Genomic DNA, 56,700 nt, shown 5'->3' with positions numbered 1-56,700 from the left:
TGTTTGGTCGGCGTGAGCAATATCATCAGCAAGCCGAACCGCTAGGCGATGGCCCAATCCAGCAAGCTGTAGCCGATTTGGCTAAACAGTATGGGGTATGGCTGCTGATCGGCAGTATGCCGATTCGCCGTGCCAACGGGGTTACCACCAGTTGTCTGCTGTGGAATGCACAAGGTGAATGCGTGGCGGTTTACGACAAACTGCATATGTTTGATGTGGATGTCGCCGATGATCACCAGTGTTATCGTGAATCTGAAACCTTTACCCCAGGGCAACAAGTGATGGTCGCGCCAACGCCGTTTGGTCAACTGGGCTTATCAATTTGTTATGATGTGCGGTTTCCGCACTTGTACAACGAGTTACGTCGTCAAGGGGCGCAGGTTTTATTGGTTCCTGCGGCTTTCACCGCGGTGACGGGTCAAGCGCATTGGCAAGTGTTGCTGCGCGCCCGAGCGATTGAAAATCAATGCTGGGTGATCGCAGTGGGGCAGACCGGCCGCCACCCTTGTGGGCGAGAAACCTGGGGGCATTCGATGGTGATTAGTCCGTGGGGGGAAGTGATTGCGGATTTAGGTGCTGCGGCACACAGTAAAGTGGTAGAGTTCGATCTCGCGACACTCGATTCTGTAAGATGCGCGATGCCGATCACACAGCACACGCGTTTTACCCATCAATTAATAGAGAACACTGATGACGATCAACCAAATTGAAACGGCACTGCTCACCCCTGCTGGGCTGAGTGAACAAGATATTGCCGCTACGCTGTCCAGTATTGCGACTCGCCAGATTGATTATGCGGATATCTATTTTCAATCCAGCTGGCATGAATCGTTGGTGCTGGAAGACAGCATTATTAAAGATGGCTCATTCAATATTGATTGTGGCGTTGGGGTGCGTGCCGTCAGTGGTGAGAAAACCGGTTTTGCCTATGCGGATCAAATTCAGTTAGAAGGACTGAAGCAGAGCGCGATTGCGGCGCGCGGTATTGCTCAGCAAGGGCAGAATTTAACGGTCCAAGCGTTCAAGCGTGGGCCTAATCCGCAGTTCTATCAGGCGGAAAATCCGCTGGAAAGCTGGCATAAGCAGCAAAAAACCGAATTACTACAACAGCTTGATGCTTATATTCGCAGCAAAGAGCCGTTGATCACTGAAGTGTCGATCAGCTTAAGTGGTGTACATGAGCAGATGTTGGTTGCTGCGACCGATGGTACTTACGCTGGCGATATTCGCCCCTTGGTGCGTTTATCGATTAGTGTGTTGGCGCAAAAAGGCGAGCGCCGTGAGCGTGGTAGCGCTGGTGGTGGTGGCCGTTTTGGTTACGACTATTTCTTATCACAGCAAGCGGGGCAATCCATTGCTTTTGCCTTTGCCGATGAAGCGATCCGCCAAGCGTTAGTGAACCTTGAGGCGGTAGCCGCTCCGGCTGGCACTATGCCAGTAGTCTTAGGTTCCGGTTGGCCGGGAGTGCTGCTGCATGAAGCAGTCGGTCACGGATTAGAAGGGGATTTCAACCGTAAAGGTTCGTCGGTTTTTGCGGGCAAAGTCGGGCAAAAAGTCACCTCTGATCTGTGTACCATTGTCGATGATGGCACGCTCAAAGATCTGCGCGGCTCACTCAATGTCGATGATGAAGGGGTGAGTGGGCAATATAATGTGTTGATCAAAAACGGTATTTTGCAAGGATACCTCCAAGATAAGCTCAATGCGCGCTTGATGGGCGTTGCTCCTACGGGGAATGGTCGTCGTGAGTCTTACGCGCATTTGCCGATGCCACGTATGACCAATACTTACATGCTGCCCGGTCAGCACGCGCCAGAAGAGATCATCGCCTCGGTCAAAAAAGGCATTTATGCACCGAACTTTGGTGGTGGGCAGGTGGATATCACCTCTGGTAAGTTTGTGTTTTCGGCATCGGAAGCTTACTTGATTGAAAATGGCAAAATTACCCGTCCAATCAAAGGGGCAACGTTAATTGGTTCCGGCATTGAAGCGATGCAGCAGGTGTCGATGGTGGGTAATGATCTTGCCCTTGATCGCGGGGTTGGTGTGTGCGGCAAAGCTGGGCAAAGTGTGCCGGTCGGGGTTGGTCAACCGACGCTTAAATTGGATTCATTGACGGTGGGGGGTACCGAATAGCTTTTTCGATAACCGTTTGCCTTGAAGTGGCATTGGTGCAGGCTAGATTGGTTGGTCTTAATCCCATAGTTTATCTATAGTTATTTACTTGTTGTTCATCTGCAACTTCATGGGGTTTGTGGATAAATGCGGCTAGAAATTCGCATCAATCCATGCGATAGTGCGCCGCACAAATTTTTGATCCTTTTTACTATCTGGAGCACATTATGTCTCACCAAGATGATTATTTATCGGTAGAAGAGTTAATCGAGATTCAAAAGGAAGAGACGCGCGATATTATTCAAGCGCTGCTTGAAGATGGCAGTGATCCAGATGCCTTATATGAGATCGAGCACCATCTGTTTGCCGAAGAGTTCGATAAGCTAGAACAAGCAGCGGTAGAAGCGTTCAAAATGGGTTTCGAAGTAGTTGAAGCGGAAGAAACCGAAGATGAAGATGGCAATAAACTGCTGTGTTTTGATGCCATGATGCAAACGACGTTGGATGCGAATCTTATCGATGAACAAGTGGCCAAACTGGTTAATCTCGCCGAGAAGTTCGATATTATTTACGACGGTTGGGGCACCTACTACGAGGGTGAAGACGCTCTGTTTGGTGATGAAGACCAAGATGAAGATGATGAGAATTAAGTTTCAAATCACTGATACCAGCCGCATGGCTGGTATTTTTTTGACTGAGATAGCTTGCTGTGGGTGGTAATAGCTGTGCTACATCGGCGCGGCAATCGATTAAACTTCGGGTATAATACAAGCAAATAAACCGCAATTGGAACGCTATGCAATTCTCTCTCGCTGGCCCTTGGCAACTTTCCCCACTGACGGATCTCTCTATCCCCCAAGATGATATTACGTTTCCTGCTCCGTTAAGTCTTGTGTTACCCGCGACCTGCAGCGAGAGCGAGATCGTTCAGCAAGAGTGGCATTTGATGCATGATATTGAGGTTGATGAGGCGCTACTAAGCTTTGTGGCGATTGATTTGGTATTAGCAGGGATTGAACACTATGCCGAGGTTCGCCTGAACGGCGTTGCACTGTTTGACTGTGACGGCTCACAAGCGGTATATCGTAAAGAGATTCGTCAATGGTTACAGTTGGGGCGTAACCGATTTGAAATTTTGTTTTTACACGCCGATGATGAGTCGTTGTTGGACGAGCCGATTGCGGCGCAATGTCGTTTGGATCAGCTAGCCAGCTTTGTTGAGCATCACCCCTTAGCTCATGATCCGCGTGTTGGGATCTGGCAAGCGCCTTACTTACAAGGTTTGCGTCATTTGCGCCTAACCCATGTTTCTACTGAACAAGTTTGGCACCATGGCGGCTGTGAATTGTTGGTCAATCTGTTTTTTACCACTTATGCCTCAGGGCTGGTGGCGGCGGCGGTTAAATTTGATGGGCGCACTTATCAAGTGCCGATTGATATGCGTAGCAATCATGCCAGCGTATTATTTCAAGTCGATGCGCCGAAAATCTACGATCAAGATCAGCCTAATGCGCAAGATCTGTATTCGATCTCCGTGCAGCTCGATGGGCAAACTCAGCATTTTCAACTGGCGCTAAGTGAAGCGCATTGCGTGAGCCATTTTCCGTTATAACAACGCACGCTTGTTTGTCCATTCAGGCTATCTGCCCGATAGCCTGATATCCCCTTCCTACCTGCAACTTCAAGTTATTTGGGTATAAAACCGGTTTGTGTGATTTAATGCGAGCAGCCTAGATGCTCGGTATGTTTACTTTGCCAAACTTTTTCGTGCAAGTAATAGGCACAAGTATTGATGCTAGGCTCAATCATCGCCATCACTCCACCGACTAACCAACTGCCGGTCAATAAATAAGCCACCCCAAAAGCAACCGTAAAGTGAATGGCGGCAAAGCTGATGGTTTTGATGCGGGTATCCGCTGCAAAACGCTGTAAAGTGACCGACTTTAACCAAGCTTTTTCGTGGAAATAGAAGGCAACGGTATTGATCATCGGCTCTAACATCGCAATTAAGCTACCCAGTAGCACATCACCGGTAAGTAGATAGGCGACCGTAAATGCGATGGTAAAATGTATGGCGGCAAAACTTAAGGTCTTTTTCATAATCTCATCCACCTGATGCTAAGTGATGCAATGATTATTGATAATTATTCTCATTAATTCAAGGTGGAAAAACCAATCAATCTGATAGGTTTTGATCAATAAAAAAGGCGCATATTGCGCCTTGATTAAGCCGTGACATTTGGTGTGATTTAACCTTGTGGCTTGACGACCAACACATTGACGGGTGAGTGCTCAACCACTTTGCTCGCTACGGATCCGAGCATGACTTTATCAATTCGTGAGCGCTTGTGGCTTGGCATGACAATCAGATCTACTCCTAAACGCTCAGCGTAATCGAGAATAGTGGTGTAAGGTTTTCCTTCTGCGATATGTAGCTGGTAGATCTGTGGCGGCTCAATATGCTGTTCAGCAAACGCTTTGAGTTGGGTATACACATCATGTTTCATCTGTGCTGCGGCATCTTTGGGAAAATAGGTTGCCACCATCGACATATGAATGCCAGGTAATACGTTGAGTAAGTGCAGTTCGGCGTTAGCATGTTTGGCGTGCCAAAGAGCAAGTTGCAGCGCTTTATCGGCAAAGCCTTGTTCATTCAAATCCACTGGTACAAGAATATGTTTATACATGGCACTCTCTATGGTTTATGGCCGATCTTGGTCTCTTTGGCTGCCAAGATCGGGCTGCGCTAATGAATTAGCTGGTTAGGTGATCAGATTCAGGCATATTGCTGCTGATCCTGCCGCTTTAGCCGCCGTTTTTGATTCCATGCGAGCAGCAGTGTCAGCAATAGTGCTGGAATAAAGACCCACTCTTTCATCGGGCGATCACTGGCGACCACCACCGAGCGAATTTCCCAATCAAAGTCGATGCCCGCCGCTTCCGCGGGGCTACCAAATTCGACCATTTCCACCAGCATACGATTTCTCTGGTTAATCAGAGTTAGCCCCATTGAGGCGATCCGCTGCGGTGCACCAATGGCTCGATCATCAAATGGGAGTTGCACGGTTTTAGAACTGTATTCGCCTTTAATATTTTCACCCGCCACCACCAGACGTATCGGTTGACCCACCGGTGCTTGCTCGACAATTTGCTCTAATTTAGTACCGGCATATATCACTTGAGCTGGGTAGATCATGTCCCACCAGAAGCCGGGGCGGAAGAAACTAAAGGTTAACACCAGCAAGGCGATCACTTCCCACCATTTGGTTTTGGTTAGCCACCAGCCTTGTGTCGCGGCGGAAAACAGCAACATCGCAGTGATTGAGGAGAGAATTGTCAGTAACAAATGCCACCAACTATGGATTCCCATCAGCAGTAGTTGAGTGTTAAACACAAACATAAATGGCAGGATTGCGGTGCGAATATCGTAAGTAAAGCCTTGAATACCAGTGCGGATCGGATCAGATTTGGCTATCGCTGCTGCGGCAAAAGCCGCTAAGCCGACCGGCGGCGTATCATCGGCCAAAATCCCGAAATAGAACACAAATAGATGTACGGCGATCAGTGGAATGATCAAACCATGCTCAGCGCCTAAGGTCACAATCACTGGGGCCATCAAAGTTGAAACCACGATGTAGTTGGCGGTGGTCGGCAGGCCCATACCTAAAATCAAACTGATCACGGCGGTAAAAAGTAGCATCAATAGCAGATTGCCACCAGAGATAAATTCAACAAAATCGGTCATTACCAGTCCAATTCCGGTGAGCGTGACCACGCCAACCACGGTACCCGCCGCCGCGGTTGCCACTCCGATCCCAATCATATTACGCGCACCTGAAACCAAGCTTTCTAATAAATCGCTGATGCCTTGCTTGGCCGCGGCAGTTAGCTTACCGGTGCGGTTAAACAGTGCCATTAGTGGACGCTGGGTGAGTAGAATGAACACCATAAACATGCTAGCCCAGAATGCCGATAAGCCTGGAGAGAAGCGTTCTACCATTAAGCACCACACTAAAACCACAATCGGTAACAAGTAGTGCAGACCTGATTTGAGCGTGGGAGCGACATCGGGGACGAACTGTAAATCCTCATCAAGAGCTAAGCCTTGCTGGGCATAAGGCGCAGAGATTTTGACTAACCCGACATAGGTGACCAGCAATACGATGGCTAGCAGCGGTGTTGCCGCCGCGCCAAAGGCTTGTTTGGTCCAGCCGATACCGTAGTAAACTAAGCCGCTGATGAGGCATAAGCCGAGGATCGTGGCGCTCAATGCGAGCAGTTTTTCGGTGAGTGTGGATTGATGAAGGCGTGGTAGACCTTGCATCTGCGCTTTACATGCTTCGAGGTGCACGATGTAAATCAGCGCGATGTAGGAGATCAGCGCCGGTAGAATGGCGGCTTTGATCACTTCGACATAAGAAATACCGACATATTCCACCATTAAGAAAGCGGCAGCTCCCATGATGGGTGGGGTGAGTTGGCCATTGGTTGAGGCCGCCACTTCGACCGCTCCCGCCTTGGTGCCAGGGAATCCCACACGTTTCATCAATGGAATGGTAAAGGTGCCCGTGGTCACCACGTTGGCAATTGAAGAGCCTGATACCAAACCAGACAGGCCGGAGGCAACCACTGCTGCTTTAGCGGGGCCACCACGCATATGACCGAGCATTGAAAATGCGACTTTAATAAAATAAGCCCCAGCGCCAGCTCGTTCGAGCATGGCACCAAACAGCACAAACAGAAAAACAAACGAAGTTGAGACCCCGAGAGCGACTCCAAATACCCCTTCGGTGGTTAGCCATAAATGTGACATCGCTTTATTCAAGCTGGCTCCTTTATGCGCGACCACATCCGGCATATAAGGGCCAAAAAAGGTGTAGCATAAAAACAGGGCCGCCACCATCATCAGCGGTGGGCCTAACGCGCGGCGAGTGGCTTCCAGCAGCAGTAACATTCCGACCACCGCCGCCAGTACATCCCATGAGGTTGGTGCGCCAGAACGGCCGGCTAATTGGCTGTAAAACAAATAGATGTAAGCGGCGGAGAAACTGCCGGCTAGCGCTAACAGCCAATCGATCCACGGGATATGATCGCGCGGTGAGTGCTTCATCGCTGGGTAGGCAGTGAAAGCGAGAAACACCGCAAAAGTTAAGTGAATCGATCGCGCTTGGGTATCGTTGAGGATGCCAATATTGAAGATAAACGGCAGCGGTGACGCGTACCAAAGTTGGAACAGCGACCAACTCAGTAGTACCAACCACAGCACTTTTCCGGCGAAGCCTCGCGGAGCTCTGGCTCCGGTTTCGGCTTGTACCACCATTTGTTGCACCTCTGGTGACGGTGTTGTCGTTTGCATCATGCACCTTATCCTTATTCTTGATCTTCCATAAGCTTATGATCGGCACGGTGATATATACCCTTCCTACTTGAAGCTGCAGCGGTGTTGGCTACGTTTGTTCACCCTAATCACATAGTTTGCCTATGCTCATGGGGACTCACTCACTTGCCGCCTACCTGTAACTCCAAGTTGTTTGGGTATAGTACCGAAAAGCTGCAGCACCAAAACAAAACGTGATGCTAATGAGGAGGCGATAGCCTCCTCTTTTTTATTGAAATTATGTCGGTAAAAGGTGGTGTTCGATTACCATCGGCCACCACCGTAAAGGATTACTTAAGCAACCCAACTTCTTTGTAATACCAATCAAAGAAAAAATATGATCTAATTGAGGGCATTCAACGATAGAACTTATTCACTATGGACAGCCTCAATAATATCGACTTTAAAAAGCTCGCAAGCCAGCAGAAATCTATTCAGATGAAAATGAGACTGCTGGCCCTCGACCATTTCAAAGATGGGCACTCTCGCACCCAAATCGCCAAGTTTCTTAAGGTCAGCCGAACCAGTGTTAATCGGTGGGTTCACACTTTTCTTGAGGAAGGATTAGAAGGCCTCAAGGAAAAACCAAGAACGGGACGACCACCATTCTTAACATCCAAGCAAAGAGAGCAATTGAGCCAATACATCAAAGATAAAGCCAATGATACACTAGGCGGACGACTCACTGGGGCCGACATCCACGCTTATATCGTGAAAGAATTTGGCCAGCACTACCACCCTGATTCTATCTATTACCTGCTCGAGCACATGGGGTTCTCTTGGGTAATACCAATCAAAGAAAAAATATGATCTAATTGAGGGCATTCAACGATAGAACTTATTCACTATGGACAGCCTCGATAATATCGACTTTAAAAAGCTCGCAAGCCAGCAGAAATCTATTCAGATGAAAATGAGACTGCTGGCCCTCGACCATTTCAAAGATGGGCACTCTCGCACCCAAATCGCCAAGTTTCTTAAGGTCAGCCGAACCAGTGTTAATCGGTGGGTTCACACTTTTCTTGAGGAAGGATTAGAAGGCCTCAAGGAAAAACCAAGAACGGGACGACCACCATTCTTAACATCCAAGCAAAGAGAGCAATTGAGCCAATACATCAAAGATAAAGCCAATGATACACTAGGCGGACGACTCACTGGGGCCGACATCCACGCTTATATCGTGAAAGAATTTGGCCAGCACTACCACCCTGATTCTATCTATTACCTGCTCGAGCACATGGGGTTCTCTTGGGTAACTTCTCGCTCCAAACATCCTCGTCAATCCCAGCAAATCCAAGACGATTTTAAAAAAATTTAAAATTGAAACGATCCTGAAGATCCCAGGACATATCGCTTTAGAACGGGTTGATGTCTGGTTTCAGGATGAAGCCAGATTTGGGCAACAAAACACCACCACACGGTTATGGGCAGAAAAAGGAACACGTCCCAGAGCCGTGAAGCAACAACAATTTGAATATGCGTATCTGTTTGGTTCTGTCTGTCCCGCTAGAGGCATTGGCGAGGCGATGGTCGTTCCTTGGGTTAACAAGGACCTTATGGTTGAGCATCTTAGGCAGATCTCCGCGGTGACCGAAAAAGGTCGTCACGCAGTGGTCATTATGGATGGTGCAAGCTGGCACACAGAAGATATTGCCAATGAATTTCAGAACCTCAGTGTCATCAAACTCCCGCCCTATTCCCCTGAGTTGAATCCAATAGAACAAGTATGGAGTTGGTTAAGACAACACTATCTAGCCAACCAGTCTTTTACGGATTACGAAGACATTGTCTCCAAAGTATGTCGGGCTTGGAATAGTTTTTTGGAATGCTCGGCCAGAGTCAGACAGATGTGTTCGAGAAGGTGGACAGAGCTGACCAGTTAATTTTCCAGATTGGTATTAGGCAGATCTCCGCGGTGACCGAAAAAGGTCGTCACGCAGTGGTCATTATGGATGGTGCAAGCTGGCACACAGAAGATATTGCCAATGAATTTCAGAACCTCAGTGTCATCAAACTCCCGCCCTATTCCCCTGAGTTGAATCCAATAGAACAAGTATGGAGTTGGTTAAGACAACACTATCTAGCCAACCAGTCTTTTACGGATTACGAAGACATTGTCTCCAAAGTATGTCGGGCTTGGAATAGTTTTTTGAAATGCTCGGCCAGAGTCAGACAGATGTGTTCGAGAAGGTGGATAGAGCTGACCAGTTAATTTTCCAGATTGGTATAATATTTAATCGCACCAGGGTGGAGAGGGATCGAGTTACCCGCCGTGACCATGTCCTCTTTTTTCAGGTTGGCAAACGCTGGGTGCAGACGAATAAAGGTATCGAAGTTGTCAAATACTGCTTTGGTCACGTTGTACACTACCGCTTCAGAGACATCTTCGCTGGTGACTAAGGTAGCGGTAACCCCAAAACTTTTCACGGCTTGATCGGTACCGTTGTACATACCCGCAGGCACTTCGGTGTAAGCATAGTAAGGGTTATTCGCGACGATTTTTTCGATTTCAGGACCGGTGGCGGGCACTAATTTTGCGCCACAAGAGGTTGCGGCTTCTTTGATCGATCCATTCGGGTGACCAACCATGTAAATAAAGGCATCAATCTTATTATCACACAGTGCTTGTGAGCGCTCAGAACCTTTCAATTCCGCTGCGAGTTTAAAGCTGTTATTGGTCCATCCAAAGGCATCCATCACCACTTGCATGGTGGCGCGATCGCCAGAGCCTGGGTTACCAATATTTACTCGTTTACCGGCCAGATCTTTGACATTTTCAATGCCAGAATCCGCACGAGCAATGATATTGAACGGTTCGGTGTGCAGTGAGAATACCGCGCGTAATTTTTTGTATGGGCCTTGCTCGGAGAGTTCACTGGTACCGTTATAGCCATGATACTGCCAGTCGGATTGAACAATCCCGAAATCTAACTCACCAGAGCGAATAGTATTGACGTTGTAGATTGAACCGCCAGTCGACTCTACCGAACAACGAATGTTGTGATCTTTACGATCCTTGTTGACCAATCGACAGATCGCGCCACCCGTTGGGTAATAGACCCCAGTGACTGAACCTGTACCTATGGTAATAAAATCTTGTGCGCAGGCGATCCCTGAGCCGATAACTGTGGCAGCGATTGCGCCAAGTTTGATGATATGAGTGAGTGACATGAATTTCCCTTCCTTGATTGGTGATATATCCCCAAGTGCCGCATGGCGATAGCTTTCCTGCCTGAGAAACCTTGCGTTATGCGACCAAAATAGTGCTAATGCTCTGGCAGCATACCAAAAAAACTACCGAGAATTACATTGTTGTTAAGAATTAGCGGGCGATTAACATATTTATTGGTGAGCCAAATAGGCCATGAATTACAGTTATAATTGTTTTATTTCATGTGCTTATGGAATCTTGTCGCTAAGCGAGAATGTTCCTAAGATGTGATTTTGGTCACATGGTAAAAGGTGACCAAAATCATCGGTTCAGTAAGCAGTGCGCTAGCCTGCGTATTCGAACAGTTCACACACTGAACGGAATAACTCTTGCACCGGAACCTCAATCGTTGGGGTGATGAAAATGGTGTCATCACCAGCAACCACGCCAAGAATACCTTCTGATTTGCCTAATGAATCGAGTAAACGTGCGATCAATTGTGCAGCGCCAGGGCCAGTTCGGATCACCACTAATGCATTGTTGTAATCGACATCCAGCACCAGCTCACGCAGTGAGCTGCTCGCCGTCGGTACACCCAGTTCAGCGGGTAAGCAGTAGACCATCTCCATCTTGGCGTTGCGAGTACGTACCGCACCAAATTTGGTCAACATACGTGATACTTTGGATTGATTGATATTTTCAAAGCCTTCATTTTTCAGCGCTTCGACAATATCGCCTTGTGAGCCAAAACGTTCTTCTTTTAATAGGGCTTTGAAGGCTCGAACTAGGTTATCTTGTTTATCTACGTTACGCATGATTCTTCTTACTAGAGTTAAATGACCGATTTGTGCATATTCTCGCATATCTATGCATGATATACCAAATGATGCGCTAAATTTGCCCTCTCTGTCACTGTAAATATTTTTTATATTGGGTTAAATCAGGCGATAACTCTTTGTGTAAGTTGAACATTGACTGATAATCGCCTTCTATACTGACGCATCTTTTGGCCGTGTTGCGTGAACTCGCAAAGCTGACGTTAAGTGATTGTAATCAGATAGTGGTTACTATAGCGTTTGATGGTCAGATACCGAATTACCCTACAAACTTATAAGAGATTACTCTCAAGGAGATTTACGATGAAAGTTGCTGTTATTGGTGCCGCTGGCGGTATTGGTCAGGCTCTTGCACTGTTACTCAAAAATCGTCTTCCAGCGGGCTCTGATTTGGCGCTGTACGATATTGCGCCTGTTACGCCGGGGGTTGCAGCGGATCTGAGTCATATCCCGACGCCTGTTACGGTGCAAGGTTATGCGGGCGAAGATCCTACTCCAGCGCTCGACGGGGCTGATGTGGTTTTGGTTTCGGCTGGTGTGGCGCGTAAACCCGGGATGGATCGTGCAGATCTGTTTAATGTCAATGCCGGTATTGTCAGAGCATTAGCCGAAAAGATCGCAGTAGTGTGTCCAACCGCGTGTATTGGCATTATCACCAATCCAGTTAACACCACCGTGCCGATTGCTGCCGAAGTGCTGAAAAAAGCTGGTGTGTATGACAAGCGTAAACTGTTTGGTATTACGACCTTGGATGTGATCCGCTCAGAAACGTTTGTCGCAGTTTTGCAGAACAAAGATCCTGGCCAAGTGCGTGTCCCTGTGATTGGTGGCCACTCTGGTGTGACTATTCTGCCGCTACTGTCACAAGTCGAAGGGATGAATTTGCCTGAGCAAGAAGTGGCCGCGCTGACCAAGCGGATCCAAAATGCTGGTACCGAAGTGGTGGAAGCCAAAGCGGGTGGCGGTTCTGCAACTCTTTCGATGGGGCAGGCAGCATGCCGTTTTGGTTTGGCTTTAGTGAAAGCGTTACAAGGCGAAGCCGATGTGGTTGAGTATGCGTATGTGGAAGGCAAAGGCGAGTATGCCCCGTTCTTTGCTCAACCGATCAAGCTCGGTAAACATGGTGTAGAACAGCTGTTAGACATTGGTCCATTGAGTGCGTATGAGCAAGCCGCGCTAGATGGTATGCTGGAGACGCTCAACAGTGATATTCAAATTGGGGTTGAGTTCGTTAAGTAAATAACACTCAGTGTCGATTGAACTTACTGATTGAAAATACCGCTCGTGATGAGCGGTATTTTTTTGTGCAAGCTTAATGTAGATGGTGCTTGAGTTTGCAGTTCAGCAGCATTGAATCGCGCGTCGTCATTTCAATGTCACCGTGAGCTTATCTCCAAGAGGATGTGATAAACCACGCTTTATTTGCTGCGATTGACCGCCATATGCGCGAGGGCAATCAGCGCTTGCTTATACTCGCTGTCGGGTAACACCGCCAATTGTGCAATCGCTTTGTCCGCTTCATGCTGAGCTTTGCTGATGGTGTATTGCAAAGCGCCGGTTTGCTCCATTACCGCTAAAATTTGTTCGAGACGTGCTAGGCCATTGGCTTGTTCGATCGCTGCACGGATCATGGCCGCTTGCTCTGGCTCAGCGTGTTGCATTGCATACAGCAGTGGCAGTGTCGGTTTGCCTTCGGCCAGATCATCACCGACATTTTTACCCATCTCTTCACCGTCGGCGGTGTAATCCATCACATCATCAATTAATTGGAATGCAGTGCCGAGATACTTACCGTAATTTTGCATTGCCAGCTCTACTTGCGGTGAAGCATCACACAAAATCGCGCCAATTTGCGTTGCCGCTTCAAACAGACGGGCGGTTTTGGAGTAGATCACCTGCATATAGTTGGCTTCAGTGGTGTCTGGGTTGTTACAGTTCATCAGTTGCTGAACTTCCCCTTCCGCGATCACATTCACCGCATCACTCATCAGCTTGAGGATCTTTAACGATCCTAATTCGGTCATCATCTGAAAAGAGCGGGTATAGATAAAATCGCCGACTAACACGCTCGCGGCATTGCCAAACGCCGCATTCGCGGTCGCTTTGCCACGGCGCAGATCGGATTCGTCAACCACGTCATCATGCAACAGGGTCGCAGTATGAATAAATTCTACAAAAGCGGCGGCGGTCGTATGATGAGAGCCTTGGTAACCGAGAGCTCTGGCGGATAAGACCGCTAACAATGGACGTAATCTTTTGCCACCACCACTGATGATATAGAAACCAAGTTGGTTGATGAGGGAGACGTCAGAATTGAGTTGAGCGTGAATCGTTTCGTTCACTTTTGCCATGTCATTGGCAGTAAGCGCTTGGATAGCTTTAAAATCCATCGTAAATCCGGCTGATATAAGAGCGTATAAGGCATTTAGTCTTCTGGAATCGCTGCATAATACACTAAAAATTATTGATTAATACATGGCTTAAAGGCATGATTGCGGCACTTTTGTTTGGCGATTAGCTTTTCGCCACTTTTTTCAAAATATGGCTTGTCATAGGCACATCATTCACGTAGAATCTGCGCCCTATTGATGATTAGTTTAGCGCACACCCTTATCGCAAATATAGCATAGGCTGTGCGGAAAGAGCGGAGTAAAATATGTACGCTGTTTTCCAATCTGGTGGTAAACAACACCGTGTAAGCGAAGGTCAAACCCTTCGTTTAGAGAAATTAGACGTTGAAACTGGCGCAACTGTAGAATTTGATAAAGTTCTGCTGGTTGCTAACGGCGAAGACATTAAAGTAGGTGCTCCTCTTCTTGAGGGCGGTAAAGTAGTTGCTGAAGTGGTACAACACGGTCGTGGCGATAAAGTAAAAATCGTTAAGTTCCGTCGTCGTAAGCACTCTCGTAAGCAACAAGGTCACCGTCAGTGGTTCACAGAAGTGAAAATCACTGGTATCAACGCTTAAGTTATTAGGAGAGTTCAACAATGGCACACAAAAAAGCTGGTGGTTCTACTCGTAACGGCCGCGATTCAGAAAGCAAACGTCTAGGTGTTAAGCGTTTCGGTGGTGAATCTGTACTTGCAGGTAACATCATCGTTCGTCAACGTGGTACTAAGTTCCACGCTGGTACTAACGTAGGCATCGGTAAAGACCACACTCTATTCGCTCTATCTGATGGTAAAGTGAAGTTCGAGGTTAAAGGTTCTAAAAACCGTAAATTCGTTAGCATCGAAACAGCTGAATAAGCAACGTTTCTTGATGAATTCAAAAGCCCTGCCGTTTGGTGGGGTTTTTTATTTATCAAAAGTGTGGTCGACCCTAGACCCTAGACCCTAGACCTGAATGCAACCTGATCCAAGCAGGTGATTATTTTCTGGGATCTACGTTCTCAGGTTTACTAGACTGATTAAGATTTCCCACGACATTGAGTGGAGGAAAAATGAAATTTGTTGATGAAGCGGTAATTAAAGTCCAAGCGGGCGACGGCGGTAACGGTGTTGTTAGCTTTTGGCGTGAAAAATTTGTCACCAATGGCGGCCCTGATGGTGGCGATGGTGGTGACGGCGGCGATGTTTACATGCTGGCCGATGAAAACCTTAATACATTGATCGACTACCGTTTTCAGCGCTTCTATGAAGCAGAGCGTGGTAAAAATGGTGGTGGCGGTAACTGTACCGGCAAATGTGGTAAAGACAAAGTGCTACGCGTGCCAGTCGGTACTCGTGCGGTGGACATTCACACCAATGAAATCATTGGTGAAGTGGCTGAGCATGGCAAAAAAGTCATGATCGCGAAAGGTGGTTGGCACGGTTTGGGTAATGCCCGTTTTAAATCGTCAGTCAATCGCTCTCCACGCCAAAAAACCATGGGTACCAAAGGTGAAGTCCGCGATATTCGCTTAGAGCTGTTGCTGCTGGCGGATGTGGGTATGCTCGGTATGCCAAATGCGGGTAAATCGACCTTTATTCGTGCGGTTTCTGCTGCGAAACCTAAAGTGGCGGACTATCCGTTTACCACTTTGGTGCCAAGCTTAGGCGTCGTTAGCGTATTGCCAGAAAAGAGCTTTGTGGTGGCCGATATTCCGGGCTTGATTGAAGGCGCGGCAGAAGGGGCCGGTTTAGGTATCCGCTTCTTGAAGCACCTTGAACGCTGCCGAGTATTGCTGCATGTGATCGATATTATGCCGATTGATCAAAGTGATCCTGCGCATAATGCCTTGACCATTATTGATGAGCTCGAGCAGTACAGTGAAAAACTGGCCAGCAAACCGTGTTGGTTGGTGTTCAATAAAGTCGATCTGATACCGGAAGATCAAGCCGATCAAATCATCCAAGACATCATTGATGCTTTGGCATGGGAAGGCGAATACTTCAAGATTTCAGCGGCTAACCGTCAAGGGACCAAAGAGCTGTGCATGAAGCTGGCTGAATTTATGGATACCTTGCCAAAAGAGACATCACAGCCAAGCGAAGCCGAAAAAGTCGATTTCACGTGGGATTACCATCAAAAAGATGGTTTGGCTGGTCGTGAAGTGATCACCGAAGATGATGACGATTGGGATGATTGGGACGACGAAGAAGATGACGGCCACGTTATCTATGTACGTGACTAAATCACCGAACGTTAATGCCGCAACTTTGTTGCGGCTTTTTTGTGTCTAAATCATATTTCTCGCTCGCCGTTTCAGGCACACTAAGTGCCACTTTTGGACGTTGTTAGGTGTTTAGGAAAGGGATCATGGAAGCCAAACAGAGAGCCGTTTCTCGTTTGATAGCCCAGGCAGGGCAGATGTTATTAGCGCATGGCGCAGAAAGTACCCTAGTCGGCGATATTATGCGCCGAATTGGTCTCGCCAGTGGTATGAGTGAAGTCGAAGTGTCTCTTTCGGCCAGCTCTTTGGTGGTCACCACCGTTTATCATGAACATTGCATTACGACCACCAGACGTAGCCCAGATCGCGGCATCAACATGCGCGTGGTGACTCAGATCCAACGGATCTGCATCATGATGGAAAAGGGCGTGCTTGATTACCGTTTCGCTCAGAAAAAAATCAATCAAATTAGTCCGGCACGCTATAACCGCTGGTTAGTGGTGATGATGATCGGTTTGTCATGCGCAGCATTTAGCCGTTTAGCGGGCGGTGATTGGATGGTGTTTATGATCACTTTGATCGCATCCAGTGTTGGGATGATCGTGCGTCAAGAGATCGGACATCGTCAATTCAACCCACTGCTCAATTTTACCGCGACCGCTTTTGTCACCTCGGTGATTTCGGCGCAAGCGGTGGTTTATCAATTGGGTAATAAACCGACCATAGTGATGGCTTCGTCAGTATTGATGCTGGTGCCCGGTTTTCCTCTGATTAATGCGGTGGCTGATATGCTCAAAGGCTATATCAATATGGGCATTGCGCGCTTTGCGATGGCCAGTTTACTGACGTTAGCGACCTCACTTGGGATTGTGGCAGCAATGAGCGTGACAGGGATCTGGGGGTGGTAATGTTAAGTTGGGATCTAGGGTTGGGATTGCTCAACGATATGTTTTTTGCTGCCATTCCAGCGGTTGGCTTTGCGTTGGTGTTTAATGTGCCGCAACCGGCGTTGAAGTACTGTGCTCTTGGCGGTGCACTGGGTCATGGCTCGCGTTACTTGATGATGCAGTGTGGGATGCCGATTGAATGGGCAAGCTTTTTTGCCGCGACCCTGGTTGGTATGGTCGGGGTTTATTGGTCACGGCGCTTTCTCGCTCACCCCAAAGTCTTCACAGTAGCGGCACTGATTCCTATGGTGCCAGGGGTGTTTGCTTTTAAGGCGATGATTGCATTAGTTGAAATGAATCAGCTTGGCTTTTCGGTCCAACTGATGGAAGCATTATCGGAAAATTTTCTCAAAGCGATGTTTATCATCGTCGGTTTAGCGATTGGCCTTGCCGTGCCTGGGCTACTTTTTTATCGCCGTAAACCGATTATTTAATGGCTAGTAGATTGCTAGCGTAAAAGGTAACCCAAAAATGATGATCAGTATGATTGCCGCCATGGCAGAGCAGCGCGTGATTGGTAAAGACAATCAGATGCCGTGGCATTTACCCGCCGATTTTGCTTGGTTTAAACGTTGCACACTGGGTAAACCGGTGATCATGGGCCGCAAAACTTACCAATCGATTGGCCGACCTCTTCCGGGGCGGCACAATATTGTGATTTCGCGCGATGCGAACTTACAGATTGAGGGGGTGGATGTGGTCTCTTCAATCGACGGCGCATTAGCCAAAGCCGGAGCGGTTGACGAAATCATGATCATTGGCGGTGGCAGCTTATATGCAGCGTGCTTACCGTTAGCCGATAAATTGTATCTCACGCAAATTCATGCCGAGCTGGAGGGTGATACGCAATTTCCAGAGTGGGGCAGTGAGTGGCTAGAGTGTTATCGTGAGCACTATGCGGCCGATTTAAATAATGCTTATGCGATGGATTTTGTGATTTATCAACGCAGATCTTGAGCCAGATCAATCGCTAACAACCTGTTTATTAAGCGTTAATATTGATCGATTCAACTCCCCCCGCTGATGTTATCTATAAGATGAGGCGGGGGAAGCATTTGGCGTTAGCGCGCGGTTTGGGTAAAGTAGCGTTTATCTTCCCAGCGCAGCATGGTTAAACAGCCTCCCCATACGCAGCCAGTGTCGAGTCCGATCACCTCTTGGCTGGCATAGCCTTCCAAAGCCGCCCAATGGCCAAAAATCACTGTTTTTTCCAGCTTGATCCGTTGAGGTAATTGAAACCAAGGTAATAAGTGACCATCAGTCACTTGTGAGGGTGGGAGCTTACAGTGCATATCTAACCGACCATCAGGGTAGCAAAATCGCATCCGTGTAAATGCATTGATGATATAACGCAGGCGATCGAAGCCTTGTAAGGCTACGTGCCATGCGTCCGGCTGATCGTGATACATCTGCGTAATCAGGTTAGGCCATTGTGGGCCGCGTAACACTTGTGCGACCTCTTGTGCGGCTTGGCGTGCCGTGGCCAAATCCCATTGTGGAGAAATGCCGGCATGGCACACCACAAATTCTGCATGTTCCGCGAGTAATGGTTGTTGGCGTAGCCAATCGAGTAATAGTGGCGCATCTGGTGCAGCAAAAATCGCTTGAGTTTGATCGCGGCGTTTAGCGGGGTGATTGCCGAGTGCCACCGAAAGCAAATGCAAATCATGATTGCCGAGCACCACTTGCGCGGCCTCACCTAATTGATGGGCGAAGCGTAATGTCTCGAGTGATTTCGGCCCTCTAGCCACTAAGTCACCCGCAAACCATAGTCGATCTTGGCTTGGATCAAACTGGACTTGATCGAGTAGCAGTTGTAGCTCGTCAAAACAGCCTTGAATATCTCCGACGATGTAATTGGCCACACAAACTCCGTTAATTCAATACATGAGGAACCGCGAGGCGAAACGGTTCAATCTCGACCGTGAACGATTCACCTTGTGCATCGACCATTAAATAGTGTCCCTGCATCACTCCGATAGGCGTCTCTAATACAGTGCCACTGCTATAGGTGTATTCATCATTGGTGGCAATATAGGGCTGTTCGCCAACCACCCCTTCACCTTCCACTGCAATCTGTTTGCCATTGGCATCGGTGATCAGCCAACGACGACCTAATAGCTGCACCGTTTGCGGGCTGAGATTTTTAATTGTGATCAGATAAACAAACACAAAGCGTTGATATTCATGGTTAGACTGCTGCTCAACGTAGCGAGTCTGAACCTGAATTTTGATGCAGGGAAGCGAAACATCCATGAGCGATTCCTCGGTTGAGTAGGATCTCTACGCTGATAAAGCAAGGACGACTAATGTCGTCCTTGCTTTAATTATGCGTGAGTTGACGGCTGTGCATCAAGCCAGTTGGCGAGTGCTACAAACTGGGCCAAGGTCAAATTCTCAGGTCGCATACTCGGCTCGATACCGAGTTGTTGCAGGGTTTCTGGTTCGACTAAGCCTTTGTAGCAGTTACGCACGGTTTTACGACGTTGGTTAAAGCCTTCACGCACTACGCGATCTAGCCAAGTTAGGCTGGTCGCTGGGTGTGGTAAATCTTCATACGGCACTAAGCGCACCACCGCAGAATCAACTTTTGGTGGCGGAACAAACGCGGTGGGTGGCACTTCAAGTACTGGCACCACTTTGCAGTAGTATTGCGCCATCACTGTGAGGCGGCCATACGCTTTACTGTTTGGGCCTGCCGCTAAACGGTTGACCACCTCTTTTTGCAGCATAAAGTGCATATCTTGAATATCACGATGGAATTCAAAAAGGTGGAACATCAGTGGCGTTGAGATGTTGTATGGCAAGTTACCAAAGATACGCAGTTTATGGTTAGGTTTAACCAATTGCTTGAAGTCGAAACGCATCGCATCGCCTTCATGGATGGTCAGTTTGCTCGCCAACTCAGGGTGATTGCGTAAACGCTCTGCCAGATCGCGGTCAAGTTCGATCACAGTGAACTTATCCACTTCACGCCCTACTGGCTCTGTGATCGCTCCCAATCCTGGGCCGATCTCTACCAAGTTTTGTCCAGGCTGTGGATTAATTGCCGACACAATTCCATCAATGATGTAAGGATCATTAAGGAAGTTTTGACCAAAGCGTTTGCGCGCTTTGTGCCCTAAGTGGACATCATTTCTCATAGTGTTCTCGAAGTTATTGCGCTTTTTTATCAACTAATTCAATTGCGTAAGCTAATGCCGTCCATAAGCTTCCTGTATCAGCTTGTCCGGTGGCGGCCAGATCGAGCGCCGTACCATGGTCAACTGATGTGCGGATAAAGGGCAGGCCTAAGGTAATATTTACCGAACGACCAAACCCTTTATATTTAAGCACTGGCAGGACTTGATCGTGGTACATACCAAGGATCGCATCTGCTTGCTGTAAGTATTTTTCACTAAAAATGGTATCGGCTGGCATTGGGCCAACCAATTGCATGCCATATTGCTCACGCAAACGCTGTAGGGTTGGAGTGATAGTTTCAATCTCCTCCATGCCTAATACACCGTCTTCACCTGCGTGGGGGTTTAAACCACACACGTAAATTTTCGGCTCAGCAATGGCAAATTTCTCGACTAAATCCTTGTGGAGAATGTGAATGATCTGCTCTAGACGTTCACAGGTTATTGCTTGTGGCACTGCAGCTAACGGGAGATGAGTCGTGACTAACGCGGTACGTAAGCCTTCTGTAGCCAGCATCATCACCACTAGAGGGGTATTGGACTGTTCAGCAAAAAATTCAGTGTGACCGCTAAACGCGACCCCCGCTCGGTTGATCACCCCCTTGTGCACAGGGCCGGTGACAATAGCATCAAATTCGCCATTCATACAGCCTTTTGCCGCTCTTTGCAGCGTTTTTAATACATAGTGGCCGTTAGCGGGGTTGAGTTGGCCGGCAATGACGGGCTCAGCGAGTGGGATATGCTCAACCCATAGCGTGCCTGCTTGATGTGGTAAAGCTGGATGATCAGCTTGATAATCAACCAGTTTTACTTCAATTCCCAGCAGGGCAGCACGTTGACTGAGCAAAGCTTTGTCGGCACACACCACCAGTTGATGTGGCCAATCGTGAGTAGACAGTGCGAGCGCTAAATCTGGGCCAATTCCCGCCGGCTCACCGGCGGTCACGATAATCCGCTTACAGCTCATCCTTATCGTCCTTCAATACTTCAACAAAGGCGCTGGCACGTAGCTCTTGCAGCCATGCGCTCGCTTCTTCATTGAACTTACGATTGAACAAAATGCGGTATGCACGGTTTTTCAGCGCAGCATCGGTGCGGTCCACTTCTCGGCGATCCAGCACTTCGACAATATGCCAGCCATGTACGGTTTGAAAAGGCGCACTGATTTGACCCACAGGTAAGGTTTCGACTTGGTGTTTAAATTCAGGTACATACAGATCTGGCGTTTGATAGCCCAATTCACCTTTTTGTGCGGCTGAACCTGGGTCTTGGCTATATTGTTGCGCCAGTTCGGCAAAGGTGGCTTCGCCACTGTTAATCCGCTGGATCAATTCATTGAGCTGTTTTTGCGCCCCTTCATCACTGAGAATAATGGTCGGTTTGATTAGGATATGGCGCGCGTTCACTTCGGTGACGGCGACGGTTTCTAAGCCTTTCACATCATCAATTTTTAGAATGTGGAAGCCACCACCGCTGCGAAATGGGCCAATAATGCTGCCTTTATTTTGCAGTTTGATTTGATCGGCAAAAATGGTCGGCATCTCTTCTTTGCGCATCCAACCCCAATCACCACCTTGTAATGCCTTAGGCCCTTTCGAATAGGTGTAAGCCAACTGGGCAAAATCAGCCCCATTTTGCAGTTCGTCGACAAGTTGCTTGGCTAACGTTTCTACTTGAGCTTTTCCTTGCCCATCTTCAACGCGCAGTTGGATATGGCTGATTTTGTACTGCACCGTCGCGTCGGTTTCTTGCGCCAGCAGCTCGGCTAGGGTATCCACTTCAGCGGGCAAGATATTGATCCGACGACGAACCAGAGCGTTACGTGCTTCACTAGCTGCCATCTCGTTACGGACTTGCTCACGAAATTCCGGGTAAGCAAGGCCTTCTTGGGCGACGGCAGCAATCAGTTGTTCTTGAGTCTGCTGATTATTGCTGGCGATCTCTTTGATCGCTTCATTTAAGCGGCTGTCATCAATTTTCACCCCAATTCGGTCAGCTTCTTGCTGCTGCAAAGTATCAATGATCAGTTTTTCGAGCACCTGTTCGCGCAGCACGTTTTCTGCAGGTAATGCTTGATGGCTTTGTTTGGCATTGGCTTTTACCGTTTTTAGTGCGCCATCAACATCACTTTGTAAGATCACGCCACTATTGACGATGACCGCAACGCTATCGAGTGCTTGCGGCTCCGCGTGAGCATTGAATAAAGTCAGTGCACTGATAACGCTAATTAGTGTGGTTTTCCACAATTTCATGGGCAGTCCTATCTGAAAGTTTTTAGCCTGAGTCCGCTCAGGCGAGTAAATTAGTTGTTGAGGAAGAATGGGCGGCCATAACCAAGTGAATTGCCCGCGCTATCAACCCCAGTCATGCTTGAACCAGCACCGATACTGGTCCCAAAACCAATAATGCCGATATTGAAGCTAAAGTTGTTTTCATAGATCGGGCTCGCGTAAGGGTCGGTCACAAAGTTACCATTCCAGCTTTTCAGTTGGTTGCTGTAGGTAAAGCCCATGTACCAACAATCTGATGTATAGGTGAGGTTAGCTAGCCACTCTAACGCTTGCTGGGTGGTTAGGTCATAATAATATTGACCGCTGGCTTTCCAGCGTCGATTAATCTGATAACCCGCCAGTAGACCTGCCTGGGAAATTCCATCTTTGGTTATATCATCAATATTGGCAATGCTATCTCCAACCGTATTACGGATGTAATCTTTGGCAACATAGCGGTAGTTGCCTTGCAGGTAGCCGTCAGTAAAGCGGTACTCTAAGGTACTGTTGCCCAGTTGAATATCTTGGGTATCAATATCGTATTGGATGCCGCCATGGTAGAACAGATAATCGGCAAAGTTAAAGTCCATCTCGACCGCCCATGCCGAATAGCTCGATTCTTTATCGCCATTACTATTGGAGGGGTTGAGCTTACTGTCGAGGTAGAAAATTTGACCAAATGCGATATTGAGCCGCTCTTTATACGCGTCATCAAAAAAGCGGCTTGAGGCTCCGTAGCTAATTTGGTTGGCCGATTTAATGTGGTCGACCCCACTGTATTTACGGCTACGAAACAGTCCGTAATAGTCCGTTTGCAGCATGGTCGAATCGTAGAGACCGATATTGCTCTGATCTTGCTCGGGCACGAATAGATACTGAATTCTTGGTTCAAGCGTCTGGGTGTAGCTATCTAACAGGATAGTATCGCGCTCAAGTACAATACCCGCACCACTTCGAAATTCTGGGATTACCCGAGTAACACTCTCTTCGAGTTTGCTATCGGTGGTGTTATCCAGATCTTGTTGATAATAAGTGCCGAGCAAACGTGCTTCGGTGGTCCAGTTACCCCAAGTATTGCTGAACGGAATTTTTAAACCCGGTTCGACATGAACCCGAGTCGCTGACGGTTTACCTTTAGCATCGGTTTCAAAGCGCGAAATATGGCTGATCAAATCAAGATCCAAGTATTTCATCAGCTCTGGGGCGTAATAGTTATAGCTCAGTTGCGGCATTAACCGATAGGGTAAGTTGGTGCTGGTGGTATCATTGGTCAGCAATTGAAAATCACGCACTAGCAGTGACGAATCCCAGTTTTGGGTACGATAGGTCGCGCGCCCTTCTTGGATTAATTGACCATCTTCACGTTTACCGATCCCCGAATCTAAATCAGAGAAATAGTTGATATCGCTGACTTTCGAGTAATCAATCTCAAACTTCCATGCCTGTTGGAAAATCCCAGTGTGCTCATATTGCACCGCCCAACGATTGCCTTGCTCAGCATAGAGTTTATCGTCGGGTAAAAATTCAGCCTTAATTTGGCCACGCCCAAAATCACTCAAATAGCGGAACTGGCTATTTAATTGCGTACCGCGTTTTTGCATGTAGATGAAGGTGGTTTCTAAATCGTAATTGGGCGCTAAGTTCCAATAAATCGGCACTTCAAGCTCATAACCATTGCGAGAGCCATAAGAGGCGGTCGGGTAGAGAAAGCCGGTTTTACGGGTATCGCCAATCGGCACCGTCAAATAAGGCAGATAGAAAATCGGTACATTTTGCACTTCAAGGCGTGGATTGTAGAAAGTGGCAATCTCTTCATCTTGGTCAACATCAATGCTGGAAGCGCGCATACGCCAAGCATTATCCCCATCTGGACATGAGGTTATCGAACCATCTTCAATTTCGTACACGGTTTTACCGGTTTTAGACACAAACACCGCTTCACCTCGTCCCGGTTCGCATAAGAACTGGTAACGGGTATTTTCGAGCGTCATTTGATCGGTATTGAGATGGTTGGTGGCTCGGGTCGAGTGGGTTTTGATTTGGCCATCGCTAAACTGTACATTACCTTCAGCGACCACTAAGTTCTCTTGCTGATGCAAAGTGACATTGTCGGCGGCAATTCGCTTGTTACCTTGCACCACCACCACATTGCCCGAATAGGTTGCTTGCTGACCATTGATTGCCTCTAGCTTATCCGCTTCGACATTGATAGGCTGTTGGCCTGGATTAGTAGGCTCTGGCGGATTAATTAAGCACTGCTCACCACTGAGCTGTGGAGTGTGATGGTCATCGACACCTGCTTCTGCTTGTATCTGAGGTGCAAATAGCGCAGCGCTAATTGAGGCGGCTAAAAATGTGCGGGAGAAGCATGACATTAGGTTGTACTATCCTGTTGAGCTTAATGGCCTGTTGAACTGGATGGATTCCGAACTTAGGAGCCTGAAACATAGACGTTCCTTATCATAAAGGAAATTGACGCATCCGCCACTATCAGACCGCTTCACTCCAGAAAAATTCATAGATTGAGAGCACATAATGCATATTTTTGGAAAAATATTGGGCGCTTTTTTTGGCTTCCTATTTGGGGGACCTTTCGGTGCAATTTTTGGGATCTTCCTTGGTCATCAATTTGATAAAGCTCGCCGTTTAAATCAGGCTGGTTTTCAACCAGGTGCTGGCGCTTTTGGCGCAGGCCCCAGCCAAGCGGAGCGGCAAGAGCAATTTTTTAAAGCCGCTTTCTCGGTAATGGGGCACGTCGCCAAAGCGAAAGGGCAGGTAACCCAACAAGAAATTCAGCTCGCGACCATTATGATGGATCGCATGAACTTAACCAGCGAACAAAAACGGGCAGCACAAGAGGCTTTTCGTGAGGGGAAAGAGGCTGATTTTCCTCTCGAACAGGTGCTAGAACGGGTGAAGATTGCTAGCGCTGGGCGCTTTGACTTATTACAGTTTTTCCTTGAATTGCAAATCTCTGCTGCGTTTGCCGATGGGGATATTGATCCTAATGAGCGCAATGTATTGCACCGTATTGCGCGTGGGTTAGGTTTTTCGGCGGATCAGCTTGAGCGGCGTTTACGTATGCAAGAAGCGGCGTTTCGCTTTCAGCAAGGTGGCGGTTTTGGCGGTGCGGGTTCACAGCAGCAAAACCAGCGAGACCAGCACTGGCAAGCTTCTTCAGCGCGAGATCATCTGGCCGATGCTTATGAATTGCTTGGCGTTACCGACAGCAGTAGCGCGCAAGAGATCAAGCGGGCTTATCGTAAGCTGATGAATGAACACCATCCGGATAAATTGATGGCCAAAGGTTTACCACCGGAAATGATGAATATGGCGAAAGAAAAATCGCAGCAGATCCAATCCGCCTATGAGTTAATCCGCAAACAGCGTGACATTAAGTAATTTGCAGTTTCAACAACGGCAAAAAAGGCAAATCATTCGGTTTGCCTTTTTTTATCGGCGCAAATGATGGGTAGGAGACGAGGGCAAGTATCCGTGATCGACACACTCTTCTTACTGGAAGCTGCAGTGGTGTTGGCTAGGTTATTCACCCCAATCACATCGTTGGCCTATGCTCACTCACTGGCTCACCGTCTTCCTGCAACTGCAAGTTGTTTGGCTATAAGTTGCAGATAAAATAAAACCCAGTCAAAGACTGGGTTTTGAAAGGTGGCTCCTCCTGCTGGGCTCGAACCAGCGACCTGCGGATTAACAGTCCGTCGCTCTACCGACTGAGCTAAGGAGGAATTGTTCTTTTTATTTAATGGTGCCGACTACCGGAATCGAACTGGTGACCTACTGATTACAAGTCAGTTGCTCTACCTACTGAGCTAAGTCGGCAACTCAACTTGCAAAGCAAGCTGAAAATTGGCTCCTCCTGCTGGGCTCGAACCAGCGACCTGCGGATTAACAGTCCGTCGCTCTACCGACTGAGCTAAGGAGGAATTGTTCTTTTTATTTAATGGTGCCGACTACCGGAATCGAACTGGTGACCTACTGATTACAAGTCAGTTGCTCTACCTACTGAGCTAAGTCGGCACATTGATTATTGCTGGTAGCACCAACAAATAAAATTGTGGTGCCCGGAGGCGGAATCGAACCACCGACACGAGGATTTTCAATCCTCTGCTCTACCGACTGAGCTATCCGGGCGACGGGGTGTATTAAAAGGGTTTTCGTGGTGGCCGTCAACATGAAAATATAAAAAAAGTGTTGTTTGATGTTTTTCTATACTTAATGGCCTGTTTTTGTCCATTTAGATCGCCAGTTTGTGGTTAAATCGGCAATTAAAGTGCTCTAGGCATCGGTATTTTCTGCGTTAAAAAGCGAAGAAAATAAAAAAGCACGTAACGAGACGTGCTTATTCCACATGGTTTATTGCTAATTTTGGTGGTTAACGAGGCACGGAAAAGTGGCCTGCCCACTGTTCTAACTCATTCGCGAGCTGAGTTAAAGTTTGCGCGCTATTGTGGCTTTGGGTGACCACGCGGCTTAACTCGCAGCCACTTTCTTCAATCATATTAATCCGCTGGGCGATATCATCGCCGATTTGTTGATTTGCCTTATCAGTATGCAATGCCTGTATTACGCCGAATGGGTGGCTTGATTGGTTGATGAAATCATTTTAGGTATTGCAGTGCTACGAGCTAGCAGGAGAAATGCAGATAAAGAAAAACCCAGTCAAAGACTGGGTTTTGAAAGGTGGCTCCTCCTGCTGGGCTCGAACCAGCGACCTGCGGATTAACAGTCCGTCGCTCTACCGACTGAGCTAAGGAGGAACAATTTTTATTGTGTCTTTGGCACAACTTTTAATAGTGGTGCCTCGAGGCGGAATCGAACCACCGACACGAGGATTTTCAATCCTCTGCTCTACCGACTGAGCTATCGAGGCAAATTTTAAGTGGTGCCGGCTGCCGGAGTCGAACTGGCGACCTACTGATTACAAGTCAGTTGCTCTACCTACTGAGCTAAGCCGGCACGCGTAACCTTTGCTGTTTGTGTCTTACACCAACAATCTAAAATTCGTGGTGCCCGGAGGCGGAATCGAACCACCGACACGAGGATTTTCAATCCTCTGCTCTACCGACTGAGCTATCCGGGCAACGGAGCGCTATTAAACGTATTTTCCTTTACTTCGTCAACCTGTTTTTTGAAAAAATTCGCCAAATCAGTTTGTTTGCGGATAATTTAAACAAAACTAGGCCGGTTATTAGCCAGCATTAAATTCTTTCTTAAATTGAGTCACTTTTTCTAAGTAACGGCGCGCTTCGGCGTTGGGATGTTTTTTGGTCAGCGCCCAATAGACTTGATTTGGTTGTAAGCCATTAAGATCACGCATCGCACGCTGGCGATCTTTGCTAAACGTATTTAATACCCCGCCAGTGCCACCGTTATAAGCCGAAATCATGCTGTATTCGAGCGAGGTTGGATGGCGAACATCTTTCAAATAGCGATTTTTTAAAATGTAAAAATAGGCGGTTCCGGTATCAATATTGTTTTCTGGGTTAAACAGGTACTCAGGCGTCGGTTCTCCGGAACGATTTTTAACCAGTTTAAACACATCGCGGCCGGCGGTTTTCGGCACTACTTGCATTAAGCCATAAGCATTGGCCCAACTGACCGCATAGGGGTTGAAGCTACTTTCGGTTTTAATAATCGCATAGATTAGATCTTCCGGAATATCGTACTTTTGTGCCGCGCGGCGTACGATATTGGCGTATTTATAACCACGGATCTCCACTTGATCTTTAACCATCGGGATCTCGACGTAATAGGCTTTTTTGAAATCCACTTGTTTCACTTTCAGATGTTTGGCAATCAGATAATCGGCATAGCGCTGAGCGCGCCATGACCACTGGATCGCTTGCCCATCTTGATCGAGTACTTGTTGGTACAAAAAGGGCTGGCCTTTCAGTTGAATATCTTTCGAGGAGAATAGGTCGACATTAGCCGGATCATCTGGAGTGAGTAAGGTGGTGATGATCGCATTGCGTAAATGTGCTTTCGGATCGGTAGGGGAAACGGTTTCGACGATGATCCGCCCTTCGCTGAAATTCACTTCTGTGCGGCTGAGGTAATTATCTATGTATTTGACGTAATTGTTTTTGCCGGCGATTTTGAGCTCGCGGCGTCCCCAGCGTTTTTCAATATTGCCAGAGAAACTGTTGATCAATGCATCTAACGCGGCGGTATCTTTCTCAAACTGGCCGGGAAGTTGAGCTAAGTTCTTAGCGAAGCGGTTAGTGGGTTGGTAATCCACGTCGTAAATTTTCTCAATAAATTCACGACTACAGCCACTCAATAATAGCGTGGTGATACATAGCACTAACGTTCTCATGCGCCTCCTAAAGCGAACTTTCGCTACTCCTGATGCGAAAATGACATCATAACCAATTGGTATGATGTCATTTTTTATCGGCAGATGAAATGCGAAATTTGTTACTTGCTCGGTGGAGTATAACCTTCAATGTGGACTTCTTTACCTTCAAACAAGAAGTTGACCATCTCTTGTTCAAGCAGTTTACGGTGCTCGGCATCCATCATGTTGAGCTTTTTCTCATTGATTAACATGGTTTGTTTGCTTTGCCATTGTGCCCAAGCTTCTTGGCAAATGTTATCGAAAATTCGTTTGCCCAATTCACCGGGGTAGAGCTGGAAATCTAAGCCAGCCGCTTGTTTATTGAGTCGGGTACAAAATACGGTGCGAGCCATTCACGCTTCCTCTTTAATGTGGCGATCAATGTCGAATGGTAAGCTGTGCAGCAGTTGTTTGACTGGCGCAGCCAAACCAATCGCATCGGGTTGACTTAAGTTATACCAAAGACCTTTGCTGCCTTCCATGATGATGTCTGGTTTGCGCTTTAATTGCAGCAAGATCGGCGTAATATCCAGATGATAATGGCTAAAAGTGTGGCGAAAGGCGATCAGCGTTTGTTGGGCGCTGATGGTGTGATCATCAATCGCCCGCTGATCGAGACGGGTTTGAATATTGGCGCTGTCCGATTGTGGGAAGCAGTAGAGGCCGCCCCAAATGCCGTTTTGCGGGCGTTGTTCAAGCCACACAGCATTATCGTGATAGAGCATAACAAACCAAGTGGCTTTGACTGGCTTGTCGGCTTTCGGTTTTTTGCCCGGATAATCTTGCGGATTGCCTTGCTGTTTAGCCACACAAAACGAGGCCACTGGGCATAGGCTGCATTTAGGTTTGCTGCGGGTGCAGATCAGCGCGCCCATATCCATCATAGCTTGGTTGTATTTATCGACATCCACTTGAGGGGTATGCCTTTGTGCGTAATGCCACAACTGATTTTCAACGCTTTTCTGTCCCGGCCAACCTTCCACGGCAAAGCAGCGTGCCAAAGTGCGTTTTACATTGCCATCTAAAATGGCATGCGGTTTTTGATATACCGAAGAGAGTACCGCAGCTGCGGTGGAGCGGCCAACGCCGGGTAGCGCATTCATCTGCTCTAAATCGGTCGGAAACTCACCGCCATATTCACTCACAACCATTTGCGCCGCTTTGTGCAGGTTGCGCGCTCTGGCGTAGTAGCCAAGTCCGGTCCAAAAATGCAGCACTTCATCTTGCTCTGCCTTGGCCAACGCTTGCACGGTTGGGAAGCGCTCTAAAAATCGCGCAAAATAGGGGATCACGGTCGCAACTTGGGTCTGCTGTAACATGATTTCAGATAACCAAACGCGATACGCATTTTTGTGTTGCTGCCACGGCAGATTTTTGCGGCCGTAGGCGTCATACCAAGTAAGGATCGCTTGTGCGAAAGGGGTCACGACTTGCTCATTATGGTTGTTTAATGTTGAGGGGTAAAATTGCACCACAGATTGAGGATGAAGTACAACCGACAAATCATAAGGATATTGAGATGGGATGTTTGATGAGCGCGAATAACACTTGCACCGCTGGCGATTCTTTGGATAATTCCCGCTCTGATTTAGCAATGGGCAGGCAATACAAATGAGCGAAGTGATCACCCAGGAATTCACCGAAGATGGCAAAGTGCTGCGTCGGATCCGTAGCTTTGTGCGTCGTGAAGGTCGTTTGACCAAAGGCCAGGAAGCCGCAATGAAAGAGTGCTGGCCAGCCATGGGCATTGATTACCAGCCAGAGTTATTGGATTGGCAACAGGTGTTTGGCAACACCAATCCAGTTGTGCTGGAAATTGGTTTTGGCATGGGCGCGTCACTGGTGGAAATGGCGAAAAACGCACCGCACAAGAATTTCATCGGTATTGAAGTACACAGCCCAGGTGTGGGCGCTTGTTTGGCCTCAGCGCGTGAAGCGGGCGTGACCAATCTACGTGTTATGTGCCACGATGCGGTCGAAGTCTTTGCTCATATGATCCCAGATAATAGCCTGCATACTTTGCAACTGTTCTTCCCAGATCCTTGGCACAAAAAGCGTCACCATAAACGCCGCATTGTGCAGCTTGAATTTGCTGAAATGGTGCGTCAAAAATTGATCATCGGCAGTGGTGTCTTCCACATGGCGACCGACTGGGAAAACTACGCCGAACATATGATTGAAGTGATGGATCAAGCGCCTGGTTTTGCTAACTTGGCCAGCGAAGGCAGTTACATCCCGCGTCCTGATGAGCGTCCGCTGACCAAATTTGAGCAGCGTGGCCATCGCCTCGGCCATGGGGTGTGGGATATCAAGTACCAACGCACCGCTTAAATATCTCCTTGCTACTTGAAGCTGCAGCGCTGTTGGCGATGTTCATTCACCCCAATCACATAGTCTGTCTATGCTGATGGGGATGAACTCACTTGCCACCGACTTGTAACTTCAAGTCGTTTAGGTATGGAAATTTTGCTTAAGCCAACCTCTGATGTTGGCTTTTTTGACCCTCATCCTCCGGCTACTGATCTGCTAAGGTAGTGAGAGCTAAACCCATCTTAAAGAGCCAATCATGAAGCCAAGCGCAGAGATTTTAGCCAGCATTGTTGAAGAGGTTCGCCCCCTCACTCGCCAAGGCAAAGTGGCCGATTACATTCCCGCGCTCGGTAAAGTATCGCGCGATAAATTAGCCATTGCGGTATTCACCAATCAAGGTGAAGTGATCAGCGCGGGCGATGCGCAAGAAAGGTTTTCGATTCAGTCGATTTCCAAAGTACTGAGCCTCACCTTGGCGATGGGCTTGTATCAGCCTGATGAGCTATGGCGTCGTGTCGGTAAGGAGCCATCGGGTCAGGCGTTTAACTCTTTAATTCAGCTTGAAATGGAGCAAGGCATTCCGCGTAATCCATTTATTAACGCAGGGGCGATTGTGGTCAGCGATATGCTACACAGTCGCTTGTCGGCTCCGCGTCAGCGCTTGTTGGAGTTTGTTCGTCAACTGAGTGGCGAGCCGCAAATTGCGTATGACAAAGTAGTGGCAGCTTCGGAGATGATGCATAGCGATCGTAATGCGGCGATTGCCTATTTAATGCGTTCATTTGGTAATTTTGACAATGAGGTCATCCCCGTACTGCACAACTATTTTCATGCCTGCGCTTTGAAAATGAGCAGTGTTGAATTGGCGCAAACCTTCAGCTATCTGGCTAATAAAGGGGTTTCGGTAGTGACAGGGCAGAGTGTGATCACTGCGACGCAAAGTAAACAAATGAATGCGCTACTCGCGACCTGTGGGTTGTACGATGGTGCTGGTGAGTTTGCTTATCGAGTTGGCATGCCCGGAAAATCTGGGGTTGGCGGTGGCATTGTCGCGGTGGTACCCGGTGAGATGACCATCGCAGTATGGTCTCCAGCATTGGATCCATCGGGTAATTCGCTTGCGGGCACTCGCGCGTTAGAGCTACTCGCGCAGCGGATTGGTCGCTCAATTTTTTAAGCTATCCCCTTGCTACTTGAAGCCGCAGCGGTGTTGGCAGCATTCGCTCACCCCAATCACATAGTGTATCTATGCTCATGGGGATTATGAGAGCCATCCTTGGCTCTCACCAAAGGCCAGCCGATGGCTGTGCAAATTTGTTCCAGACAAATTTGTCACTCATTTGCCGCCAACCTGCAACTCCAAGTAGTTTGGGGATTAAAGATAAAAACCAAGAGGCGCACGCGCCTCTTTCTTATTCTTCGTCATCGGCCATAAAGGCGGCAAGCAGATCATTGAGAAACAGTTTACCCTTTTGGGTGATTTGCCAGTGCAACTCATCTTCACTGAGATAACCTTCACTGAGCGCCCACTCGATGGTGGGGCGGATCACTTCAAGCGTGAGTCCGGTTCGGGCCGTAAAATCGGCTTTAGGACACGCTTCAATCAAGCGAAAACGGTTCATAAAGAACTCAAATGGCTTGTCTTGATCGGCCACCCACTGCTCACTATCCAAATACGCTTTGGCCAAATTATTGAGCGCGGCCAAATAACCGCGCGGATGCTTAGTTTTGCTGGTGCGGAGAATGCGCCCATCCGCAAAACTTAACTTGCCATGCGCACCACAGCCAATCCCGAGATAGTCGCCAAAACGCCAATAATTGAGATTGTGCTGACACTGATAGCCCGGTTTGCTGTAACCGGAAATCTCATACTGCACATAACCGGCCTCACTCAGCTTTTGATGGCCAAGCTCGAAAATATCCCACAGTGCATCTTCATCTGGTAACTGTGGCGGCTTGGAGTAAAACAGGGTGTTGGGTTCAATCGTCAATTGATACCAAGATAGATGAGGAGGATTAAGTGCAATCGCTTGATCCAGATCGGCCAGCGCCTGCTCAGTGGTTTGATCGGGTAAACCGTGCATCAGATCTAAATTAAAGCTATTTAAGCCAATTTGGTGAGCCAATTGTGCGGCGCGAACGGCCTCTTGCTGACCGTGAATACGCCCTAAACGTGCCAATTTTTCTGGAGCAAAGCTTTGTACCCCAATCGAAATCCGTGTAACGCCTGCACGGCGATAATCGGCAAAGCGCTGCGCTTCTATGGTGCCTGGGTTGGCTTCCATGGTGATTTCGATCGCGAGATCAAAGGCAATCCGTTTGGCAACCTGTTGCAGTAATTCGGCGATCCCTTCAGCGGAGATCAGGCTCGGTGTCCCACCACCAATAAAAATGGAGTGCAGTAAGCGATCATCGGTTTTGAGCTGGTAGCGTTCAATATCACGATCCAGATCATCAAGCAGCGCCGCTAAATAGTCTTGCTCAGGGATCTCGCCTTTTTGTGCGTGCGAGTTGAAATCGCAGTATGGGCATTTTTGCACACACCACGGAATATGGATGTATAAGCTTAGCGGCGGAGGCGTTAGCATGTGTGCTGCTCTTGCAATGCGGCGAACAATTTTTGCAGCGCCTGCGCTCGGTGTGACAACTGCTTTTTACGCGCTGGCTCTAGCTCGGCAGAGGCGCAGTGTTCTTCTGGAACCCAGAAGATCGGATCGTAACCAAAGCCATTGCTGCCGTGTGGCGCAGTGAGGATTTTGCCTTCCCATTTGCCGTGACAAACGATAGGCGTTGGATCATCGGCGTGACGCATCAGCACCAACACGCAGTGAAAACGCGCACTACGCTCTGACTCTGGCACACCTTGCATCGCGGCTAACAGTTTGTTGAGGTTGTCGCGATCACTGGCATTTTCACCGGCATAGCGTGCGGAATAAATGCCGGGCGCACCGTGCAGATAATCTACTTCCAAACCTGAATCATCCGCAATCGCTGGCAAACCGGTCATTTTCGCGGCGTGACGCGCTTTGATGATCGCATTTTCGATAAAGGTCGTACCGGTTTCGGCCGCTTCGGTCAGGTTAAATTCGCTTTGTGCGATCACATCAAAGCCAAAGTCGGCCAATAAATCGGCCATTTCACGCACTTTGCCTTGATTACCGGTAGCTAAAACGATCTTTTTCATGTTGTTCTCTGTATTTAATGTTTGCTTGGCCGAGCGCGTCGGCGTGGCGTATTCGATAAAAACTCCCTCAAGGAGGGAGTCGGATTAGGCGATTAAGCTGGCAATTTCGCTCGGGATTTGACTGGGCTGCAGGATGCGTACTTGCTTATGTCGCCCCTGTTCGCCTTTTTCTATTAACACCGAACCTTTTGCTACTTTGCACTGCTTGGCGAGAAACTTGCTCAAGTGGGCATTGGCTTTACCATCAACGGGCGGAGCGGTGATTGCGATTTTTAGCTCATCACCATGCACGCCAACAATCGTGTCGCGGCTAGCTTTGGGTTGAATATAGAGCCGCAGCAGTAAGTCCTGCCCCTCTCGCCACACCGCAACCATTATAGCTGATACCAAATCGGGCCAATCAGATCGCCGATTAAGAAGTTGGCAAATTGCAGCACGATAAATAGCACCAGTACGCTGAAATCAAAACCGCCCATCGCGGGGAGAATGCGACGGATCGGCGCGAGCATCGGTTCCGTCAATTGGTGGAACACGTATTCAATCGGGCTACGGCCTTGGCTGACCCAACTGAGGATCGCGCGGATCAACAAGACCCAGAACAGCAAACCACCGGCCGCTTTAATTAAAGAGAGCAAACCGAGGTAGAGGAAATCGGCACTGAAAGAGACAGCACCGCTAGAGGCAATCAGCACCAAGGCGACGTATTTCAGTACGCACAGCAGATAGGCAAACAGCACGGTAGCCAAATCAATACTGCCGAGCGATGGGATCATACGGCGCAGGGGACCAACCACTGGCTGAGTCACCTTGACGATAAATTGTGAAAACGGATTGTAGAAATCCGCACGTGCGGCTTGCAGCCAAATACGCAAAATGACCACCATAATGTAGAGATCAAACAGCGTATTGATAAGAAAGCTCATTGAATTCATAAATTGCCCTTAGTGATTTGGCGGCCGCTCATTGCAGAGGCGAAACCGTCGGAATATTAAAACAGTTGTTCCATTTCTTGTGCACGTGTGACTGCCGCTTGCATCGCTTTGGCGACAATCTCGCTCAGTTGGTGATCGTTAAAAGTCTGGATCGCTTGTGCTGTGGTACCACCTTTTGAGGTGACTTGTTCACGCAAGGTGGCCAGTGAGAGATCCGGATTGGCTTTGACCATTGCTGCTGCTCCGAGTGCGGATTGTTGCACTAATCGGCGGGCTGTCGCTTGATCAAAGCCTTGCGCCATTGCTTCTTGTTGCATGGCTTGCATAAATAAGAAGAAATAAGCCGGAGCACTGCCCGCCGCGGCAATCACGCTGTTGATGGCGGATTCTTTTTCTACCCAGCATACTTCACCGACGCTTTGCATCAGTTGTGTGGTAAAGGCTTTATCGGCTTGGCTCACCGAATCCGGCGCGTATAAGCCGCTCATGCCAAGGTTGACCAAAGATGGGGTATTGGGCATCACGCGCACGACATTAAGCTCAGTGGCGAGCATTTGATTAAGGCGCTGCACGCTAATGCCTGCGGCGATCGAAATGACCAATTTGCCTGAAAAATCGACGCCTTGTAACGGTTTACACACCTCGGCCATTAGCTGCGGTTTGACCGCTAATACGACAACATCCGCTTGTTGCGCTGCGGCGAAGTTATCGCTGGTGGTGCGAATGGCGTATTGCGTTTCTAAAGGCTGACGGCGAGTTAATGATGGCGCGCTAGCCACAATTTGAGTTGCGGGGTAGCCGCTCGCAATTAAGCCAGCAATAATCGCGTGTGCCATGTTACCGGCACCAATAAAGGCAATACTTCTGTGTTCCATTTGATGCTCTCAATGTTTAACTGCTCACCCAGTACCATCGCCGGGCTGATTATCGCTTAAGCGCGCTGGTAATCCCGCTCGCCAAAAATGGCGGTGCCAATCCGTACCATAGTGCTACCCGCGGCAATCGCGGCAGGCATATCACCACTCATTCCCATCGATAAGGTATCGATGTGCGGATATTTTTGCGCCAGTTGCTGCTGTAACTGTGCCAATTGAGTGAATGCCGCCAATTGCGCAGGGTAATCGGTCACGTTTTCTGGAATCGACATCAATCCTCTTAAAGTGAGGTTTGGCAGACCAGAAATCAATTCAGCGAGTGTAAATAATTGCTGCGGTTCTATGCCAGATTTTGAGGCTTCACCGCTGGTATTGACCTGGATCAGCACTTGCAATGGCGGCAGATGCGCAGGGCGCTGTTGATTGAGGCGCAGGGCAATTTTGTCGCGTTCAATGCTCTGTACCCAGTCAAAATGCTCAGCCACTAAGCGGGTTTTATTGGACTGGAGTGGACCAATAAAGTGCCATTCGAGTGCCAACTGTGGATGATGTTCGGCAAAATAGCGGATTTTATCCACCCCTTCCTGTACATAGTTTTCACCAAAGCAGCGTTGACCGGCTTCGGTGGCGGCCACAATCGCCGCGACAGGTTTGGTTTTGCTTACCGCGAGAAGTTGCACAGAGCTTCGAGCGCGGCCACATTTTTGTTGCGCGCTTGCGATCTGTGCCGTGATATGTTCAATGTTTTGTTGAATACTACGCATAGCCAGACTTTATTAAGGAATTTAAATGGATATCGCCGAGTTACTGGAGTTCAGTGTAAAGCATAACGCATCCGATCTACACCTTTCCGCAGGTGTTCCACCTATGGTACGGATTGATGGCGAAGTTAGGAAGCTTGGCGTGCCGGCTTTTAGTCATTCTGAGGTGCATCGCTTGGTGTTTGAAATTATGAATGATGCCCAGCGCAGTGAGTATGAAGAGAAACTGGAAGTCGATTTCTCCTTTGAGCTGCCGAATGTGGGTCGCTTTCGGGTCAACGCATTTCATCAAGCGCGTGGCGCTTCGGCGGTATTTCGTACCATCCCAAGCGTGATCCCCACCTTAGAGCAGCTTGAGGCCCCAGAAATTTTCAGCAAAATCGCCAACTATGAAAAAGGCTTAGTCTTGGTGACTGGGCCTACTGGATCGGGCAAATCTACCACTTTGGCGGCAATGGTCGATTACGTCAATGCTCACCATAACAAGCATATTTTAACCATTGAAGATCCGATTGAGTTTGTGCACAGCAACAACAAATGTTTGATTAATCAACGTGAAGTTCATCGTGATACCCACAGTTTTAAAAATGCGCTGCGCTCAGCGCTGCGTGAAGATCCGGATGTGATTTTAGTCGGAGAGCTGCGCGATCAAGAAACCATCAGTTTGGCGCTCACCGCAGCAGAAACTGGGCACTTGGTATTTGGTACTTTGCACACCAGCTCGGCGGCCAAAACCATTGACCGGATCATTGATGTTTTCCCAGGCAGTGATAAAGATATGGTGCGCTCAATGCTCTCGGAATCGCTGCGTGCGGTCATTGCACAGAATCTGCTCAAACGAGTCGGCGGTGGGCGGATCGCTTGTCATGAGATCATGCTGGCCACCCCTGCGATCCGCAATTTGATCCGCGAAGATAAAGTGGCGCAGATGTATTCGATTATTCAAACTGGCGCGGCACATGGTATGCAAACCATGGAGCAAAATGCCAGACAACTGATCGCCCGAGGTGTGGTCGATGCTGAGCAAGCACAGCACAAAATCGAAATGGATTTAAAAGGATTTTAGGCAGGGAAACGCGATGGATTTAAATCAATATCTGGATGGTATGCTGACGCATAAAGCATCGGATCTGTACATTACCGTGGGCGCACCGATGTTATATCGGGTTGATGGCGAACTGCGCGCACAAGGTGAAGTGCTCAATGTGGCACAGGTGACCACGTTGCTGAATGCGATGATGGATGACGTGCGGCAAGCCGAATTTAAGCAGACTCGTGAAGCGAACTTTGCCGTAGTACGCGACAGTGGCCGCTTTCGAGTCAGTGCCTTTTTTCAGCGTGAGCTGCCGGGGGCGGTGATCCGCCGTATTGAAACTCAGATCCCGACTTTTGAAGAGCTTAACTTGCCGGCGGTGCTACAAAATTTGGCGATTGCCAAACGCGGTTTAGTGCTGGTGGTTGGGGCCACGGGCTCGGGTAAATCGACCACTATGGCGGCGATGACCGGTTATCGGAATCAGCATCGTACTGGGCACATTTTAACCGTGGAAGATCCGATTGAGTTTGTGCATCAGCATCAGCGCTGCATCGTCACTCAACGTGAAGTGGGGCTGGATACCGAAAGTTATGAAGTGGCGCTGAAAAACTCGCTACGCCAAGCGCCAGATATGATCTTGATTGGTGAAATCCGTAGCCGGGAGACGATGGAATACGCGATGACTTTTGCAGAAACTGGTCATTTGTGTATGGCCACTTTGCACGCCAACAATGCCAACCAAGCCTTAGAGCGCATTTTGCATTTGGTGCCTAAAGAGCAGCGCGAGCAATTTTTACTCGACTTATCGCTCAATCTCAAAGGGGTGATTGGTCAACAGTTGCTACGTGATAAGCACGGCCAAGGCCGACATGGGGTGTTTGAAATTCTGCTCAATAGTCCGCGCATTGCCGATTTAATTCGGCGTGGTGAGCTGCATGAGCTGAAAACCACTATGGCGCGCTCACAAGAAATTGGTATGCAGACCTTTGATCAAGCGCTGTATCAATTGGTGGTGGATGACAAAATCAATGAGCAAGATGCGCTACACAGCGCTGATTCGGCCAACGATCTGCGTTTGATGCTCAAAACCAAGCGTGGCACTCACTACTCAAGTGGTGCTCTGCACAATGTGCAAATTGATATGGAATAACATGATCATTGGGCTAGTCGATTCGAGTGTGATTGAGCATACTGTGCTTGGTTTATTGTCAATCAAGGTGAATGTACCGTGCAGGTGACCAATCAAGAATATCTAGCCTTAGGTGAAGCGATTGCCGCGCTGAAAACGGCGCAATTTACCTCACGCTTGGTCGCATGGTTGGCGAAAATCACCGATTTTGATTGTGCGGTGATCTTGGGTTATCGCCGTAACAAACACCCGATCTATCTGTATGATTCCTTGTCTAGCCAGCGTGAGCTGCTGTTTCAACGCTATTTGACTCACGCTTATCTCGATGATCCTTTCTATGTTGCACTTCAGCAAGGCTTGCACTCCGGCGTGTTTCATCTTACCGATCTGCAACCCCTCAATGCGCAGCAACAAGCTTATCAACATCAGTTTTATGCGCAAACTGGTTGGCAAGATGAAGTGAGTTTGCTGCTCAAGTTGGATGACGATCGTTCGATTGTGGTGTATCTCGGCTGCTTAACCCCGCGCTCTTTTCCACGCCAACAGATTGCCGCGTTGCAACAGCGATTGGCTGTGCTGGAAGCCTTATGTCAGCAGCATTGGCAGCAGCAACCGCTGTGGTTAGCGGAAAGCGCTCAACCCAGCCAAGAGTTACGCGCTTGGGTTGAGCAGGCGATCCACAGCTTCGGTGCGCAGCGTTTAAGTCGGCGTGAGCAACAAATTACCACACTGTTGATCCAAGGTTTCGATTCACAAGAGATTGCCGATCAACTCGCGATTAGCCACGGCACGGTCAAAAATCATCGCAAACGGATTTATGCTCAATTGCATGTCAGCTCGTTAAGTGAGCTATTTCAACTGTTTCTCAATCATCTGATTGGTAGCACCTCGCAGTAAGGCGAGCGGGTTATCATGGCTTGTTGCTGGCAACGCTTAATCACCCAGATTGTCCCTTTAGGGACATCGCGTTCGGCGTTTAAAGTTGGTTACTCTGTTGGTGAACACTTTCGGAGGCCAAATGAATTCAGCACAACTGTTTGATGATTTACAACAGCGCGGTTTGATCGCGCAAAGTACCCCGCTTGAGGCGCTGATTGAGCGCTTTGCCACACCGCAAGTCTTGTACTGTGGCTTTGATCCAACGGCGGGCAGTTTGCATATTGGTCATTTAGTGCCGTTGCTGATGCTTAAACGCTTTCAACAGGCAGGACACCAAACACTGGCTTTGATTGGTGGGGCAACCGGTATGATTGGCGATCCGAGTTTTAAAGCCAATGAGCGGGTACTGAATAGTGCGGCAACGGTTGAGCAGTGGGTGGACGATTTAAGTCAGCAAATTAGCCAGATCATGAGTTGTCAGCGCTCAGACCAGAACCACATGCCACTGATCACGGTCAACAATGCGGACTGGATCAGCCAGATCAATCTGATCGATTTTTTCCGCGATGTGGGTAAGCATTTTTCGGTCAATAGCATGATCAACCGCGAGTCGGTGAAACAGCGTTTAGCCCGTCCCGATCAAGGTATCTCGTTTACCGAGTTCAGTTATTCTTTGCTACAGTCCTACGACTTTGCCCATCTTAATCGTGAGTTTGCTTGTGTGTTGCAAATCGGTGGCAATGATCAATGGGGTAACATTGTCAGTGGGATTGATTTAACCCGTCGCCTCAATGGGACGGAAGTGCATGGTTTAACTCTGCCGTTGATCACCAAGTCTGATGGGACTAAATTCGGTAAAACCGAAATAGGCGCAGTGTGGCTAGAGAGCAGTAAAACCTCACCGTACCGTTTTTACCAGTTTTGGCTCAACAGTGATGATGCTGATGTGTACCGTTTCTTGGCTTATTACACTTTTTTGAGCATCGCGCAGATTGAGGACATTCGCCAAGCCGATACGCAGTGTGCTGGTAAACCGCAGGCGCAGCTGATTTTGGCTGAGCAGGTGACGCGTTTAGTGCATGGTGAACAAGGTTTGGCTGCCGCGCAGCGCATCACTCAAGCGCTGTTTAGTGGTGATTTAAGCTATCTCAGTTTAAGTGAGCTGCGCCAGTTAGAGCAAGATGGTCTACCTTGTGTGGCTGCATCACGTACCGACACGTTACTCGATTTGTTGCTCAGCTCAGGCTTAGCCAGCTCTAAGCGTCAAGCGCGCGAGTGGTTAGCGCAAGGTGCGATTCGGGTTAATGGTGAGCGAGTAGCGCAAGAGGGCGTGTTATCCGGGTTTGCGCTGTTTGATCAATATTATGTGTTGCAACGGGGTAAAAAGCAGTTTGCCTTGATCAAATTGGCAGGTTTAGCCGAGTAAAATTCATCAGCTGCTATACACATCCTACTTCAAGTTGTTTGGGTATAGAGTGGGGTATTAGCCCCACTGTTGTTCAAACCAACTTTCTAAAATGATCACCGCCGATTGGCAGTCAACATTGCTTTTGCTCAGTGCTTTGTAACCACCCATGGCGAAAAGTTCTGCGCGCGCTTCGGTGGTGGAAAGCCGCTCATCATGCAGCTCAACCGGTAAACCAAAGCGACCATGCAAACGCTGGGCAAATTTTTTAGCGCGAGGGGTGATGGTTTGCAGATCGTTGCCATGCAGATCGGTGGGTAGGCCAACAATCAGTAAATTGGGTTGCCACTCTTTGATTTGCTTGGCAATGTCATCCCAATTGGGAATGCCGTCATTAGCCTTAAAGGCTTTTAAGGGCGATGCGGTACCAGTAATTTCTTGGCCTATCGCACTGCCAATACTTTTGGTGCCGTAATCAAACGCCATAATAGTACGTGACATGGGAATTTCTCTTGCCGTCAATCTTGTTTGCTAGAAATATACCCTTCCTACTTGAAGCTGCAGCGGTGTTGGCGACGTTCGTTCATCCCAATCACATAGTTTGTCTATGCTCATGGGGACTCACTCACTTGCCGCCTACCTGCAACTCCAAGTTGTTTGGGTATAGAAGGCCACCCTTGGTGGCCATTGTCTCAGTTAGGCGTGGCCTGCATCGCTAGATAATTGCGCTGGCGAAATACCGAGTTTTTGGATCGCTTTTTGCCATTTTTGATGGATAGGCGTGTTAAAAATCAGTTCAGGATCCGCTTCGATGGTCAGCCAAGCGTTCTCTTTCAACTCCATTTCTAATTGACCGGTTGTCCAACCGGAATAACCGAGCGCCACGATGTAGTTTTCAGGTTCAGCATCAGTCCCCAGCACAGTGAGAATATCTTTCGAGGTGGTGACCACGATCTGCTCGGTCATGTTAAGGCTCGCTTCGTAATGATCGCGTGGCCGGTGCAGAATAAACCCACGATCTTCAGCGACCGGACCACCATTGAACACTGGCTGATTGAGGCTGGCTTGCTGAGAGAGCGGATAAGCAGGTTCAATCTCAACCTGCTTGAGCATACCGCCGACCGTCACATCGAGCGGTGCGTTGATCATCAGCCCCATCGCCCCCTCTTCATTGTGCTCACACAGATAAATCACGCTGCGCTTGAAGTAAGGATCCTTCATGCTCGGCATTGCGATCAGAAAATGATTGCTAAGATTCATTCTGGTTTCACCTCTCTCTGATTGCACGGCTGGGTCACATCGCGCTCGCTTTTAGGCGACGCTCGATGGCATCCATCAGTTTGCCGGTGATGGAAATGTCGTATGCCGCTTCAATTTCACGAATACAAGTGGGGCTAGTGACATTAATCTCGGTTAATTTATCGCCAATGACATCGAGGCCGACAAACAGTAGCCCTTTCTCTTTGAGGGTTGGTGCGACCGCCAGGGCAATTTTTTTATCGGTTTCACTCAGCGGGCGCGGTTCTCCACGCCCACCTGCCGCTAAGTTACCACGCGTTTCGCCTTGTGCTGGAATACGGGCTAAGCAGTATGGCATTGGCTCACCATCGACCACCAAAATGCGTTTATCCCCATTGCTGATGTCTGGCACAAAGGTCTGTGCCATGCAGTAGTTTTGACCGAGGTTGGTTAAGGTTTCAATGATCACCGAAAGGTTAGGATCGCCCTGCTTAACGCGGAAAATCGAGCTGCCACCCATACCGTCGAGCGGTTTGAGGATCACATCGCCATGTTGCTGATAAAAGGCTTTAATTTTTTCAGCTTTGCGGGTGACTAACGTTGTCGGCGTCAGTTCTGGGAACCAAGCGGTAAACAGTTTTTCATTACAATCACGCAGACTTTGTGGCTTATTGACCACGAGCACGCCATCGTCTTCGGCCCGTTCCAAAATGTAAGTTGCGTAGATGTATTCGGTATCAAATGGAGGATCTTTACGCATTAAAATCGCATCCAACTCAGACAAGGCGATGGTTTGCTCGGATTTGATCTGATACCAGCCGCTCGGATCTTCTTTTAGCTCGACGACCTTGGTATCGGCCAGCGCTACCCCTTGTTCTAAGTGGAGATCATTCATTTCCATATAATGAATTTCATAACCGCGCCGCTGAGCCTCTAGCATCATGGCAAAGCTGGAATCTTTTTTGATGTTAATGGACGCAATTGGGTCCATCACAATGCCGAGTTTAATCATGGTTTATCTCCAGTTAGCCAAGATCGCCGAAACGAACTTGTAATGCGGTAATCGCGGTGAGGGCCGCAGTTTCAGTACGTAGCACGCGTGGCCCTAACAAGGTTTCTTCAAATTGGTAGCGGCGAGTCATCTCGATTTCTTCGCTCGATAAGCCGCCTTCAGGGCCGATCAACAAACGCACTTGGTGGACTGGGGTCGGTAAGGTGTTGATCGAGTATTTAGCGCGCGGATGTAAGTTGAGTTTCAGCGCTGTGGTTGGCTCGGCGCACCATGTCTCAAGAGCCATGATCGGGCGGATTTCGGGCACCGTGTTACGGCCACACTGCTCACAGGCGCTGATGGCGATTTTCTGCCACTGCTGGAGTTTTTTCTCAAAGCGTTTTTCATCCAGTTTCACGCCACAACGTTCGGATAATAGCGGTGTGATCGTGGTGACGCCCAATTCCACCGATTTTTGGATGGTGAATTCCATCTTATCGCCGCGTGACATTACTTGGCCAAGATGCAAATCAAGCGGCGATTCAATGTTGTTCTCGACCCGCTCAGTGATCTCCACTAGCACCTGTTTTTTGCTGACTTCACTGATCACGGCTGGAAATTCAGCGCCATAGCCATCGAATAGCAGTACTTCTTGCTCTACTTGCATTCGCAACACTCGACCGATGTGTCCGGCTGCATCCTCACTCAGGGCAAGAGTGCCAAGCTGGTGGATCGGTTGTGGATGATAAATTCGAGGGGTGCGCATACGGATATTTCCTAATCATTAAGCAAGCTCATCTGGCCTTTAACATGGATGCTTGCTAGGCAAAATACAAGGGGTAAGGCGAGATTGTACCGATCAGTTTGGGCACTGCTCACGGACAAAACGGTTGGCGTTACCTTGCACTTTGGCTATGCGTCGATCGCGTTCACACTCCCACTCACTAACTGGATATTGGTTGTTCCATGCTTGCATCAACTGACTTTGTGCTTTGGAGAGCGTAAAAGCATACCGCTCGCTCATGTACAAGTAAGTGCGTGCAATCGCTCCGCGGGCGCGCTCGGGAGGCATCGCCTTACGTGCTTTAAAGTTAATTTGCATTTCACACTGGCCGTAAGTGGCACCGTCCACCCCATACCATTGACTGAAATTAAAGTTGGAACGATCGCCGTTGATCTCACCAATCGCTGGGGTCAGATTGTGCAGATCCGCTTCCATTTGGTTGAACTCAGGGCTGGTACGCGCGCAGTTTTTGCGACCACCCTGCTGCCAACATTGCAGTTGATGGCCAAACTGCCAAGCGGGTACCACATGTTCCCATTCAATACGTGCCGCACGATTCTCATTTTTACGCACTTGATAGCCGCAACTGTCTAAATCGGGGATGCCTTGTTTGCCTTGCCAGCGGATCTCACAACCACAGTAAAATGAAATCGGATGATCGCGATAAATTTTCAGTGCTTCAATTTTGGCACCACTAAACGAATTGGGAGCCGCCATCGTGAGCAGAGGTAAGCTGGCAATCCATGCTGTCAATACACGAGCAATTAGCATAAAAAAGACTTATAAAAGTAGGTTTACTACCAGTTTATCACTCATAAATTAACTCTGTCGCTGATACTTTTATTAGTTACTCGCCGCAGATGGCGCTATTGACTGGCAATGTACTGAGTTAGCCTGTGGCTGATCGGCTGGGAAGGGGGGCCGCTATGTTAGCTTGGTTGATAAATCAGCGTGTGTTGGCAGCTTTGGCAGCGATAGGTGGCTTCACCGCGTAGCACTTTATTGTGGCGGCGAATGGTCAGTGGATATTCACGGCAGGCGCAGCGGTAATTGAACATATTTCCTTGCACGGAATCCAGCGAAAAAGTGTGGGTGGTGCGCGGTGCAAGCTTAAAGAGTTGCCGCATGATTTGTTGCCACTGAGTACCATGTGGGCGCACTCGGCCATACAGTTGATAAGTAATGAGGTGGGCGATTTCGTGTGGGATCACTTGTTCAAGAAAGTCGGTGACATTTTCAGCGAACAATACCGGATTGAGGCGGATTTCCCAGCGCTGTAAGTAGGCTTTACCAGCGGCGCGGCCACGCAAACGGTAATTGAGTTGTGGGATTTTAAATGGGTGTTGCAAAGCTTCGCTGGCGGTGGCGATACATTGTTGGATTTTTTGCTCAGCTTGAGCGTGCAGCTCAAAACTTACCATTCGCGACTATTTACCATTCACTATGACTCACTTGCTGATTCGCATTGCATAAAAAAGGCCCTTTCCTCAGAAAGAGCCTCCAACGATATTGCGATTATCGCGGTAGATCAGCGATCAATGCTGAGTGATCAATCTTTACTTCAGACCGGCGAAGTCACGCAGTAGCGCAGCTTTGTCCGTCGCTTCCCAAGGAAACTCTTCACGACCAAAGTGGCCGTAAGCGGCTGTTTTCTTGTAGATAGGTTGCAGCAGATTCAGCATCTCTTGCAGGCCATATGGACGCAGATCGAAGAATTGACGCACCGCTTCGATGATGATTTCTTGCGATACTTTTTCAGTACCGAAGGTTTCTACCATGATTGACGTCGGATCCGCTACACCGATGGCGTAAGAAAGTTGGATCTCACAGCGATCAGCCATCCCCGCCGCAACGATGTTTTTCGCCACATAACGCGCTGCATAAGCTGCTGAACGGTCAACTTTCGAAGGATCCTTACCAGAGAAAGCACCACCACCGTGACGTGCTGCGCCGCCGTAGGTATCAACGATGATTTTACGTCCAGTCAGACCACAGTCACCCATCGGGCCACCGATCACAAAACGACCGGTTGGGTTGATGAAGTATTTGGTCTCTTGGCTCAGCCATTCTGCTGGCAAAACAGGCTTGATGATCTCTTCCATCACCGCTTCACGCAGATCTGTGGTCGAGATGGAGTCACAGTGCTGAGTCGACAGAACCACTGCATCGATACCGACGATCTTGCCTTGGTCATACTGGAACGTGACCTGAGATTTCGCATCTGGACGCAGCCATGGCAGCGTGCCATTTTTACGAACTTCAGCTTGGCGCTGCATCAGACGGTGAGCATAGGTGATCGGTGCTGGCATCAGCACTTCAGTTTCGTTGGTGGCATAACCAAACATGATGCCTTGGTCGCCCGCACCTTGCTCTTTAGGATCGGCTTTATCAACACCTTGGTTGATATCTGGCGATTGTTTACCGATGGTGTTCAGTACGGCACAAGAGTTGGCATCAAAGCCCATGTCTGAGTGTACGTAACCAATCTCGCTAACGGTTTGACGGGTTAATTCTTCAATGTCTACCCAAGCTGAAGTGGTGATTTCACCACCGACCATGACCATGCCGGTTTTGACGTAAGTTTCGCAAGCAACACGAGCTTTCGGGTCTTGCTCAAGAATTGCGTCTAAAACCGCATCAGAGATCTGGTCTGCAATTTTATCTGGATGGCCTTCTGATACTGATTCTGAAGTAAACAGGTGCTTAATCGCCATGATAGCTCCAATATTTGTGGTTATTCGGTAACGACCTATCTCTTGGCGACTTGCGGTTGCAAGTCGCTTGAGTATCAACGGTCGCTAGCGACCAATTTCGTACATTTTGTAGGCGTTTCTACATCTAGACGGCTATTCTAGTGGCGAGCGCTCAAATTACAAGCTCTTTTTCTGTTTCGCCGCTAGCCAAACGTTTGCTCAAAAAAGTTCGCTTTGCCACTACAAACCAACAATGTGCTAAAAACTGTGACAAAATCGGAGTAAACCACCAGTAAATCGTTTGCAGCCGCAAGGGGGCTTTGCGACAATAGCCGCCATTCAGTTTCCGCATTTTTCCATTTCGCTTACTTCCCTTTAGGAGTTGACATGTCTTCTCGCAAACAACTTGCCAATGCTATCCGCGCCCTGAGCATGGACGGCGTGCAAAAAGCTAACTCTGGCCACCCGGGAGCCCCGATGGGCATGGCGGATATCGCCGAAGTGCTGTGGCGTTCACACTTAAACCACAACCCACAAAATCCTAACTGGGCTGACCGTGACCGCTTTATTCTGTCGAACGGCCACGGCTCTATGCTGATTTATTCACTGCTGCACCTTACTGGCTATGAGCTGTCGATTGACGATTTGCAAAACTTCCGTCAACTGCACTCAAAAACTCCAGGTCACCCAGAATATGGTTACGCACCGGGCATTGAAACCACTACAGGTCCACTAGGCCAAGGCATTACCAATGCGGTGGGTATGGCGCTGGCTGAAAAAGCGTTAGCCGCACAGTTCAACAAACCGGGTCACGACATCGTTGACCACTTCACTTATGTATTCATGGGTGATGGCTGTTTGATGGAAGGCATTTCTCATGAAGCGTGTTCACTGGCGGGTACGCTGGGTCTGGGCAAACTGATTGCGTTTTGGGATGACAACGGTATTTCTATCGATGGTCACGTAGAAGGGTGGTTCTCTGACGACACACCAAAACGCTTTGAAGCCTACGGCTGGCAGGTCATTCCCGCAGTGGATGGACATGATGCAGAGGCAATTAACGCAGCGATTGAAGCGGCTAAAGCCGACACGTCTCGCCCAACCCTGATCTGTACCAAAACCATCATTGGTTTTGGCTCACCTAACAAAGCCGGCTCACACGACTGTCACGGCGCGCCGCTGGGCAATGATGAAATCAAAGCGGCACGTGAATTCTTAGGTTGGGAACATGCTCCCTTTGAAATCCCAGCGGACATCTACGCCAAGTGGGATGCCAAAGCCGCAGGCGCCAGCAAAGAAGCGGCTTGGAATGAGAAATTTGCCGCTTACGCCAAAGCTTACCCAACTGAAGCGGCTGAATATCAGCGCCGTATCGCTGGTGAGCTGCCAGCCAATTGGGAGGCTGCGACCAGCGAGATTATCGCGAATCTGCAAGCTAATCCTGCCAACATCGCATCGCGTAAAGCATCACAAAATGCGTTGGAAGCGTTCGGCAAACTGCTGCCAGAATTTATGGGCGGCTCGGCTGACCTAGCGCCATCTAACCTCACCATGTGGTCTGGCTCAAAATCACTGACCAGCGAAGATTTCTCAGGCAACTACATCCACTACGGTGTGCGTGAGTTTGGTATGACCGCTATCATCAACGGTATCGCGCTGCACGGTGGTTTTGTGCCTTACGGCGCGACTTTCCTGATGTTTATGGAATACGCGCGTAACGCGATGCGTATGGCGGCACTGATGAAAGTGCAAAACATCCAAGTCTACACCCACGACTCGATTGGTCTGGGCGAAGATGGTCCAACTCACCAACCGGTTGAGCAAATCGCTTCGCTGCGTCTGACTCCAAACATGAGCACCTGGCGTCCTTGTGATCAAGTCGAATCGGCAGTGGCGTGGAAACTGGCGATTGAGCGTAAAGAGGCGCCATCGGCGCTGATTTTCTCGCGTCAAAATCTCGCGCAGCAACCACGTAGCGCGGAGCAAGTGGCGAATATCGCCAAAGGCGGCTACATCCTCAAAGATTGCGCTGGTCAACCTGAGCTGATTTTGATTGCGACCGGCTCTGAAGTGGAACTCGCGGTGGCGGCATACGAGCAACTGAGCGCCGAAGGTAAAGCGGTGCGTGTGGTGTCTATGCCATCCACCGATGCGTTTGATAAACAAGATGCCGCGTACCGTGAAGCAGTACTGCCTGCGGCCGTGACTCAGCGTATCGCGATTGAAGCGGGGATTGCCGATTTCTGGTACAAGTATGTCGGCTTAAATGGCCGTATCATCGGCATGACCAGCTTTGGTGAATCGGCCCCTGCCGACCAACTGTTTAAACTGTTTGGCTTCACCACTGAAAATGTAGTGCAGCAAGCTAAAGAACTGCTGGCGTAAGCAAAGTAATCCCTTGCTAAACAAAATCCCGCTATGGCGGGATTTTTTGTTGGCGCGCTAAAAATCTTGTGGATTACTGATTATTGCCATTCATCAGGTATTGCTTGGCGCAATGCATCGATAAATAGGCGCAAGCGAAGCGGATGACGGCCGAGTGGATAAAAGCAATTGATTTCGGTCGGGGGAGATTGCCAACCATCAACACAGTTGATCAGGCTACCCGGATGGGCTTTTTCAAAACCACGGGCAAACCAAGTCGGCAGTAAACCAATTCCACGTCCTTTGGCAATTGCATCGGCTTGCATGGCAAGGTTGTCACTTTGTAAGCGAGTTTCGAGTGCTGGCAATGCATAGCTCCCCAATTGCGGGTGGTGCAGTTCAAGCTCAGTTTGACGATAAGCAATAAAATCAATCCACGGATGCTGGATCAGATCGCGGGGGTGACGTGGTTTATCTCGTTGGGCTAAATATTGTGGAGAGGTATACGCGGCATAGCGCCAGTAGCCAAGCCGCTCTTTGCGATAGTTGCTTGGCACTGCATGATCGATCCAAATGATTAAATCCGGTTCGAATGCTTGATCGCGATATTGAAATTGGCTGAGTAGACGGATCTTTAGCGTGGCATGCTGGCGCATAAATTCATCTAACACTTGGCTGAGCCAGCCGCGGATCAAATTCGGATGCACCACCAAAGTTAACTCGCCACTAACTTGATTGTTCAACTCTTGTAGCGCTTCTTGGCTTTTATGGGCGAGTTCGAGCAGTTGCTCGGAATAAATAGCAAACACTTCACCCGCTTTAGTGAGAGTTAAGCGATTGCCTTGACGCATTAATAAACTTTGCCCTAAATCCTCTTCTAACTGGCTTAGGCGGCGGCTAAGCGTTGATTTAGGCAGATCAAGAAATTTTGCCGTAGCTGTTAGACTTTTATGTTGACACAGTGCGTAAAACGCCCGGACGGCATTGAGATCTTGCATAAACCACTCCTAAACAGCGAATGCGACAACGGAACGATAAGATTGTTCCATTTATGGCCCCAAGTATTCCACATTTTTACCTATCCTGAAAACTCTTTGTGTGAATAATTCTCATCCAGATATTGAGAATTATTATTATTTTATTTTAAGGAAAATAACATGTCCAGATGGATCCCATCTAAAGTTGCCGTGGCGGTTACGATTGGCTTATTAACTCCGTTTTCAGTCAGTGCGCAAGATCAGTCAGAAAAAAAAACCGAAACCATGGTAGTTACCGCTTCGGGGTTCGAGCAGAGTATGAAAGAGGCTCCGGCAAGTATCAGTGTGATCAGCCGAGAAGATCTCGAAAAAGGTTCTTATACCAGTATTGTAGATGCAGTATCGAATATCCCCGGCGTTTATGTAACCGGTGGTGGGAACAGTCAAGATATCAGCATTCGAGGTATGGCGGCTTCTTATACTCTGTATATGATCGATGGGCGTCCGATTTCCGCTGGTCGTTCGGTGAATACCAATGGCCAAGATGGCGGCAAACAAATTTCTCTGCCACCTCTTTCTATGATTGAGCGTATTGAAGTGATCCGCGGCCCAATGTCATCACTGTATGGTTCGGAAGCGATGGGTGGGGTGATTAATATCATTACTCGCAAAGGTTCGGCGCAATGGGGCGGCTCTATCACCACTGAATACACTAAGAGCCTCAATGACATTAATAATGACCACCAAACGGTGAATTTATTTGCTGCAGGACCGCTGATCCCTGACCTATTGAGCATGAAAGTCAATGGTTCATGGTATGGCGCTGATGAAAGTGATTACCAAGGTGGTACTGATTTGGCAGAAAGCACCCCGGAAGTTAAACGTCGCCAGGGCGGCGTGGCCTTGGTATTAACGCCGGATGAGCATAATGAATTTACTATGAGTTATGATAATTCACGGCAGAATACTACGCATACTGAAGGTAAAAGTACCACCAGTAGCACCAGTGAATATATTTACCAAAAAGATACTTATCTGATCTCATATAATGGTCAATATGATGATCTGTTCGTTGATGCCTATGTACAACATGACATATCTGAAAATGTTCAAGATCAAACCAAACAAGAAAAAATGACCATATTGAATACGCAAGGATCTTATTTCTTGGGTGACCATGTGGTGACTGTGGGTGGGCAATATAAAAAAGAACTGTTCGTTGATGAAAGTAATGGCTTGTTAACCTCAAATATTCCTGGAGCGGTTCGTGAGGTTGATCGTTGGATTGCAGCGTTATACGCAGAGGCTGATTGGCGGGTGCTGGATGATTTATCGATTACGACTGGCCTTCGCTATGATGATGATCAATTATTTGGTGGCCACTTCTCTCCTCGTCTGTATGGGGTGTATACATTAACCTCGGAATCGACAGTTAAAGGTGGTGTTTCTACTGGTTACAGACAGCCCTCATTAGCTAATGCAACGGAAGGGTTTGGTCGTGGAAGTGGTGGTAGTGGATCTCCAGCTTCTCATCCAAGAGCATTAATTATTGGCAACTCAGATTTAAAACCTGAAAAAAGCATTAACTACGAATTAGGATTTAATTTCGATCAAAGAGCATGGGGATTAAATAGTAATATCAATCTCTTCTATACCGAATTTAAAGATAAAATTTCCGAAGAACGTTTATGTGAAAGTGCCGGAGGGGACAGAAATGATCCCAATTCATGGACTTGTGGATTTGGTGGGAATAATTATTTCTTCTTAAGTACCTATAAAAATATTGATGAAGCAGTAATGAAAGGTGTTGAGTTTTCGGTTGATTATCGCTTGACGCAAGATATTAAATTAAGCGCGAGCTATACCTATACTGACTCAGAACAAAAAACCGGCGATTTTAAAGGTGAACCACTCAATAAAGTGCCAGAACATATGTTGAATCTAGCCGCTGATTGGCAAGCTTCAGAGAATTTAAGTCTGTGGTTGAAAAATAATATCCGCAGTGAAACGTCGGATTATTTAAGTCGCACCTCGATGTATGAAGGAACACCAGGCTATGGCACGGTTGATATTGGTCTGATGTATCAATTATCCAATCGTTTAAGAGCTAAAGCTGCTATCTACAACCTTGGCAACAAAGAAATTACCGATGAGACCTATGGCGTTGTGCTGGATGGGCGCAATTTGAACCTTGGCTTAACGGTGGATTTCTAATTCAGCATTTGGCGTCCTATTGGGCGTCAAATTTTTTAATAGGATATAAAATGAAAAAATGTCTTACCTTATTTTGGATGGCTATGTTGGCCAGCATCTCATCAGCACACGCTTACCCAGTGACGATCGCTCACCAACAGGGCACATTAGAACTGAACAGCCAACCAAGCAAAGTCGTGGTGTTTGATTTAGCCTCGCTGGATTCACTTGATGCGCTAGGGGTTGAGGTTACGGCTGTGGCCAGAGGGGTATGGCCGGAGTATTTACAAAAGTACGATGGCGAACAGTACCCTAAAGTGGGTACTTTGTTTGAGCCAGACTACGAAGCAGTGCAAGCATTACAACCAGATCTGATTATTATTGCCGGTCGCTCGCGTGCGGCATACCAAAAACTCAGCCATATCGCACCAACGATTGATCTCAGCATTGATCCTGCTCAGTTCGTCGAGGGCGTAAAGCATAACTTGGATCTGTTAGGGCAAATTTTTAATCGCAGTGATAAGGCCAAGCAATTGATCACTAAGCTCGATAGTGAAGTGGCAGCCCTGCAGGTAAAAGGTAAACAAAGCAGTGGATTAGTGCTATTTACCGTGCGTGGTAACGTGATGCTCCATGCACCTGGCGATCGTTTTGGCATGTTGTATGAATTAACCGGATTGCGCTCTGTTGTCGAGCCGATGGCGGCAACCACGACAGAAGAAGCGCGGCCACAGCCGGGATCGCCGGAAGCAAAAGCCGCGGCACAAGCACGTGAGCAGCGCTTACGTGAGGCGATGGCCAAACAGCCAGATTGGCTGATCGTGTTGGATCGTGGCGCTGCAACCGGTGGAGAAGCTGAAGCGCAGAAAACACTGGCCGCGCATGGCGATATCGCGCAGTCAAGCGCGTGGCAGAAAGGCCAAGTCTATTACCTCAACCCGACGGAGTGGTATATCGTGACTGGCGGCTATCGCAGCCTGATGAAAACAATTAATCAGTTGCAGCAGCGATTGTAATTGACCTTGATACCAGATTGGGCTGGTTTTCCAGCCCTTTTTATTGCGTGAATGGATGAATCCAAACCATTTTGCCGTTACCATCGCTTGCTCAAGAAAAGGAACCAGCACAATGTTAAAAGTGGCGATTAACGGGTTTGGACGTATTGGACGTAACGTTCTGCGTGCAATTTATGAAAGCGGTAAACACCAACAAATTCAGGTTGTGGCGGTGAATGAACTGGCCAAGCCTGAAGCGATGGCGCATCTTCTGCAGTACGACACCACCCATGGTCGTTTCGCGAAAAAAATCACCCATGATCAACAGCATCTTTATGTGCATCACCAGCGTGGTGAATATGATGCGATCCGTATTTTGCATCAGGCGGAGATCCTACACTTACCGTGGCACGATTTAGAGGTTGATCTGGTGTTTGATTGCACGGGGGTTTATGGCTGTCAGCACGATGGTCAGCAGCATCTTGATGCCGGTGCTAAATTAGTGCTGTTTTCTCACCCCGGTGCCAGCGATCTGGATAATACGATTATCTATGGCGTCAATCATCATACCTTGACTGCGCAGCATAAAATTGTCTCCAGCGGCTCTTGTACCACCAACTGTATTGTGCCGATCATCAAAGTATTGGATGACGCATTTGGGATTGATTCGGGCACGATTACCACCATTCATTCTTCAATGAATGATCAGCCGGTCATCGATGCCTACCATAACGATTTGCGCCGAACTCGCGCTGCCAGCCAGTCAATTATTCCGGTCGATACCAAGCTGCATAAGGGTATTGAAAGAATATTTCCGAAATTTTCTAACAAGTTTGAAGCGATTTCGGTACGTGTCCCGACGGTAAATGTGACCGCGATGGATTTAAGTGTCACAATTAAATCAAATGTGAAAGTTAATGACGTAAATCAAACCATGATCAACGCATCTCAGTGTACATTACGGGGCATTGTTGACTATACTGAAGCGCCTTTGGTCTCCATCGATTTTAACCATGATCCACACAGTGCGATTGTGGATGGAACGCAAACAAGGGTCAGTAACGGGCATTTAGTCAAAATGCTCGTTTGGTGTGATAACGAATGGGGCTTTGCCAACCGGATGTTAGATACCGCTTTGGCAATGCAGGCCACGCAGTAACGGCCAGCAGATACTTCAAATCAGGTTTGGATATTGAAACCAGAGGAACGCATCCCCATATCGGTAAACAGCTAAGAATTTACCGGCTCGGCAGGGTCGCCGAGTTGCAGAATTTTCATTTCTTTAAATAGTTTGAGAGGACAAATCATGTCTGTAATCAAGATGATTGACCTGGATTTAGCAGGTAAACGCGTATTTATCCGTGCTGATCTGAACGTACCAGTAAAAGACGGTAAAGTGACTTCTGATGCACGTATTCTAGCGTCGCTACCAACCATTAAGCACTGCCTAGCAGCAGGCGCGAAAGTAATGGTAACTTCTCACTTAGGTCGTCCAACGGAAGGTGAATACGCTGAGGAGTTCTCTCTACTACCAGTGGTTAACTACCTAAATGAAGCGCTCGATTGCGAAGTTCGCCTAGTCAAAGATTACCTAGACGGCGTTGAGCTGAACGCAGGTGAACTGGTTGTGCTAGAAAACGTTCGCTTCAACAAAGGCGAAAAGAAAAACGAAGAAGCATTGTCTAAGAAATACGCTGCACTGTGTGACGTATTTGTGATGGATGCCTTTGGTACTGCACACCGCGCGCAAGCGTCTACTCACGGTGTAGGTATGTTCGCTTCTATCGCTTGTGCTGGTCCTCTGTTGGCGGGTGAGCTGGAAGCGCTGGGCAAAGCAATGGACAAACCTGCTCGTCCAATGGTGGCTATTGTTGGTGGTTCAAAAGTATCCACTAAACTGACGGTTCTTGAGTCACTATCAAAAATTGCTGACCAATTAGTGGTTGGTGGTGGTATCGCGAATACTTTCATCGCTGCTGCAGGCAACAATGTCGGTAAGTCTCTGTACGAAGCAGACCTGGTTGAAACCGCGAAAAAACTGATGAAAGATTGCGCGATTCCAGTTGCGACTGACGTAGCGTGTGCCAAAGCTTTCGATGAGAACGCAGAAGCTGTCATCAAACACGTGTCTGAAGTTCAAGACGACGACATGATCTTTGACTTAGGTCCAAACTCAACCGCTGAACTGGCTGAGATCCTGAAAAACGCCAAGACTATCCTGTGGAATGGTCCAGTTGGTGTATTTGAATTCAAAAACTTTGAAGCGGGTACGCGCGGTATTGCTGAAGCTATCGCGAAATCTGAAGGCTTCTCTGTGGCTGGTGGTGGCGACACTCTGGCGGCGATCGACAAGTTCGGTATTAAAGCGGATGTTTCTTACATCTCAACTGGCGGCGGCGCATTCCTTGAGTTCGTAGAAGGTAAAAAACTGCCTGCAGTAGAAATGCTGGAAGCACGCGCTAAAGCGTAATGATTAAACGAAAGCGGGAGCAATACTCCCGCTTTCTTGTTTGCTGCACAGTGAGCATTTGTTTGCTAGAATGCCGCGTTTGGTGAGCAAACGTTTGCAAGAATTGAAACTTACCGTTTTTATTTTTTAAAACGACAGAAAATAGGATTCCATCCATGTCTAAGATCTTTGATTTTGTAAAACCTGGTGTTATCTCTGGTGATGACGTACAGAAAGTATTTGAAGTAGCGAAACAAAATGGCTTCGCACTTCCAGCAGTAAACGTAGTAAACACTGACTCAATCAACGGTGTTCTGGAAGCAGCTTCTAAAGTTAAAGCGCCAGTAGTGGTACAGTTCTCTAACGGCGGTGCATCTTTCTTCGCTGGTAAAGGCGTGAAACTTGAAGGTCAAGGTGCTGCAATCTTGGGTGCTATCGCTGGTGCGAAATACGTACACGCAGTAGCTGAAGCTTACGGTGTTCCAGTGATCCTACACACTGACCATGCAGCGAAGAAACTGCTGCCATGGATCGAGGGTCTACTGGATGCGGGTGAAAAATACTTCGCTGAAACCGGTAAGCCTCTGTTCTCTTCACACATGATTGACCTGTCTGAAGAGTCTCTAGAAGAGAACATCGAAATCTGTGCTAAATACTTAGCGCGTATGGAAAA

The 56,700-nt window shown here is 48.3% G+C and carries 57 protein-coding genes, 9 tRNA genes and 1 pseudogene (2 of these 67 only partly in view); 27 read left to right on the top strand and 40 right to left on the bottom strand.

The genetic code is table 11. The features are described 5' to 3' along the window. The 4 genes from G7083_RS04365 to G7083_RS04350 all read left to right on the top strand — a co-directional run. Positions 1–710, top strand: the 3' portion of a protein-coding gene (locus tag G7083_RS04365; protein WP_166013749.1) for a carbon-nitrogen hydrolase family protein. The gene continues 133 nt to the left of window position 1, outside the view; 710 of the gene's 843 nt are visible here — the last part of the coding sequence; its start codon lies off the left edge, out of view; its stop codon occupies positions 708–710. Continuing rightward, entirely contained in the window at positions 691–2,136 is a 1,446-nt protein-coding gene (gene tldD / locus G7083_RS04360) for a metalloprotease TldD (protein WP_166013748.1), read from the top strand. Before G7083_RS04365 ends, tldD begins: the two co-directional genes overlap by 20 nt. A gap of 206 nt (positions 2,137–2,342) precedes the next feature. Further along, positions 2,343–2,765, top strand: a complete 423-nt coding sequence (gene rraB / locus G7083_RS04355; RefSeq protein ID WP_166013747.1) for a ribonuclease E inhibitor RraB — start codon at positions 2,343–2,345, stop codon at positions 2,763–2,765. A 146-nt stretch (positions 2,766–2,911) separates the two neighbouring features. Then, positions 2,912–3,727 carry a hypothetical protein gene (locus G7083_RS04350; protein WP_166013746.1) on the top strand — a complete coding sequence of 272 codons (816 nt, stop codon included), beginning with the start codon at positions 2,912–2,914 and terminating at the stop codon, positions 3,725–3,727. 104 nt (positions 3,728–3,831) lie between these two features. Here G7083_RS04350 and G7083_RS04345 read toward each other — a convergent pair whose 3' ends face one another. The 3 genes from G7083_RS04345 to G7083_RS04335 all read right to left on the bottom strand — a co-directional run bounded on the left by G7083_RS04345 (position 3,832) and on the right by G7083_RS04335 (position 7,474). Beyond that, entirely contained in the window at positions 3,832–4,215 is a 384-nt protein-coding gene (locus G7083_RS04345; RefSeq protein WP_166013745.1) for a DUF2061 domain-containing protein, read from the bottom strand. Positions 4,216–4,364: 149 nt separating this feature from the next. Continuing rightward, complete coding sequence (locus G7083_RS04340) at positions 4,365–4,802, bottom strand: universal stress protein (protein WP_166013744.1); 438 nt, start codon at positions 4,800–4,802, stop codon at positions 4,365–4,367. A gap of 89 nt (positions 4,803–4,891) precedes the next feature. Further along, complete coding sequence (locus G7083_RS04335; RefSeq protein WP_166013743.1) at positions 4,892–7,474, bottom strand: TRAP transporter permease; 2,583 nt, start codon at positions 7,472–7,474, stop codon at positions 4,892–4,894. Positions 7,475–7,870: 396 nt separating this feature from the next. On the opposite strand from G7083_RS04335, the gene G7083_RS04330 reads away from it, so the two are divergent. The 3 genes from G7083_RS04330 (at position 7,871) to G7083_RS04315 (ending at position 9,704) form a co-directional block, all read left to right on the top strand. Continuing rightward, complete coding sequence (locus G7083_RS04330; RefSeq protein WP_166013742.1) at positions 7,871–8,302, top strand: helix-turn-helix domain-containing protein; 432 nt, start codon at positions 7,871–7,873, stop codon at positions 8,300–8,302. Between the two features lie 37 nt (positions 8,303–8,339). Beyond that, positions 8,340–9,375, top strand: a protein-coding gene (locus G7083_RS15060; RefSeq protein ID WP_240911888.1) for an IS630 family transposase whose coding sequence is annotated in 2 segments (ribosomal slippage) — positions 8,340–8,798 and positions 8,800–9,375 — 1,035 coding nt in all. Because the reading frame shifts where the segments join, the coding sequence is not laid out codon by codon here. Beyond that, a complete protein-coding gene (locus tag G7083_RS04315) occupies positions 9,318–9,704 on the top strand; it encodes a transposase (protein ID WP_346776875.1) in 387 nt (128 codons plus the stop codon). The genes G7083_RS15060 and G7083_RS04315 overlap by 58 nt, the downstream gene beginning before the upstream one ends. Here the strand turns inward: G7083_RS04315 and G7083_RS04310 are convergent. After that, the gene (locus G7083_RS04310; protein WP_166013739.1) at positions 9,701–10,663 is read right to left on the bottom strand and encodes a TAXI family TRAP transporter solute-binding subunit; all 963 of its coding nucleotides are present in this window, start codon (positions 10,661–10,663) and stop codon (positions 9,701–9,703) included. The genes G7083_RS04315 and G7083_RS04310 overlap by 4 nt on opposite strands. A gap of 324 nt (positions 10,664–10,987) precedes the next feature. Beyond that, positions 10,988–11,458, bottom strand: a complete 471-nt coding sequence (argR, locus tag G7083_RS04305) for a transcriptional regulator ArgR (RefSeq protein ID WP_166013738.1) — start codon at positions 11,456–11,458, stop codon at positions 10,988–10,990. A gap of 324 nt (positions 11,459–11,782) precedes the next feature. Here argR and mdh point away from each other — a divergent pair, with 324 nt between their 5' ends. After that, positions 11,783–12,718, top strand: coding sequence for a malate dehydrogenase (gene mdh, locus G7083_RS04300; RefSeq protein ID WP_166013737.1), 936 nt, complete (start codon positions 11,783–11,785; stop codon positions 12,716–12,718). A gap of 179 nt (positions 12,719–12,897) precedes the next feature. Here the strand turns inward: mdh and ispB are convergent, their stop codons facing one another. Continuing rightward, complete coding sequence (gene ispB / locus G7083_RS04295; RefSeq protein WP_166013736.1) at positions 12,898–13,869, bottom strand: octaprenyl diphosphate synthase; 972 nt, start codon at positions 13,867–13,869, stop codon at positions 12,898–12,900. Positions 13,870–14,135: 266 nt separating this feature from the next. Here ispB and rplU point away from each other — a divergent pair, with 266 nt between their 5' ends. From rplU to folA, 6 genes are all read left to right on the top strand, one after another. Next, a complete protein-coding gene (gene rplU, locus G7083_RS04290) occupies positions 14,136–14,447 on the top strand; it encodes a 50S ribosomal protein L21 (RefSeq protein ID WP_045569813.1) in 312 nt (103 codons plus the stop codon). A gap of 20 nt (positions 14,448–14,467) precedes the next feature. After that, positions 14,468–14,728, top strand: coding sequence for a 50S ribosomal protein L27 (gene rpmA / locus G7083_RS04285; RefSeq protein WP_166013735.1), 261 nt, complete (start codon positions 14,468–14,470; stop codon positions 14,726–14,728). 194 nt (positions 14,729–14,922) lie between these two features. Further along, positions 14,923–16,095, top strand: coding sequence for an Obg family GTPase CgtA (cgtA, locus tag G7083_RS04280; protein ID WP_166013734.1), 1,173 nt, complete (start codon positions 14,923–14,925; stop codon positions 16,093–16,095). Between the two features lie 125 nt (positions 16,096–16,220). Beyond that, a complete protein-coding gene (locus G7083_RS04275; RefSeq protein ID WP_166013733.1) occupies positions 16,221–16,982 on the top strand; it encodes a threonine/serine exporter ThrE family protein in 762 nt (253 codons plus the stop codon). Then, positions 16,982–17,455 (top strand): threonine/serine exporter family protein, encoded by a 474-nt coding sequence (locus G7083_RS04270; protein WP_166013732.1) that lies wholly within the window; start codon positions 16,982–16,984, stop codon positions 17,453–17,455. The genes G7083_RS04275 and G7083_RS04270 overlap by 1 nt, the downstream gene beginning before the upstream one ends. Before the next feature lie 37 nt (positions 17,456–17,492). Next, the gene (gene folA / locus G7083_RS04265) at positions 17,493–17,978 is read left to right on the top strand and encodes a type 3 dihydrofolate reductase (protein ID WP_166013731.1); all 486 of its coding nucleotides are present in this window, start codon (positions 17,493–17,495) and stop codon (positions 17,976–17,978) included. A gap of 104 nt (positions 17,979–18,082) precedes the next feature. Here folA and G7083_RS04260 read toward each other — a convergent pair whose 3' ends face one another. The 6 genes from G7083_RS04260 to lptD all read right to left on the bottom strand — a co-directional run bounded on the left by G7083_RS04260 (position 18,083) and on the right by lptD (position 24,848). Further along, a complete protein-coding gene (locus G7083_RS04260; RefSeq protein WP_166013730.1) occupies positions 18,083–18,886 on the bottom strand; it encodes a symmetrical bis(5'-nucleosyl)-tetraphosphatase in 804 nt (267 codons plus the stop codon). Between the two features lie 10 nt (positions 18,887–18,896). Continuing rightward, positions 18,897–19,277, bottom strand: coding sequence for a Co2+/Mg2+ efflux protein ApaG (gene apaG / locus G7083_RS04255; RefSeq protein ID WP_166013729.1), 381 nt, complete (start codon positions 19,275–19,277; stop codon positions 18,897–18,899). A 71-nt stretch (positions 19,278–19,348) separates the two neighbouring features. Further along, a complete protein-coding gene (rsmA, locus tag G7083_RS04250) occupies positions 19,349–20,164 on the bottom strand; it encodes a 16S rRNA (adenine(1518)-N(6)/adenine(1519)-N(6))-dimethyltransferase RsmA (protein ID WP_166013728.1) in 816 nt (271 codons plus the stop codon). 13 nt (positions 20,165–20,177) lie between these two features. Continuing rightward, positions 20,178–21,170, bottom strand: coding sequence for a 4-hydroxythreonine-4-phosphate dehydrogenase PdxA (gene pdxA, locus G7083_RS04245; protein ID WP_166013727.1), 993 nt, complete (start codon positions 21,168–21,170; stop codon positions 20,178–20,180). Beyond that, on the bottom strand, positions 21,160–22,455 hold the full coding sequence (gene surA, locus G7083_RS04240; RefSeq protein WP_166013726.1) for a peptidylprolyl isomerase SurA: 1,296 nt from the start codon (positions 22,453–22,455) through the stop codon (positions 21,160–21,162). The genes pdxA and surA overlap by 11 nt, the downstream gene beginning before the upstream one ends. A gap of 50 nt (positions 22,456–22,505) precedes the next feature. Next, entirely contained in the window at positions 22,506–24,848 is a 2,343-nt protein-coding gene (lptD, locus tag G7083_RS04235) for an LPS assembly protein LptD (RefSeq protein WP_166013725.1), read from the bottom strand. A 160-nt stretch (positions 24,849–25,008) separates the two neighbouring features. On the opposite strand from lptD, the gene djlA reads away from it, so the two are divergent. Beyond that, positions 25,009–25,875, top strand: a complete 867-nt coding sequence (djlA, locus tag G7083_RS04230; protein ID WP_166013724.1) for a co-chaperone DjlA — start codon at positions 25,009–25,011, stop codon at positions 25,873–25,875. Positions 25,876–26,143: 268 nt separating this feature from the next. On the opposite strand, the gene G7083_RS04225 is transcribed toward djlA, so the two are convergent. The 13 genes and pseudogenes from G7083_RS04225 to mutY all read right to left on the bottom strand — a co-directional run bounded on the left by G7083_RS04225 (position 26,144) and on the right by mutY (position 30,258). Further along, positions 26,144–26,219 (bottom strand) — tRNA-Asn (locus G7083_RS04225). 18 nt (positions 26,220–26,237) lie between these two features. Next, positions 26,238–26,313: transfer RNA gene (locus G7083_RS04220), tRNA-Thr, on the bottom strand. 28 nt (positions 26,314–26,341) lie between these two features. Further along, positions 26,342–26,417 (bottom strand) — tRNA-Asn (locus G7083_RS04215). Positions 26,418–26,435: 18 nt separating this feature from the next. After that, positions 26,436–26,511: transfer RNA gene (locus G7083_RS04210), tRNA-Thr, on the bottom strand. Between the two features lie 38 nt (positions 26,512–26,549). After that, positions 26,550–26,625, bottom strand: a tRNA-Phe gene (locus G7083_RS04205). A gap of 241 nt (positions 26,626–26,866) precedes the next feature. Further along, positions 26,867–27,025 (bottom strand): annotated as a pseudogene (locus G7083_RS04200) (methyl-accepting chemotaxis protein); the annotation flags it as partial. Positions 27,026–27,175: 150 nt separating this feature from the next. After that, positions 27,176–27,251, bottom strand: a tRNA-Asn gene (locus G7083_RS04195). A 37-nt stretch (positions 27,252–27,288) separates the two neighbouring features. Next, a tRNA-Phe gene (locus tag G7083_RS04190) sits at positions 27,289–27,364 on the bottom strand. A 10-nt stretch (positions 27,365–27,374) separates the two neighbouring features. Further along, positions 27,375–27,450: transfer RNA gene (locus G7083_RS04185), tRNA-Thr, on the bottom strand. Between the two features lie 48 nt (positions 27,451–27,498). Next, positions 27,499–27,574 (bottom strand) — tRNA-Phe (locus tag G7083_RS04180). A 108-nt stretch (positions 27,575–27,682) separates the two neighbouring features. Further along, positions 27,683–28,810 carry a membrane-bound lytic murein transglycosylase MltC gene (gene mltC / locus G7083_RS04175; protein ID WP_166013723.1) on the bottom strand — a complete coding sequence of 376 codons (1,128 nt, stop codon included), beginning with the start codon at positions 28,808–28,810 and terminating at the stop codon, positions 27,683–27,685. Between the two features lie 101 nt (positions 28,811–28,911). Continuing rightward, entirely contained in the window at positions 28,912–29,184 is a 273-nt protein-coding gene (locus G7083_RS04170; protein WP_166013722.1) for an oxidative damage protection protein, read from the bottom strand. Beyond that, positions 29,185–30,258 carry an A/G-specific adenine glycosylase gene (gene mutY, locus G7083_RS04165; RefSeq protein WP_166013721.1) on the bottom strand — a complete coding sequence of 358 codons (1,074 nt, stop codon included), beginning with the start codon at positions 30,256–30,258 and terminating at the stop codon, positions 29,185–29,187. It lies immediately after the preceding gene. A 184-nt stretch (positions 30,259–30,442) separates the two neighbouring features. Between mutY and trmB the strand changes: the two genes are divergently transcribed. Beyond that, positions 30,443–31,162 (top strand): tRNA (guanosine(46)-N7)-methyltransferase TrmB, encoded by a 720-nt coding sequence (trmB, locus tag G7083_RS04160; protein ID WP_166013720.1) that lies wholly within the window; start codon positions 30,443–30,445, stop codon positions 31,160–31,162. A 235-nt stretch (positions 31,163–31,397) separates the two neighbouring features. Further along, the gene (glsB, locus tag G7083_RS04155) at positions 31,398–32,318 is read left to right on the top strand and encodes a glutaminase B (RefSeq protein ID WP_166013719.1); all 921 of its coding nucleotides are present in this window, start codon (positions 31,398–31,400) and stop codon (positions 32,316–32,318) included. A gap of 235 nt (positions 32,319–32,553) precedes the next feature. Here the strand turns inward: glsB and hemW are convergent, their stop codons facing one another. From hemW to G7083_RS04125, 6 genes are all read right to left on the bottom strand, one after another. Beyond that, positions 32,554–33,729, bottom strand: a complete 1,176-nt coding sequence (gene hemW, locus G7083_RS04150) for a radical SAM family heme chaperone HemW (RefSeq protein WP_166013718.1) — start codon at positions 33,727–33,729, stop codon at positions 32,554–32,556. Next, complete coding sequence (locus G7083_RS04145; protein ID WP_166013717.1) at positions 33,723–34,325, bottom strand: XTP/dITP diphosphatase; 603 nt, start codon at positions 34,323–34,325, stop codon at positions 33,723–33,725. The genes hemW and G7083_RS04145 overlap by 7 nt, the downstream gene beginning before the upstream one ends. Positions 34,326–34,409: 84 nt before the next feature. Further along, entirely contained in the window at positions 34,410–34,700 is a 291-nt protein-coding gene (yggU, locus tag G7083_RS04140; RefSeq protein WP_166013716.1) for a DUF167 family protein YggU, read from the bottom strand. Further along, positions 34,700–35,257, bottom strand: a complete 558-nt coding sequence (locus tag G7083_RS04135) for a YggT family protein (protein WP_166013715.1) — start codon at positions 35,255–35,257, stop codon at positions 34,700–34,702. The genes yggU and G7083_RS04135 overlap by 1 nt, the downstream gene beginning before the upstream one ends. A 56-nt stretch (positions 35,258–35,313) precedes the next feature. After that, the gene (gene proC / locus G7083_RS04130) at positions 35,314–36,132 is read right to left on the bottom strand and encodes a pyrroline-5-carboxylate reductase (RefSeq protein WP_166013714.1); all 819 of its coding nucleotides are present in this window, start codon (positions 36,130–36,132) and stop codon (positions 35,314–35,316) included. A 56-nt stretch (positions 36,133–36,188) separates the two neighbouring features. Then, on the bottom strand, positions 36,189–36,896 hold the full coding sequence (locus G7083_RS04125) for a YggS family pyridoxal phosphate-dependent enzyme (protein WP_166013713.1): 708 nt from the start codon (positions 36,894–36,896) through the stop codon (positions 36,189–36,191). Between the two features lie 25 nt (positions 36,897–36,921). On the opposite strand from G7083_RS04125, the gene G7083_RS04120 reads away from it, so the two are divergent. The 4 genes from G7083_RS04120 to tyrS all read left to right on the top strand — a co-directional run bounded on the left by G7083_RS04120 (position 36,922) and on the right by tyrS (position 41,363). Further along, on the top strand, positions 36,922–37,959 hold the full coding sequence (locus G7083_RS04120; protein WP_166013712.1) for a type IV pilus twitching motility protein PilT: 1,038 nt from the start codon (positions 36,922–36,924) through the stop codon (positions 37,957–37,959). 13 nt (positions 37,960–37,972) lie between these two features. Beyond that, positions 37,973–39,079, top strand: coding sequence for a PilT/PilU family type 4a pilus ATPase (locus G7083_RS04115; protein ID WP_166013711.1), 1,107 nt, complete (start codon positions 37,973–37,975; stop codon positions 39,077–39,079). 78 nt (positions 39,080–39,157) lie between these two features. After that, a complete protein-coding gene (locus tag G7083_RS04110; protein WP_166013710.1) occupies positions 39,158–39,955 on the top strand; it encodes a helix-turn-helix transcriptional regulator in 798 nt (265 codons plus the stop codon). A 121-nt stretch (positions 39,956–40,076) separates the two neighbouring features. After that, positions 40,077–41,363 (top strand): tyrosine--tRNA ligase, encoded by a 1,287-nt coding sequence (tyrS, locus tag G7083_RS04105; RefSeq protein WP_166013709.1) that lies wholly within the window; start codon positions 40,077–40,079, stop codon positions 41,361–41,363. A 57-nt stretch (positions 41,364–41,420) separates the two neighbouring features. Here tyrS and ruvX read toward each other — a convergent pair whose 3' ends face one another. The 8 genes from ruvX to G7083_RS04065 form a co-directional block, all read right to left on the bottom strand. Beyond that, on the bottom strand, positions 41,421–41,843 hold the full coding sequence (gene ruvX / locus G7083_RS04100) for a Holliday junction resolvase RuvX (RefSeq protein WP_166013708.1): 423 nt from the start codon (positions 41,841–41,843) through the stop codon (positions 41,421–41,423). A gap of 195 nt (positions 41,844–42,038) precedes the next feature. Further along, a complete protein-coding gene (locus tag G7083_RS04095; RefSeq protein WP_166013707.1) occupies positions 42,039–42,602 on the bottom strand; it encodes a YqgE/AlgH family protein in 564 nt (187 codons plus the stop codon). 34 nt (positions 42,603–42,636) lie between these two features. Further along, positions 42,637–43,593, bottom strand: a complete 957-nt coding sequence (gshB, locus tag G7083_RS04090) for a glutathione synthase (protein WP_166013706.1) — start codon at positions 43,591–43,593, stop codon at positions 42,637–42,639. 13 nt (positions 43,594–43,606) lie between these two features. Continuing rightward, on the bottom strand, positions 43,607–44,338 hold the full coding sequence (rsmE, locus tag G7083_RS04085; protein ID WP_166013705.1) for a 16S rRNA (uracil(1498)-N(3))-methyltransferase: 732 nt from the start codon (positions 44,336–44,338) through the stop codon (positions 43,607–43,609). A 93-nt stretch (positions 44,339–44,431) separates the two neighbouring features. Next, the gene (locus tag G7083_RS04080; protein ID WP_166013704.1) at positions 44,432–45,127 is read right to left on the bottom strand and encodes an endonuclease I family protein; all 696 of its coding nucleotides are present in this window, start codon (positions 45,125–45,127) and stop codon (positions 44,432–44,434) included. A 158-nt stretch (positions 45,128–45,285) separates the two neighbouring features. Beyond that, positions 45,286–45,777 (bottom strand): SprT family zinc-dependent metalloprotease, encoded by a 492-nt coding sequence (locus G7083_RS04075; protein WP_166013703.1) that lies wholly within the window; start codon positions 45,775–45,777, stop codon positions 45,286–45,288. Between the two features lie 135 nt (positions 45,778–45,912). Beyond that, positions 45,913–47,070, bottom strand: a complete 1,158-nt coding sequence (gene metK, locus G7083_RS04070; RefSeq protein ID WP_166013702.1) for a methionine adenosyltransferase — start codon at positions 47,068–47,070, stop codon at positions 45,913–45,915. Positions 47,071–47,221: 151 nt separating this feature from the next. Beyond that, positions 47,222–47,401: a hypothetical protein gene (locus G7083_RS04065; protein WP_166013701.1), complete on the bottom strand. Its 180-nt coding sequence runs from the start codon at positions 47,399–47,401 to the stop codon at positions 47,222–47,224. A gap of 35 nt (positions 47,402–47,436) precedes the next feature. On the opposite strand from G7083_RS04065, the gene tkt reads away from it, so the two are divergent. Further along, positions 47,437–49,434 (top strand): transketolase, encoded by a 1,998-nt coding sequence (tkt, locus tag G7083_RS04060; RefSeq protein ID WP_166013700.1) that lies wholly within the window; start codon positions 47,437–47,439, stop codon positions 49,432–49,434. Positions 49,435–49,514: 80 nt separating this feature from the next. Here tkt and G7083_RS04055 read toward each other — a convergent pair whose 3' ends face one another. Beyond that, positions 49,515–50,411, bottom strand: coding sequence for a LysR family transcriptional regulator (locus G7083_RS04055; RefSeq protein ID WP_166013699.1), 897 nt, complete (start codon positions 50,409–50,411; stop codon positions 49,515–49,517). Positions 50,412–50,570: 159 nt separating this feature from the next. Between G7083_RS04055 and G7083_RS04050 the strand changes: the two genes are divergently transcribed. The 5 genes from G7083_RS04050 to fbaA all read left to right on the top strand — a co-directional run. After that, positions 50,571–52,604: a TonB-dependent receptor gene (locus tag G7083_RS04050; RefSeq protein ID WP_166013698.1), complete on the top strand. Its 2,034-nt coding sequence runs from the start codon at positions 50,571–50,573 to the stop codon at positions 52,602–52,604. Between the two features lie 50 nt (positions 52,605–52,654). Further along, positions 52,655–53,599: an ABC transporter substrate-binding protein gene (locus G7083_RS04045; RefSeq protein WP_166013697.1), complete on the top strand. Its 945-nt coding sequence runs from the start codon at positions 52,655–52,657 to the stop codon at positions 53,597–53,599. 112 nt (positions 53,600–53,711) lie between these two features. Continuing rightward, positions 53,712–54,737: an erythrose-4-phosphate dehydrogenase gene (gene epd, locus G7083_RS04040; protein ID WP_166013696.1), complete on the top strand. Its 1,026-nt coding sequence runs from the start codon at positions 53,712–53,714 to the stop codon at positions 54,735–54,737. 147 nt (positions 54,738–54,884) lie between these two features. Further along, positions 54,885–56,048, top strand: coding sequence for a phosphoglycerate kinase (locus G7083_RS04035; protein ID WP_166013695.1), 1,164 nt, complete (start codon positions 54,885–54,887; stop codon positions 56,046–56,048). Positions 56,049–56,203: 155 nt separating this feature from the next. Continuing rightward, positions 56,204–56,700, top strand: partial view of a class II fructose-bisphosphate aldolase gene (fbaA, locus tag G7083_RS04030; RefSeq protein ID WP_166013694.1) — the 5' end (the start) only. It continues 580 nt past the right edge of the window; only the first 497 of its 1,077 coding nucleotides appear in the window; its start codon is at positions 56,204–56,206; the stop codon falls past the right edge of the window.

It is taken from the genome of Vibrio sp. HDW18 (genome assembly GCF_011306175.1).
Classification (GTDB): Bacteria; Pseudomonadota; Gammaproteobacteria; order Enterobacterales; family Vibrionaceae; genus Vibrio; species Vibrio chanodichtyis.
This window is presented reverse-complemented; position numbering and strand designations above follow the sequence as displayed.

Excerpts from the sequence above, each read along its gene's own strand:
- G7083_RS04330 (WP_166013742.1), top strand. The coding sequence starts at position 7,871 with ATGGACAGCCTCAATAATATCGACTTTAAAAAGCTCGCAAGCCAGCAG.
- G7083_RS04095 (WP_166013707.1), bottom strand. The coding sequence starts at position 42,602 with ATGAATCTTAGCAATCATTTTCTGATCGCAATGCCGAGCATGAAGGAT.
- hemW (WP_166013718.1), bottom strand. The coding sequence starts at position 33,729 with ATGCTAACGCCTCCGCCGCTAAGCTTATACATCCATATTCCGTGGTGT.
- G7083_RS04050 (WP_166013698.1), top strand. The coding sequence starts at position 50,571 with ATGTCCAGATGGATCCCATCTAAAGTTGCCGTGGCGGTTACGATTGGC.
- mdh (WP_166013737.1), top strand. The coding sequence starts at position 11,783 with ATGAAAGTTGCTGTTATTGGTGCCGCTGGCGGTATTGGTCAGGCTCTT.
- G7083_RS04065 (WP_166013701.1), bottom strand. The coding sequence starts at position 47,401 with ATGCGGAAACTGAATGGCGGCTATTGTCGCAAAGCCCCCTTGCGGCTG.
- G7083_RS04120 (WP_166013712.1), top strand. The coding sequence starts at position 36,922 with ATGGATATCGCCGAGTTACTGGAGTTCAGTGTAAAGCATAACGCATCC.
- rraB (WP_166013747.1), top strand. The coding sequence starts at position 2,343 with ATGTCTCACCAAGATGATTATTTATCGGTAGAAGAGTTAATCGAGATT.
- surA (WP_166013726.1), bottom strand. The coding sequence starts at position 22,455 with ATGAAATTGTGGAAAACCACACTAATTAGCGTTATCAGTGCACTGACT.
- ruvX (WP_166013708.1), bottom strand. The coding sequence starts at position 41,843 with ATGTCACGTACTATTATGGCGTTTGATTACGGCACCAAAAGTATTGGC.
- yggU (WP_166013716.1), bottom strand. The coding sequence starts at position 34,700 with ATGGTTGCGGTGTGGCGAGAGGGGCAGGACTTACTGCTGCGGCTCTAT.
- gshB (WP_166013706.1), bottom strand. The coding sequence starts at position 43,593 with ATGATTAAACTCGGCATTGTGATGGACCCAATTGCGTCCATTAACATC.
- rsmA (WP_166013728.1), bottom strand. The coding sequence starts at position 20,164 with ATGAGAAATGATGTCCACTTAGGGCACAAAGCGCGCAAACGCTTTGGT.
- G7083_RS04310 (WP_166013739.1), bottom strand. The coding sequence starts at position 10,663 with ATGTCACTCACTCATATCATCAAACTTGGCGCAATCGCTGCCACAGTT.
- pdxA (WP_166013727.1), bottom strand. The coding sequence starts at position 21,170 with ATGAGCTGTAAGCGGATTATCGTGACCGCCGGTGAGCCGGCGGGAATT.
- G7083_RS04340 (WP_166013744.1), bottom strand. The coding sequence starts at position 4,802 with ATGTATAAACATATTCTTGTACCAGTGGATTTGAATGAACAAGGCTTT.
- proC (WP_166013714.1), bottom strand. The coding sequence starts at position 36,132 with ATGGAACACAGAAGTATTGCCTTTATTGGTGCCGGTAACATGGCACAC.
- folA (WP_166013731.1), top strand. The coding sequence starts at position 17,493 with ATGATGATCAGTATGATTGCCGCCATGGCAGAGCAGCGCGTGATTGGT.
- G7083_RS04270 (WP_166013732.1), top strand. The coding sequence starts at position 16,982 with ATGTTAAGTTGGGATCTAGGGTTGGGATTGCTCAACGATATGTTTTTT.
- trmB (WP_166013720.1), top strand. The coding sequence starts at position 30,443 with ATGAGCGAAGTGATCACCCAGGAATTCACCGAAGATGGCAAAGTGCTG.
- rpmA (WP_166013735.1), top strand. The coding sequence starts at position 14,468 with ATGGCACACAAAAAAGCTGGTGGTTCTACTCGTAACGGCCGCGATTCA.
- djlA (WP_166013724.1), top strand. The coding sequence starts at position 25,009 with ATGCATATTTTTGGAAAAATATTGGGCGCTTTTTTTGGCTTCCTATTT.
- tldD (WP_166013748.1), top strand. The coding sequence starts at position 691 with ATGACGATCAACCAAATTGAAACGGCACTGCTCACCCCTGCTGGGCTG.
- G7083_RS04345 (WP_166013745.1), bottom strand. The coding sequence starts at position 4,215 with ATGAAAAAGACCTTAAGTTTTGCCGCCATACATTTTACCATCGCATTT.
- epd (WP_166013696.1), top strand. The coding sequence starts at position 53,712 with ATGTTAAAAGTGGCGATTAACGGGTTTGGACGTATTGGACGTAACGTT.
- mltC (WP_166013723.1), bottom strand. The coding sequence starts at position 28,810 with ATGAGAACGTTAGTGCTATGTATCACCACGCTATTATTGAGTGGCTGT.
- lptD (WP_166013725.1), bottom strand. The coding sequence starts at position 24,848 with ATGTCATGCTTCTCCCGCACATTTTTAGCCGCCTCAATTAGCGCTGCG.
- G7083_RS04135 (WP_166013715.1), bottom strand. The coding sequence starts at position 35,257 with ATGAATTCAATGAGCTTTCTTATCAATACGCTGTTTGATCTCTACATT.
- glsB (WP_166013719.1), top strand. The coding sequence starts at position 31,398 with ATGAAGCCAAGCGCAGAGATTTTAGCCAGCATTGTTGAAGAGGTTCGC.
- G7083_RS04045 (WP_166013697.1), top strand. The coding sequence starts at position 52,655 with ATGAAAAAATGTCTTACCTTATTTTGGATGGCTATGTTGGCCAGCATC.
- G7083_RS04115 (WP_166013711.1), top strand. The coding sequence starts at position 37,973 with ATGGATTTAAATCAATATCTGGATGGTATGCTGACGCATAAAGCATCG.
- G7083_RS04080 (WP_166013704.1), bottom strand. The coding sequence starts at position 45,127 with ATGCTAATTGCTCGTGTATTGACAGCATGGATTGCCAGCTTACCTCTG.
- G7083_RS04350 (WP_166013746.1), top strand. The coding sequence starts at position 2,912 with ATGCAATTCTCTCTCGCTGGCCCTTGGCAACTTTCCCCACTGACGGAT.
- metK (WP_166013702.1), bottom strand. The coding sequence starts at position 47,070 with ATGGCGATTAAGCACCTGTTTACTTCAGAATCAGTATCAGAAGGCCAT.
- rplU (WP_045569813.1), top strand. The coding sequence starts at position 14,136 with ATGTACGCTGTTTTCCAATCTGGTGGTAAACAACACCGTGTAAGCGAA.
- G7083_RS04075 (WP_166013703.1), bottom strand. The coding sequence starts at position 45,777 with ATGGTAAGTTTTGAGCTGCACGCTCAAGCTGAGCAAAAAATCCAACAA.
- G7083_RS04125 (WP_166013713.1), bottom strand. The coding sequence starts at position 36,896 with ATGCGTAGTATTCAACAAAACATTGAACATATCACGGCACAGATCGCA.
- ispB (WP_166013736.1), bottom strand. The coding sequence starts at position 13,869 with ATGGATTTTAAAGCTATCCAAGCGCTTACTGCCAATGACATGGCAAAA.
- G7083_RS04035 (WP_166013695.1), top strand. The coding sequence starts at position 54,885 with ATGTCTGTAATCAAGATGATTGACCTGGATTTAGCAGGTAAACGCGTA.
- G7083_RS04170 (WP_166013722.1), bottom strand. The coding sequence starts at position 29,184 with ATGGCTCGCACCGTATTTTGTACCCGACTCAATAAACAAGCGGCTGGC.
- argR (WP_166013738.1), bottom strand. The coding sequence starts at position 11,458 with ATGCGTAACGTAGATAAACAAGATAACCTAGTTCGAGCCTTCAAAGCC.
- cgtA (WP_166013734.1), top strand. The coding sequence starts at position 14,923 with ATGAAATTTGTTGATGAAGCGGTAATTAAAGTCCAAGCGGGCGACGGC.
- G7083_RS04055 (WP_166013699.1), bottom strand. The coding sequence starts at position 50,411 with ATGCAAGATCTCAATGCCGTCCGGGCGTTTTACGCACTGTGTCAACAT.
- G7083_RS04335 (WP_166013743.1), bottom strand. The coding sequence starts at position 7,474 with ATGATGCAAACGACAACACCGTCACCAGAGGTGCAACAAATGGTGGTA.
- G7083_RS04145 (WP_166013717.1), bottom strand. The coding sequence starts at position 34,325 with ATGAAAAAGATCGTTTTAGCTACCGGTAATCAAGGCAAAGTGCGTGAA.
- apaG (WP_166013729.1), bottom strand. The coding sequence starts at position 19,277 with ATGGATGTTTCGCTTCCCTGCATCAAAATTCAGGTTCAGACTCGCTAC.
- G7083_RS04275 (WP_166013733.1), top strand. The coding sequence starts at position 16,221 with ATGGAAGCCAAACAGAGAGCCGTTTCTCGTTTGATAGCCCAGGCAGGG.
- rsmE (WP_166013705.1), bottom strand. The coding sequence starts at position 44,338 with ATGCGCACCCCTCGAATTTATCATCCACAACCGATCCACCAGCTTGGC.
- tkt (WP_166013700.1), top strand. The coding sequence starts at position 47,437 with ATGTCTTCTCGCAAACAACTTGCCAATGCTATCCGCGCCCTGAGCATG.
- G7083_RS04315 (WP_346776875.1), top strand. The coding sequence starts at position 9,318 with ATGCTCGGCCAGAGTCAGACAGATGTGTTCGAGAAGGTGGACAGAGCT.
- tyrS (WP_166013709.1), top strand. The coding sequence starts at position 40,077 with ATGAATTCAGCACAACTGTTTGATGATTTACAACAGCGCGGTTTGATC.